The organism is Rheinheimera texasensis DSM 17496 (genome assembly GCF_000711985.1).
In the GTDB taxonomy this organism is placed as follows: domain Bacteria; phylum Pseudomonadota; class Gammaproteobacteria; order Enterobacterales; family Alteromonadaceae; genus Pararheinheimera; species Pararheinheimera texasensis.
The window spans coordinates 920,048-977,718 of record NZ_JONU01000007.1 but is presented as its reverse complement, the minus strand read 5'-3'; the positions used below and the strand labels follow the sequence as shown (position 1 = coordinate 977,718).

Here is a 57,671-nt window from a genome sequence, read left to right as displayed (position 1 = left end):
GCCGACTCACTGACACTGAACCTGTTCCAGAAAGATATCAAAAACGGCACTGTCAGTGCGCTGGTTTGTCCGGACAGTTACAACGGCAAAACGCTGACCAGCAGTGGCGGCGATTGTGTAGATGGCAGTGGCAATATTTACGATATCACAGCGATTTACAACGACGCGTCGACGGTCAGAGTCAAAGGCTATGAGCTCGGCTGGACCCAGGGACTGGATGATTATCTGCCATGGGCTGGTTTTGGTGTGACTTCGAACTACACCCGCATCATGGTCGGCCAAAGTACCGGATTTAAACTGACTAACTCGTCGGAGCAAACCTGGAACATCACAGCTTACTGGGAAGACGACAGTTACAGCGCGCGCTTGTCGCTCAATCACCGCAGCCCTTATGTGCAGGATAGCAGTGACGCTTTTTTTGCCCGTGAAGGTCGTACCGTGGATGGCCGCAATCAGATTGACCTGCTGCTTGGCTGGAATATCGATGAGCAATGGTCAGTCCGGTTTGGTGCCCTGAATATCAATGGCAATGATGAAGAGGCCTATCGTGACGAAGTCACTCAGGCCTGGCAGACAACCAGCATCATCGGCCGCAGTTATTATCTGGGTGTGAATTTTAATCTATGAACCCTGAGGCTGGCGGTCTGACTGCCAGCCTCCCGTGTTAGAAGGAAAACAGCATGCATTTGAGCTTGTTTCGCCGGTCTCTGCTGGCCACTGTTACCGCTGCGGTTGTACTGACAGCCTGTCAGCCACATTCCGCCGCCGATCCGGCAGCCAAGGCACCGTCTGCAGCACAGAGCGTTACTATGACTGCGGCGTTTAACAGCGCCGAAGTGGCAGCAGCAGCGCCAGTGCAACAGGTCTTTGAGCGTGTTGCCGGGGTGAGCGACCAGGTCCGGTTTGCGTTGGTGCAAGACCAGCAAGCGGATTGGTATCAGCTGGAAGTGCGGGATGGCAAGCTCTATGTCAGCGGGAATGCACTGAGCGCTATCAGCTTTGGCGCTTATGAATATTTGCGCCAGATTGGCGCCATGTCGGTCAGCTGGGAAGGCAACCGTATCGCGTTGCCGGCCCGTTTTAATGATCAGCCGGCTGAACGGGTGGATGCTTTGTTTAAAAACCGGGCTTACCTGAATGTCTGTGCTTATGGTTACAGCACACCATGGTGGGGCTGGTCCCGCTGGCAGCAGGAACTGGACTGGATGGCGCTGCACGGCGTGAATAATCCGGTGGCGATGGAAGGTCAGGAATATGTCTGGCAGCAGTTGTGGCTTGAGTTTGGCGTGTCAGAAGCCGCATTAACTGAGTACTTTTCCGGACCTGCTTTTACGCCTTGGCAGCGCATGGGCAATATTGAGGGCCACGAAGGGCCATTGCCGGCTGGTTACATAGAGAAAAAGCGCCAGTTGCAAAAGCAAATTCTGCAACAAATGCAGCAGCTGGGCATGAAACCTGTGGTGCCGGCTTTCTCCGGGTACGTGCCAAAACAATTCAAGACCTTGTTCCCGCAGGCCAAAATTTCGGCGATGCCAAAATGGTCTGGTTTCAAGCACGAAACTTACTGGCTGGACCCGGCTGACCCGCTGTTCGCCAAAGTCGCGAAGCGTTTTATTGAGCTGTACAACGCCGAATATGGTCCGCAGCAATATTACCTGCTGGATGCCTTTAACGAGATGCTGCCGCCGGTATCAAAAGATTCCACGGCACAGCGGCTGGTTGATTTAGCCGGTTATGGCGCTGCGCTTTATCAGTCACTGGCCCAGGTGGTGCCGGATGCGACCTGGGTGATGCAGGGCTGGATGTTTGGTTCCGATGCACATTTTTGGGATTTAGCCTCGATTGAAGCATTCCTCAGCAAAGTGCCGTCGGACCGGCTGATGGTGCATGACATCGGTAATGACCGCTTTGATGTCTGGCAAAAAGCCGAAGGCTTTTATGGTAAAGAATGGGTGTTTGGTTTTATCCATAACTACGGTGCCAGCAACCCGGTTTATGGCGACTTTGATTTCTACCGCGACAAAGTGAATACCGCGCTTAATCATGCCGGCAAAGGCAATCTGACCGGTTACGGTGTATTTCCGGAGGGCATTCACTCCAATTCGTCCGCCTATGAATTTATGTTTGATCTGGCCTGGCGCGGTCAGGCGGCGGATACCCGGCAGTGGTTAAGTCAATACCTGCAAAGCCGCTATGGCGAGGTGAGTCCGGCGCTGTTCAGTAGCTGGTACAAGATTTACAAAGCGGTATTCAGTACCCGCTATTGGGAGCCACGCTGGTGGGAGGATTCAGCCGGCGCTTTCCTGCTGATGAAAAGACCTAATACCGAATATCTGCGCTATACCGGCGCGCCCGGCGATTTGATGCTGCTTGATCAGGCATTAAAAGAGCTGGTGGCGCTGCCGGCCGCTGAATTAAAGGCGTCGCTGTTGCAATACGACTTGATCGACTTTGTCCGTCACAGTGCCACGCAACATATCGACATGTTGTTACAGCACACCATGCTGGCGTATCAGCAAGGCAAAGTGGCGCAGGGCGATAAACTGCAGGCACAGGCACAAAGCCTGATCCTGGCAGTCGATGCACTGATGGCCTATGCACCCGCCGGCACTAATCGCGACACTTTGTACAGTTGGGTAGCTGAAGCCCGGGCTTATGCCGACACGCCGACAGAAGCGGAGTTGTACGAGCGCAATGCACGTCAGCAAGTGACGGTCTGGGGCGGTTTGAAACTAAAAGACTACGCCTCCAAAGCCTGGCATGGGCTTTATGCCGGTTATTACCTGCCACGCTGGCAGTTATTGTTCCAGGCCCAGCGTCACGCGGCCCAAAACGGCAAAGCATTGAATGCGCAGGCGGTCGAGCAGCAGCTGGTCGCGTTTGAGCAACAATGGTTGCAGCAACCGCTGCCACAGCCACAGCCTGCGCCGCAGGATCTGGTTGCTGCCATTGCGTCAATTCAGGCGCTGATCACGGCCAGCAAAGCGCCACCGTCAAATTTATAAGCAGCAACGGCCTGAAAAGGTTCAGGCCGTTCATCAACAGAACCTCAGCCTGTGACAGGCTGGCACAACTAGTTTGAGGATACAGATGCAACGACTTTTTGCTCTGGATGTGTTCCGCGGCCTGACGATCCTGCTGATGATCATGGTGAACAGCCCCGGCACTTACGGTACCTTTTCCCATGCTTATTGGGATGGCATCACTTTTGCCGATTATGTGTTCCCGTTTTTCGTCGTGATTGTCGGTGTTGCAATCGCGCTGGGTTTTAAAGCGGACCTCAGCGACGCCGCGAGGTGTCAGCTGGTACAAAAAATCGTGAAACGCAGTTGCATCATGTTTGCGCTGGGTCTCTTGGTGAATCTGCTTTACCTGAAGTTCAGCGATATCCGGGTGCTGGGTGTATTACAGCGGCTTGCCATCGTCTATCTGGTTTGTTCCTTACTCGTGCTTTATTGCCAAAGACGCACTTTGTGGTTGATGGCTGCAGCGCTGCTTGTGGGCTATTGGCTGTTGATTCTGTTGGTACCGGCACCCGGTCTGGTGGCTGGGCAACTGGAACGTGGTGCCAATCTGATCAACTGGTTCGACAGTGCGTTTTTACCGGGCATGTTGTGGCGCGGTAGCTGGGACCCTGAAGGGATCCTGAGCACAATACCGGCCATCGCCAGTGGTCTTGCCGGCGTATTGATTGGTCAGCTGATCCGCGCACATCAGGCCGGCGGACAGCAATCCCTCCCGTTATTAGTCAGTCAGCTGTTTGTCGGAGGTTTTGTCGCCTGTCTGCTCGGCTGGTTATGGAGCCTGCAGTTCCCGCTGATTAAGCAAATCTGGAGCAGTTCTTTTGTGCTGGTGACCTCCGGTATGGCCGCGATGTGCCTGGCGACACTGATTTATTACACCGATATCGCCGGTGGCCGCCGGTTTACGCGTTGGCCCGTGGTGTTTGGTTCCAACGCTATTGTTGCTTACGTGCTGCATGTGGCTATTGAGAAGCTGCTGGAAGTTCCGCTTGGCGACGCATCGGTGCTGGCCTGGTATCGCCAGCTGGCAGAAGCCGCCGGTTTTAATCAGTTCTGCACTGTCGGTCTCTGGACTTTAGTGTTCCTCGGTATTTGTTATTTACCGGTCTGGTGGCTGTATCGCCGGCAGATCTTTATCAAAATTTAACGCGGGTGAAGCAGATGCAGTTAAGCAATTCCGCCAGCAAGGTTCGCTATTACCTGGGTATTGATGGCGGCGGAACAAAATGTAAAGCACGGCTGACTGATTTACATGGCACTGTGTTGGCCGAAGCTGTGGCTGGTCCTGCCAATATCGCCACAGATTTGTCAGAGTCTGTCCGGTCGATCCTCGATGTCTGCCAACAACTGCTGCAACAGGCTGGTTTAACGCCGCTGGCGCTGGCGCAGTGCGGGGTAGTGGCTGGCCTTGCCGGCGCAAATTTACCGGCAGCAGCAGCTATGTTTGCGCAGTGGCAACATCCGTTTGCCTGGTTACATCTGACCACAGATCTGCATATTGCCTGCCTCGGTGCCCATGCCGGCGCCGATGGCGCCATGCTGATTTGTGGCACCGGTACCGCAGCCTTTTCGGTCGTCAATGGCCAGCAGTCGCTGTTCAGTGCACAGGGCTTTCCACTGGGCGACAAGGGCAGCGGCGCCTGGCTTGGCTGGCGTGCTGTCAGCCATACCCTCGATGTACTGGATGGCGTGGCACAAGAAAGTGCGCTCAGTGCTTTAGTGGTCAGTAAATTGCTGTCTAACACCCCCCAACAGGCCACAGCATTGATCAGCGTCTGCCGGGATTTTCGTGCGACGGAATTTGCCACCCTGGCCCCGGCGGTTTTCGCGGCTGCGCAGCGAAAAGACCAGGCTGCGCAGGATATTCTCAGGGATGGCGTGCAATACCTTGAAGCTTTGCTGCGTCGGCTGCAGCAAACCGGAGCCAGACAAATCGCCATGGCCGGCGGCGTAGCTGGCGCCATCAAAGAATTCCTTGCCGATGAGTGGCAGCAGCACTTATCTGCGGTAACGGCCCCACCCGAAGCCGGCGCTGTGCTGCTGGCACAGCAACTGGCCGCGCAGCCACCTGCAAAGCCTCAATTCTCAGAATCTGAATGTTCAGCAAATGCCAACGGCCCTGAGTGTCCGGCGGCAGCGACCCGGAGTATTGCGTGATGACCATGTCTTTAATGCAGCAGGAAGCCCGTGAAACCGCGGCGCGGATCCGCTGCCAACTGGAACAAAACCAGGCTTTATGTGCCAGCCTCGCGCAGCAGATCCGTGATTTTGCTCCTGCTTTTGTTTATATCGTCGGCCGCGGCACTTCTGACCATGCCGGTGTGTTTGCCCGCTATCTGATTGAAGTCGAACTGGGGTTAGTGGTGGCGGCTGCCGCACCTTCAGTCGCCAGCTTGTTTGGCCGCAAGCTGCAGCTCAACCGGGCCTTGGTGTTACTGATCTCCCAATCAGGCCGCAGTGAAGATTTGCTGGCGCAAGCCCGTGCCGCCCGTGACAGCGGAGCACTAGTGGTGGCGCTGGTTAATGATGCCAGCTCACCGCTGGCCCAGCTGGCCCATCATACGTTGCCGCTGCTTGCCGGGCCTGAGCGTGCGGTTGCCGCGACCAAGAGTTACCTGTGCACTTTGTCGGCATTACTGATGCTGGTCGCACAGTGGAAACAGGATGAAACTTTGCTGGCGGCGCTGAGTCAGCTACCGGATCAGCTGGACGAAGTTTGTCGCCAACCGGGCCGCCCACAATTTGGTGTACTACAACAAAGCCGGCATTGTGTGGTTCTCGGCCGGGCCTTTGGTTATGCCATTGCCCGGGAGATCGCGCTGAAAATCAAAGAAGTCTGCGGCATTCAGGCGGAGGCTTTCAGTAGCGCTGAGTTTTTGCACGGCCCGATTTCACTGTTAAATCAGCCGTTAGTCCTACTGAATGCTGCGATTGAGGACGAGTCGGCTGCAGCACATCAGCAACAAATCGATGAAGTGCGCCGCCGCGGCGGGGAAGTGCTGAATTTGGCCATAACGTTGCAGCATCAGGTGCATCCGAGGCTACAGCCTTTGTTGCTGATGCAACGTTTTTATCTGGATGTCGAGGCTCTGGCGCAGCTGCTGGGGCTCAATCCTGATGCGCCTAAGGGCCTCAATAAAGTGACCAGTACGGTATGAAGGTGCAAGTTGGCGAAAGCGGCGGATCGGCCGCAAGACATGAGCCGGCAGCACCAGCGCTGACGCAGTTATTTGCCCGGCGCTGCTTTGACGGCTCCGATTGGCTGGGGCCGGTGCTCCTGACTGTCACAGGCGCTCAGATCAGCGCTGTTGAGCCTTGTGAAGAAAGACAAGTACCGCCGGGCGTGCCAAAACTGCATTGTCTGGTGCCCGGCTTTATTGATGTACAGGTCAATGGTGGCGGCGGTGTGCTGCTGAATCAGCAGCCAGATGTGGCGGCGCTTAAACAGATGAGCCGGGCACATCTGGCTTATGGCACCACAAAAATGCTGCCAACACTCATCACCGACGATCTCCGGGTGATGCAACAAGCCGCCGATGCGGTTGCCGCTTTGCTGCAAGCGGACCCTGCCGGCTTGACTCATACTGTTGCCGGGATCCATTTTGAAGGCCCGCATTTATCCGGGAGCAAACCCGGGATCCATCCGACTGCGCAGATCCGGCCTTTGTCAGCAGCTGAGTTGGCATTGTTTAGCCGCAAAGATATTGGCATCGTCATGCTGACACTGGCGCCGGAAACAGTCAGCCCTGAGCAAATCAGTGCACTGTGTGCGCAAGGTGTCATTGTTTGTCTGGGCCATTCCAATGCCAGTTATCCGCAGGCCATGGCCGCAGTCGCCGCCGGTGCCCGCGGTTTTACTCACCTGATGAATGCAATGTCGCCATTAACCAGCCGTGAACCCGGTATGGTCGGCGCTGCGCTGACTGCGCAGGGCACTTTCAGTGGCTTAATTCTTGACCATCATCATTTGCATCCGGCCAGCGCCCGCCTGATGGCGCAATATCTGGGGCAGGAGCGGTTGGTGCTGGTGACGGATGCAATGGCGCATACCGGCAGCACTTTGCAGCAGCTGCAATACGGTGACAGCCGGATTGAACGGCGTCCGGCCAGCCCCGGCGGTGCCTTGGGTGGTCTGCGCGGCAGCGACAAACTCTGTCTGCCAGATGGCACCCTGGCAGGTTCTGCCCTGGATATGCAAAGTGCGTTACATCATCTGATTGCTGATTTACAACTGTCGCCAGAGCTTGGTCTTAGCGCCTGCAGCCGCAATCCGGCTTTGCTGATCCAACCGGCATTAACGCCTGCTGACCTGCCGTTTGGCGTGATAAGGCCTGGTGCGCGTGCCGATTTACTTGCACTGGACTCAGACTGGCAAATCAGCCAGATCTGGCTTGGCGGCGTCGCCGTGACTATGGCTGAACAAGGCACTGCCACTGCAGCCCACACTTTGACTGATAAGGAACTGTTATGACGAATGCCGCTTCAGTACGGCCCACCAACGCCTCAAGTTTGCAGCCTCTGCTGTTGATTGGCTTACTGTTTTTTGTCTTTGGTTTTATCACCTGGCTCAACGGCGCCTTGATCCCGTTTTTGCAATTAGTCTGTCAGCTCAGCGAGTTTGAGGCTCTGCTGGTCGCTTTCTCGTTTTATATCGCCTATGTCGTGATGGCGCTGCCGATGTCGGCGTTGTTGGCGCGGCTTGGCTACCAGCGGTCGATGGCGGCCGGGCTTGGCCTGATTGGTTTGGGCTGTGCTCTGTTTATCCCGGCAGCTTTATCGGCCAAATTTGGGTTGTTTTTGCTGGCACAATTTGTGGTCGGCGCTGGCCTGACGTTGTTACAGACGGCGTCCAATCCTTATCTGGTGCTATTAGGCCCGGCTGAATCTGCCGCCGCGCGGATCTCCCTGATGGGCATCCTGAACAAAAGCGCCGGTGTGCTGGCACCGCTGGTGTTTACCGCGTTGGTGCTGGCTGGTTTACCGCATATTGATCAACAAAGTCTGGCCGCGCTCGCGCCGGCTGAGCAAGAAGCGCAGCTTGCCATGCTGGCTGAGCAATTAGTATTACCTTACGCTGGCATCGCGGTTGCCATGGCGCTGTTGGCGTTGTTTTTACGTCAGGTGCATTTGCCGGCTTTAACCGACGCGGTGCCGGTGCGTACAGTCACTACTGCAGAAGTATTACAAGTTCGGCATTTGCGTTTAGGCGTGCTGACGCTGTTTTGTTATGTCGGCGTAGAGGTCATCGCCGGTGACACCATTGGGCTTTTTGGTCAGGCGCTTGGGTTGCCGAATGCGTTGTCACTGGCATCTTTTACCTTGTTTTTTATGGTAGTGGGTTATGTGCTGGGGCTGGTGCTGATCCCGCGCTGGCTGTCGCAGGCAAAAGCCCTGCAGGCTTCGGCTTTACTCGGTTTGGTGCTGACGTTGGCTATTGTGCTGCTGGACCGCAGCAGTCAAGTGATAGCGACTGTGCTGTGGGGCTGGACCGGGCTGCCGTTACTGCCGGATCCTGTCAGCTGCGTGGCGCTGTTGGGGCTTGCCAATGCAATGGTCTGGCCAACGGTGTGGCCACTGGCTTTGCAAGGGCTGGGTGATAAAACGCCGAAAGCGGCTGCCTTGCTGATCATGGGGATCGCCGGCGGCGCGGTATTGCCGCTGCTGTATGGTGCGCTGGCCGATGCGCAGGGACATCAACAGGCTTATCTGCTGCTATTGCCCTGTTATGCCTTTATTCTTTATTACGCGCTGGCTGGTCACAAACCGGTCGTGGCGAGAGCGCACTGATGATGAGTTCGGACGCGGTGAGATGAAACTGCTGCTTCAGCCAAAGCGTCTGATCAAGGCTAGCCTGAGGCTGGCTTTTGGTCTTTGTTGCTGCGTCGCTTCGCAGGCATCTGCAGTGCCTGAAGTTTTGCCGGATTGCCCGCTCAACCAGGCGCGCTGGCTCGGTTCCCATAACAGTTTTAAACCGGTGTTGCCGCCGGCTTATTATGAACGGGTGGCCACGCGCGTCGCGGCGTTGATCCCTGCGGAGCAACAAGCGGCCGCCCGGCAAAAACTGCGCAGCCTCGAATATGGCCACGCCAGTCTGACGGCGCAGCTCAATCAGGGGCTGCGCTTATTGGAGCTGGACTTTCTTAAAGATGCGCAGGGGGGGCGTTACGCCGCTCCGTTGTTTGCCACGGAAATGCAGCAGGCGATGGCTGCAATCGGCCATTTGGTCGCTCAGTATCTTCCGCCGTCACTGGCAAAGCCCGGTTTTAAAGTGCTGCATTTGCCGGACATAGATTTCGCCAGCCACTGCGCCGATGCGCGTCATTGTGTAGGGGCACTCAGGCAATGGTCAGAGGCCAACCCCGGACACTGGCCGGTACTGATTGTGATCAATATCCGCGAGCAGGGCGCCGGCGCTTATTTGCCGGCGACTCTGGCGGCAAAAGCAAGTCAGGCTGAGGCATGGCTTGCGGCTGATTATCAGGCGTTGGAACAGCTGTGGTTGCAAGGCCTCGGTCGAAACCGGTTGTTGATACCGGATGATGTGCGTCAGGCGCCATTAAGCCTTGCGGCCAGTCTGCGACAGCATGGCTGGCCGACGTTAAAACAGGCCGCGGGGCGTTTTGTGCTGTTATTTGACGGCTCGCCGGCGCAACTCGCTTTGTATCGCGCTGGTTACCCATCGCTGCAAGGCCGGCTGATGTTTGGCAATTATCCTGCTGATACTGACGAAGCGGCAATATTAGTGCTGAATGACCCGGCAAGCCAGCAAGCTGACATCACCAGCGCGCTGGCACAAGGCTTGTTAGTCCGTACCCGCAGTGATGACGGCAACGTGCTCCATCCAGCCCGTTTTACCCATGCGCTTAAAAGTGGCGCTCAGTTTATTTCATCGGATTTTTATTCAGGCGCGCCTCAAGGCGAGCCCGCGCAGCAATTTCGCCTGCCGGACCGGCCTTTTACCGAAGCGTTTTGCCATAACAGAGGAACTCCCTGATGCTGACCCGTCGTATTTTTCTGCAATCGGCGCTGGCCGCTGCTGCCGCTGCGCCGCTCCTGGCAAAAGCAGGGGCCGAGCCACAAAGCCGGTTGGCGCAATTTGAACAGTTGTATCTGCAGTTGGCTAAACACAATAACAGACCAGCATTGCCTGCCGGCAAAAGGGTGCTGGTCAAAAGCTTAGGTGTGGCTACCGATGGCAGCAGCAAAATCACTGCCACGCTACAGCAAGCGATTGATGCCTTAGCGGCCGCCGGAGGTGGTACTTTGCAGTTTGGTGAAGGCCAGTATCTGAGCGGCGCTTTGCAGCTTAAAAGCGGCGTGCAACTTGAGTTTGATGAAGGTGCAGTGCTTTTGGGCAGCGTCGATATCGTCGATTATTATGATGCACAAGGCCAGCTGCATGCGCTGCTCTGGGCCGACCAGGCCAGCAACATCGCTTTGTGCGGCAAAGGCCGCGTAGATGGGCAAGGTCGCCAGCTTGCCAATAATATCAGCGATTTACATCATTCCGGGCGCCGCATCGAGCCGGATTTTAACCTGTGGCGTAACCGCTCCAATCACCGCCCCCAAGTCATCGCTTTTACCCACTGCGAGAACATCCGCATTTATGACCTGACCATCGCCAACAGCGCAGCCTGGGTGCAGCACTATGGCGCCTGTACCGATCTGGTCATAGACGGTATCCGCGTTGATAGTGATTGCTACTGGAATAACGACGGCATCGATATCAACGATTGTCGCAAAGTACGGGTCAGCAACTGTTTTATCAATGCCGCCGATGACGCGATTTGCCTGAAATCGACCAAGGGTTTGTACAACGAAGATATTGAGATCCGCGACTGCGTGGTGCGCTCCTCAGCCAATGGCGTCAAGTTTGGCACTGAATCACAAGGCGGTTTTCGCCGTGTCAGCATCCGCAACATCGTGGTGTTTGATACTTACCGCGCCGCGGTGGCTTTAGAGAGCGTTGATGGTGCATTTTTAGAAGATGTCGAAGTCGACGGTATCGATGCGCAGCACGTCGGCTGTGCACTGTTTATCCGCCTGGGCCAGCGTAATATGGGCGTGGCGCCTGACAAAGCGGTCGGCACTTTGCGCAATGTGCGGATCCGCAACCTCAAAGCCAGTATTGCCTTTGGCCCGGCCGATTTGGCCTATCAGGTGCGTGGGCCTTTGCTGAACGCGCTGCATAACCCCATTCCTGCTTCCATTACCGGCCTGCCGGATGCCAAGGTGCATGACGTAGCGATGGAAAATATCGACATCAGCTATCCGGGCCGCGCTAATAGCGGCATGGCCTACCGGCCCTGGCATCAGCTGCATCTGGTGCCGCAGGAACGCGCGGCTTATCCGGAGTACAGCATGTTTGGTGAGCTGCCGGCTTATGGCTTGTTTGTCCGCCACGTCGATGGGCTGCAGCTGAAAAACATCCAAATCCGCTGTCGCGACGCCGATTTTCGCCCGGCGCTGGTGCTGGATGATGTGCGCCGGCTGAGCCTGCAGCAAGCCCATTTCGCCGGCACACAACGACCGCAGCTGGTACTGCAAAATGTGCCGCAGCCGTTGTTATTGGCGCTTAGCAGCGACAATCAAAGTGGCGTCGCTGAACTGCTGAGTGCAGACAATGGCGGTATCGCTTTGGTCAAACCGCTGGCGCCTTATTTTGAAACGGCGGCAGGGCCTGATAAAAATGCCACGCTGCAGTTTGTGCCTGCAGCGAAAGAGAAAAAATCATGAAGAATGTATTGTTTTTTACGCCGCTAAGCCTTGCTGTCGCTTTATCGCTGACGGGCTGTGCGCAGCAGAGTCAGCAATCAGAAGGCCAGCAATCACAGAGCCAGCCACAGGCAGCAAAGCCGGCAAAACACTGGCTGGCCGGCGACCACCATATCCACACCCATTACAGTGTGAAATGGGACAACAGCGTGTTTCCGCCCAAACCTATTATTGGCGGCGATGCCAAATATTCGATCCCGCTCAATGCCCAGATGGCAAGCCATTATGGCCTCGACTGGATAGTGCTGACCGACCATGGCGGGCCTAACCGTGCTGAGCTGGCGTTAAAACAAGCATATCCGGAACTGCTGGCATCACGGCGCGCGCTGCCGCAGATTTTGCAGTTTCATGGCATGGAATTCGACGTGCCGGGTAACGCGCCGGGCGGCCGTCACGCCAGTTTGATTATGCCGTACCGGCCTGATGCGGTCGTTAAAGACAGCAGACCGAATGAAGCCGAGCAACTGTTTAGCATTGAGCGGATTTACAACGGCCGTCAGGGCGTACCGCCGGCGCCGGAAAAAGCCGAAGATGCTTATATGCTAAAAGCGCTTGCGGCGATGGCGCAGCTGCCAGATCCACCGTTGCTGCTCGCCAATCACCCGGCGCGCCTCGCCAGGGGTTTTCGGCAATATTTTAAAATCACGCCGCAGCAATTACGCGACTGGCAGGACACAGCGCCCGGCGTGATGATTGGCATGACGGCCGCTGAGGGCCATCAGGCCGCCACCTTAAACGCGGACGGCAGCCCAAAACCAGACGGCATCCGCGGCGAATACCCGGACCATCCAACCTACGGCGGTTATGATCAGATGACCGCGCGCTTGGGCGGGGTCTGGGACAGTTTATTAAGCGAAGGTCGCCGGTTTTGGGTGACTGGTGTCTCCGACAGTCACGGCCATTACACCGACGGCTGGGCCGATTTCTGGCCCGGCCAATATGCCAAAACTTATGTGTTGGCCGACAAAAACTACGACGCCATTTTTGCAGCGCTGAAAAACGGCACCATCTTTGTCACCACCGGCGATTTAATCGACGAGCTGGATCTCAGTGTGCAAGAGCAGGGCATGCAGGAGCAGGGCGCCCAAGGGCTGGGCGCTGACAGCACAAAAGTAGCAAAAGCCGGTGAGAGCCTGCAGATCAAAGCCGGCAGCGACGTTTTAGTGCAAATCCGCTTTCGCGTACCGGCCGCTTTAAACGGCGGGCTCGAACGACCACAAGTGGCCCGACTGGATGTCATAGGCGGCCAAGTCACAGGCCCTGCAGCTGACCGTAACGCTGACGAAGCACCACAAACCCGTGTGCTGCAGCGCTTTGACCAGACTGAGTTTAAAAAAGTATCCGACGACAGTAACGGCGTGGTCTATCAGCTCAGTTACTCGCTGAAAAACCTGCAACAAAGCCAGTACATCCGCCTGCGCGGCACCAACCTGCGCGACGAGCTGGAACCCAAAGCCGACACCAAAGGCGAAAACCCTTGGAGCGATTTGTGGTTTTACAGCAATCCGGTGTTTATTGAGGTGCAAAAATAACGCGTAACTTACGGTCGTTTATAACAGGCAGCAACAGCTATTGGTATGGGGGGATTGGCGTCCACAGGATAAAAGGCCGCTAGGCGCTGGCTTTTTTATCCTGTGGCTTGAGTTGCAGATTAACGTTGCTGGCGTTGCCGTGAACGAATACCACCGGCGAGCAGTAAAGTTGCGATGCCAAACAAAGACATGCTACCAGGAGTTGACACAGCTGCAGCCTGGTCAGAGAACGATGCTTCAAACGCTGCATCGCCATAATTACCTAAAAAGTTATCCCAGGTGGTGGTGGTCAGTTGCGAGAAGTCGCTGTTATTGAAGAACACAAAAGCACCACCCGTGTAAGCCGCCGGATTTGATAAGAAACCCATAGTCGTCGTGGTATTGCCATTGGCACCCAAGCCCGAAGCGCTCAGAAAAGCGACATATTGTTGTCCCGCAGTCAGGCTGACGCCACCGGTATTAAAACTAAACTTAGTAAAACCGGCTTGACCTGTTGGTATCCAGTTAGAGGCACTGCTGTACAAAATCGGGCCAGTAGCTTTCAGGCCGTCCCAACGTGCGATATAGGCAGCAAAAGCTGTGTTACTTGAAGCGACATTGCTGAGATAAAAAGAAAAACTATCGATTTTGCTACCAAGTGCCGCCGTTGCTGTAAACGTTTGACCATAGGTGGCTGTTTCCGGTTGACCGAACGGACTGATATTTGGTTGTCCGGCACTGTTCCAGGCTGCTGTGGTGTCAATAACACCGGCGTTAGCAACACTGGCGAGCAACATACTGAGAGAGAGAAGAATAGTCTTTTTCATTTTTAAACTCCTAAGCTGAATCTATGGTTACATAGCATAATAGATGCCATGAAATTAACTTACTGATTAATATAAATATTATTAAGATCTAATAAATTAAGTGCTTTTATGTGTAAAGTGTTCTGACAACCATTGTAAATATTTGAACCCCGCCAGCACGGTTAGCGCCCATTCACGCGTCCCGCGATCACTCCTGAACGCAGGCTCCACGGCTGGCTTGGTTGGAATATGGGGACTGCAGTATTGATTGAATTGCTGACATTTGGCGCTGTCTGAACCTCTGGTTGTCACGGAATGAGGGGGCCAACAAAGGAAACCTGGACAGGTTAGTTGTACCCGCAGCTCTACAAAACTCGTGATGACCTCAGATCTTTTTGCCCAATCATAAGCGGTCCGGTATGTCGTTTCAGCCAATTGTTGTTGGCGAAAAAATGTAATACAGTCAAGGCTGTAACCAGAGCACAATATAGGTTAAGCAGTGAGCCGCTGAGCCACCTGATATTGCCTCAGGCAAGGCGAAAAACCGAAGGAATACTGGTGCTCCTTCGAGCTGTGGCAACGCAGCTGTTCAGCCGTTCTCTGTTACCGCTTTTTAGAACTGAATGGTGCTCTGAGCATGGAGGCGAAATGTTGATTAACTGGCTATCACACAAAGACCTGAAGGATTCGGATACTGTGCTCATCAGAGGCACAGCGGTTGTTTTATTCGCCGGCTCAGTCTTTGTGTTCAACGAGCTGTTTTTCTGGCAGCCAAACTTGTTATTGCTGGTCGCTATCTCGATAGTTGCCGGTGCCATTGGCTTTTTAGTCGCAAAATTTACACCTGTTATCATCAAAGTGATCCCGATTGTGATAGTCATGGGCTTGGCCGCGTCAGGTGCGAAGAGCTTGTACGATTTCTTCTATTTTAAGAACGTATATATCGAACCGTTTTTAGCAAAAACAGACAACTGTAAGGCCTTGGGCCTGGAGCTTGTTAATAAACATAACTTAGCCGCATGTGTCGCCAAAGACTCGAAAACTATCAGGCAAAGCTGCCAACACGTTGTAGGCAACGAATGGAGTTGTAGTGTTGTGTCCTGGTCGGATGTCATCGCTGAGCCGAAAGGGCTTGCAAACACTACCGCTGATCCAGATATGCCATAACTGTTGATAATCAGCTAACTGGATAAAAAACGTCAGTTGATGTGCGGTTGCTATGCGGATTGATTGCAAAATAGAAAGCTTGAATAGTAGTGGTAGCCTGGATACCAGCCTCTCTTTACCGCCTTATTGAAAACAGAATGATTGTTGTTAAACTGCATCAAATTTTAATGGGATGTAATTTGATGACTGCTGTCCCCGCCTTAGAAATTCTGCCCGCCGGGCTTGAAGATAAAACCACCATCTGGAACCTGTTCCAGTTTTATTGTTACGACACTTCCAATTACGACGGCTATGACGTCGAAGCTGACGGCAAATATAAGATGTGTGCCGACTATTTTGGCCAATATTGGACCTTGCCACGCTGGAGTGCTTATCTGCTGAAAATAGACGACGCCCCTGCAGGCTTTGCGCTGATAGAACCGTCGGATGCGGTTGCCGAAGCGCAGGAGCTGGCCGACTTGTTTATCATGAGCCGGTTTCGCCGCCGCGGCATCGCCCGCCAGGTGGTGCAGCATTTTATGGCGCAGCGCTGTATCCCCTGGACCATTACGACCTTCAATGACGGCGCCGATGCCATTGCATTCTGGCAACAGCTGTTTAGCATGCCGCAATTTCAGGTCAGCCATACTCTGCCAGATCCGGATGGCCGCGACGCCACTGTGCATGTGCTGCTGCCGAACGTTGTAAACCAAGCTTAGTTAATGATAGTCAAGGCACTTTCTGAGCATGCCTGTGTTTACACTATAAAGTTTTCAGCGACGATGCTGATTATGCAAAAGCCCGGCAACGTCGCCGGTTGAAGTGTTGTATGGGCTTTATTTACTTTTATAAACAAGCGCTTGAAGCGGGTAAGGACGCGTATCGTGGCAAAGCCAACACCGCCACCACTGCGTTCGCCCGTTCGCGCCTCCCGCGCTCACTCTTGATCGCTCACTCCGCGGATGCCGATGCTGGCTTTGTTGGGGTTTGCTGATAGCAGCTTATAGAGAGTAAACAGTGCGTTTTGGGGTCAGAGTGACATCGAGTGCAACGAGTTGTTCGGCGTCACTGAACCAACGCATGATGTAAGCACGATCATGGCTGTTTGAACTCGTCGGACGTTGGGCACGCCGATGGCAGATCTGCGGTACGGTCCGTTTTCATTGCTCTATAGCTTTGTATGAGCTCTTCCGCTGAATAGGCAGAAATTCCATAGTCCGAAACGTGGTACTCATGAGTTGCAGTACCGAAGCCAGTACATATCTCAGAAACGACGTTATATACGCCGTTACCGTCTGGCTCACGAAAAAGAACATACACGAAGCGCCTTCCGGCATGATCAATGAACGAGCCAGTCTGTACGGTATCCCTAGCTGGGGTTTTCAATGGCGGGGTTTGGACCTTTATGAAGTCGGCAATCACTAAGCTAGAGAGGTTCACGGCTACAGTTGCGTCGTACGAAAAGTCCTCAAGGTTGGATGCGGCGTAGCAGGTTGAGCTAAACCAGGCCGCTATGCCAAGTAAGCGCCTCAAATAACGAGTCTTCCAATAGTTTCTCATGTAAAGCGGCTCCGGATGCGACTGTGACGCCGAACTACCAAATTTAGCGCGGGAAAACACGCATGCGTTTTGCCGTCGCAGCCCATGAGCAGCGTGGGCGATTAACATTTGCTTGTTAGGGCCGACAACCGCCTCAGTTATACGACCGATTATAAATATCTAAACTTAAACCAATTCTACGTTGGCCAAGTGCCAACATGATTTCAGGTGACAAGCTCAAACCATCATTCGAGTTGCCCATAAACAAGCCGCAGAACATATCAACTTTGTAACTTTCGCGGAGTTTTTCCCATGTATCAAAGTCACTTGTTAGCTGGGATAAAATTTCCTCAATCTGGGCGTTTAGATCTTCAGGCTCTCTCTTTTGAGCATGTAAATGCCAACTACCTGTTTTGGCAATCCGAACCTTTCCACTAGTTTTACCGACCTCTTCATCACCTTTCTTTTTACTTTTAGTGGGTTTGGCGCCAAGTAAATCTGAAATGTCGTCAGGTATTAAATCATCCCCGAAGATCCGGAGTGTTGCTTGTGAATATTCAAGTGCACCCATTAAAGGCCCCAACATATTAATCAAATGCAAAATACATGCTTTTAAGCCTGCGCTGTGCCTTTGATTTTTTTAACATTAGTTCACACTACCGAAAAAGGATACAGACCTCAAGCCTTTGCGTCTGGTGCATTCTTTGTAGAAAGCGAACGCGTGCAGGGGGTCTTTGATTTGTGATTGCACATCAAATTTTCATTTGCCGGATGGTGTCTTCAGGGGCTTGAGACGCCAGTCTTGTGGCGATCATCTTGATATCGTCCGCCGTGATGTTCGCGAGGAAATTCAAAGATGTACGGCGGCGCTTCGCTAGCCGATACCTACAGATCCAATTCTTGTAAGTAGATACGTACAAGTGAAGCCCGCCGCTGTTCCAAAAGAACTGTCAAAGCGGCCGGAGGATTACTAAAGCAGACCCTCTGCGGCAGGGATGCCGCAGAGGAGCCTACATGGATGTATTCACGGCGTGCGTGTGACGCCCAGTCTTGTGTAATCGTCCGTGCCGTTTGCTGCGGATTCGCAGCGAATTCATTCTTTCCAAAATTATAAAACTTGCTCATCACAGTGACTGAGGGCTATCGCAATCATCGAAGCCGACAAACAAAAAGCCCGGCAGCAAGGCCGGACTTTGGTTTTCTAAAACAACACCAACACCTTACTTCATTGTCGGCATTGAGAACTGGTTGCCGGTGACCGGGCCTGTTGGCCAGCGGGCTGTGATGGTTTTCATCCGGGTGTAGAAACGGACGCCGTCTGGGCCGTGCATGTTGAGCGGGCCGAATACGCTGCGTTTCCAGCCGCCGAAGCTGTGGAAGGCCATTGGCACTGGGATAGGCACGTTGATGCCGACCATGCCGGCTTGCACCTGGGCGGCGAACTCGCGGGCGGCTTCGCCGCTGGCGGTGAAAATGGCGGTGCCGTTGCCGTATTCGTGTTGGTTAATCAGCTGCAAACCTTCGGCAAAAGACGGGACCCGCACTACAGACAGCACTGGGCCGAAAATCTCTTCGCGGTAAATCCGCATGTCTGGCGTCACGTGATCAAACAGGGTGGGGCCAACAAAATAACCCTGTGGCTGGCCTTCAACTTTAACCTCACGCCCATCACAGAGCAAAGTCGCGCCTTGCTCGACACCGCTGTCGATATAACCGCGCACACGGGCTGCATGTTCTTTACTGACTAACGGGCCTAAATGCGGCTCCGGTTGCTCTTTGCTAAAGGGGCCGGTGCCTGGGCCAGTTTTGGTCTGGGCAATTTCCGCTGCCAGTTTTGCTGTCAGCGCATCGGCAACTTCGTCGCCGACACAAAGCGCGACGGAAATTGCCATACAGCGCTCACCAGCTGAGCCGTAGGCCGCGCCCATCAGGGCGTTCACCACCTGGTCTAAATCGGCATCCGGCAGTACCAGCATATGGTTTTTTGCACCGCCTAAAGCCTGCACGCGTTTGCCGTGGGCAGAACCTGTGGCGTACACATATTCGGCGATAGGGGTAGAGCCAACAAAACTCACTGCCTGCACCCGTGGGTCGGTCAGCAGCACGTCGACGGCGGTTTTGTCGCCGTTGACGACGTTAAACACACCGGCCGGCAGACCGGCTTCAACCAGCAGTTCAGCCAGACGCAGCGGCAGCGACGGGTCGCGCTCTGATGGCTTTAACACAAAGGTATTGCCGCAGGCGATGGCGATTGGGAACATCCACAGCGGCACCATCGCCGGGAAGTTAAACGGCGTGATGCCGGCGCAGACGCCGAGCGGCTGCATCAGGCTGAAACTGTCGACGCCACGGCCGACGTTCATCGAATGCTCGCCTTTTAAAAGGTGCGGAATACCACAAGCGAATTCAACGACTTCGAGGCCACGGGTCAGCTCGCCTAGTGCGTCAGAATAGACTTTGCCGTGCTCCTGGCTAATCAGTTTGGCCAGCTCGTCGCGGTGTTGTTCCAGCAGCGCTTTAAAGTTAAACATCACGCGGGCACGGTTCAGGGGCGTCACCTGGCTCCAGCTGGCAAAAGCCTGCTGCGCACTGGCGATGGCGGCTTCGGTGTCGGCGACAGTGGCCAGTTTGACCTGACGGATCACTTCGCCGCTGGCTGGGTTATACACCGGCGCCACGCGCTCACTGTGACCGGCCTCTGGTTTACCGTTGATAAAATGCAGAAGAGTTTGCATAAAAACGCCTTAATAAGGTTGCTGTTGTTGTTGGCTCTGATAACGGGCGAAGGCTTGTTGCACTTCGTCGCGGCTGGACACGGCCGGAATGGCAACGTCCCACCAGCTGCCGTTGTCGGTACTGACGGCCGGATCGGTTTTGATTTCAATCAGATAGCTGCGGTCGGCGGCGCGGGCGCGGCTGATGGCCTGCTCCAGCTCGGCCACATTGCCGACCTTTTCACTGAGCGCGCCCAAAGCGCGGGCATGCAGCGCAAAGTCGATATCCGGTGCGCTGCCTTCGCAGTCGCGCCATAAGTTGTTAAAGGGCGCGCCGCCACAGCCTTGCTGCAGCCGGTTGATGCAGCCAAAGCCGCGGTTATCCAGCAGCACCACAATAATTTTTTGCCCCAACATCACGCTGCTGGCCAATTCGGAGTTCAGCATCAGATAAGAGCCGTCACCGACCACAACAAAGACTTCGCGCGCAGGTGCCGCCAGTTTGACGCCAAGGCCACCGGCAATTTCATAACCCATACAGGAGAAGCCGTATTCGAGGTGATAACTGCCCGGGCCTTCGGCGCGCCAGAGTTTGTGCAGCTCGCCCGGCAAACCACCGGCAGCACAGACCACCACATCACTTGGCTGCGACTGGCGTTTAATCGCGCCCAGCACCTGAGCGTCTGACGGCAAGCCGCTTACTGGCGCTTGGGTCAGTGCTTCGTACTGTTGCTGCCACTGCTGATTCAGCGTTTGGGCGTGAGCAAGCCATTGGCTATCAACCGGCGACGACTCCGGCCAGTTACCGGCCTGCAGCGCGTCGTCCAGTTGTTTCAGCACAGTGCGGGCGTCGCCCACCAAAGGCTGCGCCTGATGTTTGTGCGCATCAAATGCCGCCACATTAATTTGCAGCAGTGGCTTGCCGGCAAAACCGGTGCGGGACTGGGTGGTGAAGTCCTGTAGCCGGCTACCGACGGCGATAATCAAATCCGCTTCTTGCGCCAGTTGATTGGCAGCCGCCGAGCCGGTGACGCCAATGCCGCCGACCGCGCACGGATGTTGCCAGTGCAGGCTGCCTTTACCGGCCTGAGTTTCCGCCACCGGTATGCCATAACGGGCGGCAAAATCGGCCAGCTGCGTAGCGCATTGGCTGTACAGCACGCCGCCACCGGCAATTAACAGCGGCTTTTTCGCCTGACTGAGCAGCTTCAGCGCATCAAAAATCTCAGCCGCATCGGCCGGCTGGCGACGTGGCCGGTGTGTGGTGGCTGCAAAGAAACTTTGAGGATAACCATAAGCTTCTGCCTGTACGTCTTGCGGCAAAGCCAGCGTGACCGGGCCGCAGTTGATGGGGTCGAGCAGCGTTTGCAGCGCAACCGGCAATGAATGAATGAGCTGCTCAGGCCTGTTAATGCGGTCGAAATAGCGGCTCACCGGGATAAAACAGTCGCTGGCGGCGGTATTCGGATTGCCAAAATCTTCGATTTGCTGCAGCACCGGGTCAGGTTTACGGTTGGCAAAATGATCGCCCGGCAACAGCAACACCGGCAAGCGGTTGGCATGCGCCAGTGCGGCGGCGGTGACCATATTGGTGGCGCCGGGGCCAACAGATGTGGTGCAGGCCATCAGCCGGCGGCGGTCGTTGGCTTTGGCAAAAGCAATGGCCGCATGCGCCATGCCCTGTTCGTTGTGCGCGCGTAGTGTCGGCAGTGTGTCGCGCACCTGATACAGCGCTTCGCCCAGACCTGCGACATTACCGTGACCAAAAATGGCAAACACGCCGGCGAATAGCGGTTCCACCCGACCGTCGTCCTGCTGGATAAACTGGTTGCTTAAGAACTTCACCAACGCCTGCGCCATGGTCAGTCGGATGGTGCTGTTAGGGTTTTTCATAAAGATGCTCCTGCTTCATGAGGACCTGTGGCGCTGTGATCTGCCGCTTGCTTGCGTGCGAGCCAGGCTTCAGTCAGTTGGCGATAATTGGCGCGGATCTGCGTCTGCAACTGTCCATCATCAATCTCGCCGCTTAACCAGGCTTTAGCTGGCGCGCCAAAAATAGTGCGGCCGATGGCAAAACCACGGCACACCGGGAAGGCTGCAGTAGCAGCAAAGGCCGCACAAAGGTCGACGAGAGGGGCATCCAGACCGAGTAAAATCACGCCACGGCAATGCGGCGCCTCGCGCTGAATAAGGTCGCTGACGGCTTGCCAGCCGGCAGCTGTTTGTGGTGGTAATTTCCACCAGTCCGGCCGTACGCCCAGCTGATAAATCTGCGCCATGGCGTTGCACACGGTTAAATCGTCAACCGGCAAATCTTTTGGCGGGATCACTTCCAGTAATAACTCATGGCCGGACAGGGCACAGGCCTGATACAGCTCCTGAATTTGCCGCGCCTGTTGCTGCCATAATGCTTGCGCATCGTCCGGGTGCATAAACACCAAGCATTTCACCGTGTGGCTGCGCGGCCAGCTGACCAGGCGTGAACCGATAGAGCGGCCGCCTTCCAGCTCCAGCGGGCGTGAACCCGGCACTTCCACCGGCCGGCCAATCCACCAGCGGCCAGCTTGCTGTTCTGTAAAAAGCCCGGTTACATCATTGAGCGCGTCCTGACCAAAAGTATCGTCAATCAGCACACCCGGCGCATATCCCTTAGCGGTCAGCTGCAGCACTGTGACTTCAGCCTGTGCGGCCTGCAAAATCAGCTGTTTCAGTTTCGGTAGCCGCGCAGTGCTGGCGCCTGTCGCTTCACACATCTCAACAAATTGCTTGCGATGGTCAAACGCTAAAATACACAGCTCCGGCCACTGCGCCGGTTGGCGTGTGGTGACGCGGTGCAGGTAATTCAGTTCGCTGTCGATGTCCGGTCTTTTTATGGCGTGCTGGCGGGCGATGTAATAATCCAGCTCTTCCGGCGTTGGAATGGCCGGGGCACAGCCGTGGCGCGACACCACTAAAGCGCCGCAGGCATTGGCGTAGGTACAGGCCATTTCAAAAGATTCGCCGCGCAGCCAGCCGCGCAGGAAACCGGCCATAAAGGCGTCGCCGGCGCCTAATACATTCAGCACTTCGACCCGCACACCAGCAGCAAAAAAGGCGTCGTCGAGGCTATCCGGTATAGCGCCGTCAAAAATGCTGCAGCCGTCGGCGCCACGTTTGAGCACAATCACCGCGTCAGTCAGGCGGCGCAAAGTTTTCAGACAAGCGATAGTGTCGGTGCTGCCACCGGCGATATGCACTTCTTCTTCGGTGCCGACAATTAAGTCACACAAAGGCACAATCGACTGTAAATGCGCGCTGACGCTGTCATTGCTGACAAAACGGTTGTCGCCTTCGCCGGGCCGGGTCAAACCCCACAGCACCGGGCGGTAGTCGATATCCAGAATTACTTTGGTATTGTTGGCGCGGGCATAACCAATAGCAGTGCGGGCGACATGGTCCACATGAGCGGTGGAAAAGTGCGTGCCGGTGATAAGCAGCGCTTTGCTTGATGCGATATAGGCTTCGTCAAAATCGCTGACATCGACCGCCATATCGGCGCAATCAGCGCGGTAAAACAACAGCGGAAATTGTTGTTTGCTTTTAATCGATAAAATTGCCAGCGCCGTCAGCCGGTTCGGATCTGTCACCACATGGCTGACGTCACAACCGGCGCTTTTAAGCTCCTCACGGATAAACTGGCCAAATTGTTCGTCGCCAACCCGCGTCAGCATTGAGGCTTTCAGGCCAAGCCGCGCTGCGCCAAAGGCAATATTGCAGGACGAACCGCCGAGTGATTTGGCGAAAGAGCTGATGTCCTGTAGCCGGTCACCAATCTGCTGGCCGTACAAATCGACCGAGGCACGGCCTAAGCAAATCACGTCGAGCTTTTTGTCTGAAACTAGTGCTGTCACCCGCTGACTCCTGCTGTAAAAAGCTGTTTTAATCGCATTTGCTACCGGTGGCCAATTAAAAAAGCACGCTGGCAGCGTTGCTAAAATCTTCGTCAGATTAGAATGAAAATTCTATTAGATCAACTATTGGAATAAATATTTTATTGGGTTAGACTCCAGAGCATCACAGTCCGCCGATTGGTTTTTTTTCGCAATATGGCCACAGCCCCAAGCACGACGAACACTCAGCCAGCTGCTACTCAGGTTGAGCTGGAACAACAGATCAGCAGCCGTTTCAGCAGCCTGAGCGACCGGCTGCAGGTGATTGGCCGCTATTTACTCGACCAGCCACAAGCTGTGGCACTTGGCACTGCAGCATCTATTGCGCAGGCCGCCGGTGTGCACGCCTCTGCACTGGTGCGTTTTGCCAACGCCTTTGCTTTTACCGGTTTTTCTGAGCTGCAACAGCTGTACAAAACCCAGCTGCTGCAAAACCAGCCGGATTATCAGCAGCGTATTGCCGCAGTGCAGCAAGACCATTCAGTGCCCGCCGACAGCGCGGGCCTTAACTACCTGCAGCAAATCAGCAGCGCCAATCAACAGGCGCTGAATCAGCTGTGCCAAAGCATTGATGCCACAGCCTTATCTGCTGCTACCAGCTTACTGGCGAAAGCCAGGCTGATTCATTTACAAGGTGCGCGCCGGGCATTTCCGGTGGTCAGTTACGCCAGTTATCTGCTTGGTAACACCGGCCTTGCCGTGCATTTATTTGATGGCACCGGTTATATGCAGCAGTCGGCGCTGAATCTGCTCGATGCCGACGATGTGTTGCTCGCGGTCAGCTTTGCGCCTTATGCCGCCGAGACCCAAACCGTGGTGCAGCGCGCCAAAGCGGTTGGCTGCAAAGTGCTGCTGATCACCGACAGCCGCGTCAGCCCGCTGTATCAGCTGGCCGACCACACACTGTTGGTGCGCGAAGCCGAGTTACACGCCTTTCGTTCATTAAGCGCCAGTATGAGCCTGGTGCAGGCGCTGGTGCTGGGACTGATTCATGATCACTTAGCACCTGATCAAACCAACGCGCAAAACATCAAACCGGAGCAACCCAATGTCTGATGCAACGACTTCATTACACTGCAAACCGACAGCACCAGACGCTGCAGGTTTTATCCAGCGCGTCACGCCGCAAAGTGCCGGCTGGCAATATGTTGGTTTTGAAGCTGCACAGCTCAAAGCAGGTGCTAATTTGGCTGTCGACAGCGACGGCACCACCGAGCTTTGTGTCGTGATTTTAAGTGGCATTGTCAGTTTTGACTGTGGTGGCCAACAAAATGGTGGCCAACAGTTCCTGCAGGTCGGCAAACGCATGTCAGTATTTGACGGCACCGCGCCTTATGCCTTGTATGTGCCGCCCGGGTTCGCGCTGGAGGTTTTCGCCGACACTGACGCCGAAATCGCTTTTTGCCGCGCCCCTGCATCCGGCAACCAATATCCGCTGCGGCTGATAAAACCCGAAGATTGCACCCGTGAAACCCGTGGCCAGGGCACTAATACCCGGCTGGTGTGTAATATTTTGCTCGGCAACTTGCCGGCAGAGCGGCTGCTGATCACTGAAGTCATCACGCCGCCGGGCCACTGGTCGAGCTATCCACCGCACAAACATGACGCCGACATGCTGCCGGTCGAAAGCGCGCTGGAAGAAACCTATTACCACAAACTCAATCCACAGCAAGGCTTTGCTTTTCAGCGCGTTTATACCGATGACCGCAGTTTGGATGAAACCATTTGTGTTGAGCACAACAGCTTAGTGCTGGTGCCGCGTGGTTATCATCCGGTTGGCGCGCCACACGGTTACGAGCTGTATTACCTCAATGTGATGGCCGGCCCAACGCGGCAGTGGGTGTTTAAAAATGACCCGCAGCATGAATGGATCATCAAAAAATGATCGCCACAGCCGGTATGCGACATGCTGTTTTGTCAGTTGCGACCCGGTTCGCGCGCCGAATCGCGCACGATAAGTTCACAGGTCAGCAAATCAGCTTCGGGGTTTTTCGGGCCTTCATCCGGCAAACCCTGCAGTTTGCGGATCAGTTTATAAGCCGCGCGATACCCAATGGCGGTAATGGGCTGGCGCATCGTCGTCAGGTTCGGCCACACCTTGGTCGAGAGCGCAATATCGTCGATGCCAACCACCGAAATATCGTCCGGAACTTTCAGGCCCCGGCTGTGCGCGCTGTACAGCACACCGACCGCCATTTCGTCGTTCGATGCCAGAATAGCAGTGGGGCGCGGGGTTTTGTTCAACAGCACGGCGGCTGCATCAACACCCGACTGAAAAGTGTAATAACCCTGCACCAGCAGCTTTTCCGGAAACTCAATACCGGCTTCGGCATAGGCCTGGCGAAAGCCGGCTTCGCAGCGCTGACTGGAACCCTGATCCGGGTGACCCAGCACAAAACCAATATCTTTATGTTTAAGCCTGAGCAGGTAGCGCGTCAGTTCATAAGCCGCCTGCTGGTTATCAAAGCCTACGCTGTCACCAAGCGCCGCGTCCGGCGCGCCGATGCGCACATAAGCGACCTTGCGGCGATTGAGCATGTCGAGCAATTCTTTTTTATCACTGAGCGGCGGCACCAAAATCAGGCCGTCGGCGAGGGTGTTGTCGATAAAGCCTTCAATTTCAGCGACCAGGCCTGGCGAGCGGTAGCTGCAGTCGTACAAAAACAACCCCATATTCGATTCACTGCAATACTGCAGCACGCCTTTTTGCAGTTTTTGCAGATAACCGGGGCTTGGGTTGTCGGCCAGCAGCGCGATAAACAAGGAGCGGTTTTTTGCCAGCGCCATGCCAAGCGGGTTGCGTTTAAAACCGGTGGCCTGGATGACCGCCATCACTTTGTCGCGGGTTTCCACCGACACATTGGCTTCATTGTTAATGACGCGCGACACAGTTTTTTTCGATACACCGGCCTGACGGGCCACATCGTTAATGGTGACAGCAGACATAACAGCAACAACCTCCGTTTAGCTGCCGGATAGCAGCGAATACCCTGCGCGCCTGCTGCAACAACTGCAGAAAAAGAAGGGCAAAAATGCGCAGGAAAGAGTCAGGTATAAAGCATATTGACACCGGTGTCAATGTGTCGGCAAGCTATGATAATTGGCTGGCGGATCACGATTTTTAACGAGACATTTTGTAAAAGAATCAATGGTTGCCGCCAAAGCTGCAGCCAGAACGTGTTTAAACAGGAGTCTGAAGTGGAAACTGCACAACAATCGGCCGCTGCGCTGGTGTTGTCCTGCGCCGCCTTGTTAAGTGGCCAGCATCACAGCACAGCTTTACAATCTGCACTGGTTTATCCTGCGCTGGCAGATTTTGCCCGAGGGCTTTACCGGGAGCTTGCGTCGTCAGCTGCAGCGCCGGAGCAAGGCACTCAGCCACTTGGCGCTTTGTTAAGCCAGGGCTCGGCCCGGTTGCAACCTTTGCTGATTACTACAGTGGCACGGTTGGAGCAGCAGCAGTCGGTTGAGTATCTCTGTTTTGCCAGTGCCTGCTGGCTGCGTTACAGCATGGGCTTTGATGGCAAAGGCGACACGCTGGTTGTCGAAGACGCTTTAGCCGACCAGCTGATGCAAAACCGTTTAGAACGCTGGGATCATATTGACGAGCTGACGGCCGGTTATCTGGCGATTGATGGCTTATTTCCTGCGCCGCTCGCGGCACAGCCGGCCTTTGCTGAGCGTCTTGCCTACTGGCTCTGTGTCATTCTGGCCAACGGCATGGGCACTGCGCTGCAAATTCTTTCCATTGAATGCCGCGATTACAGCGCGCGTGATTTCAGCACTTTCGCATCAGATAAGAGGACTCCGGCATGATTAAAGTGACCGTTTGGAACGAATGCCGCCACGAAAAAGAAGACGCCGATGTGCAGGAAGTTTATCCGGAAACTATCGGTGGCTGCATCGTCGATAACCTCCAACCTTATGGCTTTGATTTAACGCTGAGCACGCTGGACGACCCGGCGCAAGGCTGGCCGGATGAATTAATTGAAAGTACTGAAGTTGCCATTTGGTGGGGGCATCGCTATCACGACGAATTAAGCGACGCGCTCATCGACAAGCTGCAGGCGCGGGTGCTGGCCGGCATGGGCCTGATTGTGCTGCACAGCGGCCATCACGCCAAACTGTTTAAACGTCTGATGGGCACCAGCTGTAACCTGAGCTGGCGCGAAGCCGAAGGCGGCGAGCGCGAACGGGTCTGGTGTTTAAAACCGTCCCATCCAATTGCCTACAACATTCCGCCATATCTGGAACTGCCACAATCGGAAATGTACGGCGAGCCTTTTGATATCCCGGAGCCGGACGAACTGATTTTTAACTCCTGGTATCAGGGTGGGGAAGTGCTCAGGAGCGGTTGTACTTTCCAGCGTGGCCGCGGCCGGATTTTCTTTTTTGCGCCGGGTCACGAGACCTTCCCGATTTATCGCAACGAACACATTATCCAGATTTTGGCCAACGCCATCGCCTGGGCACATCAACCGCATCAAAGCGGCTGGAACCTTGGCAACTGGGGCCGGCCTATTCCGCTCGAAGCCGGCGCGCCGAAGCAAACCTACTACAAAAAACCACGCAAGCTGATGCTGGCGGAAAAGGCCGAAAAGGCGAAGAAATAACCCCTACCTGATAAAAGTTGCCAGAACAGCAAACCATTCGCTGGTTTGCTGTTTATACTGCAAAAGGAACAGGAGGTGTGCCAATGACAGGGAAATATGCCGCGAGGCTGTTATTGTGGTTGTCGGCGTTGCTGCCAGCAGCGCTCCAAGCCTGTGGCCTGCGGGTCGTCACCGAAGATTTACCGCCTTATCAGGTGGTGTATGAGCAGAGGGTGGTGGCAGGTTCAGCTTATCTGCAGGTTCAGGCCATTCTGCAGGCTGCCGGTTTACCTTGCCGTACTGAAGTTTTGCCCTGGGCCCGTGCTTTTGACCTGGCCCGCACCCAACCCAATACCTTGATCTATTCATTGGCGCGGCTGCCCGCCCGCGAGAACTTGTTTATCTGGCTGGCACCGCTGATTAACGCCGATTATCGTTATTATTCAGCCAGTAGCGCCGTGATTGAACAAATTCAGCAAGGTAAATTACCGACTGAATTCACTGCTGTGGCCGTCGCTGGCAGCATGATGGACAGCACGCTGCAGCAGATTGGTTTTGTGCCAGACCAAAACCTGATTTTGGTCAAAGATGTGAATGCCCAATGGAAAATCCTGCAGTTAAACCGCGCTCAGCTGACGCTGGCATTTGAACCGGATTTTCAGGCGCTGAGTGATGCCAAAGTGCGGCAAACCCAGTTTTATGCCTCGCGTCAGATAGTCCGGCAAATTCAGCTGTATCTGGCAGCGCATCCGCAGACTGACCCAATATTGTTGCAACAACTTAAAGCCGCGGTCGCGCAGCAGGCGCAACAAAGCCTGACAGTGAATGCACCAACCCAGTAAAAGGCTGGCTATAATCGGCGATGGTCAGTGAAAATCGCAGTGTCCTTCACATCGGGCATCGGCGACCGGCAGTCTGGAAAGGTGTACCAATGATGACAAAACTAGCGCTCTTGGGTTGGCTGTTGCTGCTGGCCTGGCCCTTGGCGGCACAACAACCAGAGCGCCCGGCCAGAATGACTTTTTCCTACGTCGACCATCCGGCCATGGTCAATTTTATTATCCCGGTTATTCGCGACGCTTATCAAACATTAGGTATAGAAACTGATTTTATTGCACAGCCATCGAACCGCAATTTGCTACTGGTCGACAAAAATGTGGTGGATGGAGACGTTGGTTATATGCGGATTGTGCTCGATGGCTACGCCAACATCATCAGCATAGAACCGCCTTTGGTATCAGGTGTTTACACCTTGTTGTGCCAGCCAAAGCTGCCATGTGATCCGTCGCTGTTGTCCGACCCGGAGCAGACTATTGTCACCACTTCAGTCTCCAAACATGGTCTGGAAAAGGGCTATCGCGTTGCCATCCGCAGCCAGTTTTATGTAGTCAATGATCTTGCCAACATCCCCAAATTTGTCAGCAGCGGGCGTTTTAGCTACGCCATTTATCCCTCAACGGCCAGTGAACTTAAACGGTTGGATCCGGCGGAACTGCGTTACGTGACGCTGTTTGATGCCAATCTGTACCATGTGCTGCACAAAAAATATGCCTTTATGGCCAAGGATATCACTGCGGCGTTAGAGCAAAGTCTGGCGAAGCGGAAGATGCGCTGAGGCGAATCATCACGTCAGACATTTTGTATACGCAAAAGTATCTTTTCGGGATAAAAAAACTGCTATCTTGGGTACGGCGTGCTTAGAGCCAACGTTTGCTCTTAACAACAGGGATGAGGATGAAAGCGATATATCTGGTGCTGACCATACTGGTCTGCCTGCTGCAAGAAGCGCTGATTGTGCAGTTGTATTGCCTGGTGACCGGGCAAAATCTGCCGCCTTATTTACTTAGCCCATTAGATAAAACGGATCTTCAGCCACTGTTGTCGCATCTGCTATCCGGTGTTTTGCCCCTGCTCGGGGTTTTTGTTGTGCTGCTGATAGTTCGGCGCCAATCTGCGCAAATTCGCCAATCGGCCGGCTGGGGCAGTCTTATCGCAGCTGCAGTCAGTTTTAGCTTTTTGGTATTAAATCAGTGGGTTCCGCTGATTGAAGGTGCCAAAATGTCATCCACTTTTGCCATCGGCAGCGTTTTCACTTTGATTTACACTTGCTTGTTCGCTCTGCTGGGAGGTTTTCTCGGCGCACGGTTTGGGCGGATGAAAGCTGCTAGTTGAATCCTAAGTGACTCAGCTAATGCCCTTTGTGCTAGTCCGGTTTTAAATCTTGTAATTTGTTCATGGTAGTTAAATATGTCCAATCCCGACTGATTGGTGCTCAGCTACTTGATGGATCGTGCCCGATTTAAATGGAAAGGAAACCGCTGTGTTTGTTTTTTTACTTATTCTCACGTTTTCGCCCACGATAATGATGATTTGGGGCATCACAGCCCGGTTGGATGATATTTGGCGGACACTAATTCTCATCTTTCTGGTGCCATTGATTTACCAGAGTTTTTTTAAAATCCTAAACAGAATTTTCATGGCCCGGCCCGTACTGGCCTCAGGGTTGCCTTTCATCGTGTTATTGGTACTGACATTTTTAACCCAGGTGCTGCTTTACGTCATTGTTTTAAAATGTTTTTATATTTTGTCACAGTGATGCGTTCATGAGAAACAAGGATACTTGAATGCACGAGATACCAAAGCAACCGGCGTTAAGCAAAGCGATGATTAGATTGTGTCATGTTCCCATCGTTTTCAGACTTCTGTTAATACTGTGTGCGCTCGCACTGGCGTGGCGCTTTCCCACTCTGAAAGAGGGATTTGCGCCGGAACAGTTAGAGCAAATCAGCGGTACACTGCATTCTGTATGGTGCTTGGAACAAAAACGGGGTGGTGATCATGTTTATCTTCAGACTTCCTTATCGCCAGACCCGATCTTGATGTCTGACTGGCAACGTTGTGAAAACTTGCCGCATATCATGCATAACCCGCCACAAAATATACCTGTGATGTTTTATGTTCAGCGCTCCGAAAAATGGTTAGACACATTGGCGGGGAAAGTCGTGTTTCAGGTCGTTGCCGTAGATCAACTGGTTCCAGATCGCCGACCTCTGGTGTATCCGGCCGCAGGGCTTGGTACTTTTATTCATAGCGTCAGCATCATATGACTTAGCGACGTTAAACCAGTTGTGTTTTATAGCCGTCTGTGGCGTCTTTGTATCGCTGATGTTATTGCCGCTTTGGTTGAGCTTACGACTTAAATGCCATTTACTGCAGACTTTTACTATGTTGTTGGTATTTAACGTGTTGGACAGCATGCTGCTGTATCGTTGGTCCCGAAACTGGTTAAACAGCTCGGAGTGAACCGAATGGCGGTGCCACTTTTCACTCCAAGCTATGCTCCAATCTTAAATTAAAGCGTCACCGGCACGCCATGCTGGCTGGCAGATAACTTAATGGCATCCCACAGCTGCGCCATGCGCAGGCCTTGTAATACGTCGGATGGATTGGCAATTTCGCCGGTGCGGGTTTGCATAAAGACGTTCATCAGATTGTTGGCGGCTTCCTGTTCTTTGCGCACCACATTGCCCTGGGTATCTTCAATTTCCATCCAGCGGCCCCAGGCGCAAATGCGCACTATGGCGGTTGGGAAATAACATTCAATGCGCGACACGCAGCGGATTGCGCGGCCGCTGGCGTGCAGGTTAAACAGCGTGCCGTCACTGAGTTCGCCGGAAACAGAAGTCACCACGTCAACCGGGAAACCGAGGTTTTGCATCATTGCGCTGATGCGGGCGAACGGTTTGCTGGTGATGCGCGATACGGTGTTCATCATGTGGGCGCCGGTATCAAACATAAAACCACCGCCGGAAATCGCCGGAATTTGTTTCCAGTGGCCCTGATATTTGTCGGCCCAGTCTTCCCAGATGGCGGCGTTGATACTGACCAGCGGGCCGTATTTTTCTGTCGCGATAGCGTCGCGCAGCTCGGCAACTAACGGCGATAAGCCGCCCTGATAAGCCACCACCAGTGTTTTGCCGCTGCGCTGCTGGGCAGCAACTAAGGCTTCAGCTTCTGCCACTGTCGTCACCATCGGCTTTTCCAGCAGCACGTCAAGGCCCAGGTTCAGCGCCAGCAGCGCTTGCTCAGCGTGGGCGGCGTGTGGCGTACAGATATAGACCGCATCCAATGATTTGGCTTCAGTATTAAGCAGTTGTTGCCAGTCGCTATAGCTTTGCGGTGCGGCTTTTTCTGCGGCGGCAGCGATAGTGGCGACATTCGCCATCGCGGCTGGATTTGGGTCCATCACGGCGCGGATTTGCAGGTCGTCCCGGCTGATCCAGGTCTGAATATACTGAGTGGCTTTGGTACCACAGCCGATGATCGCTAATTGTAAGGCCACAGCAAAACTCCTGAAGGTTAAAAACCTATAAAAAACATAAAGATATACTAATTAAAGCTCAGGTTTGCCGGCCTGTGCATAGTGTTGCTACCGCTGGCATTGACACCATTAAATTGTATATTGACACCGGTGTCAATAAGCGTATTATCAAAGTCGACAGGGTTTTCTGCTTAAAAAAACGACGTCTGGCGCTGGCGCTTTGCCGGCAGACCGGAACGAAAAAACCAGGAACGAAAAATGTGCTGTGCAGCTGTGCAAACAACCGCACGCAAAGCTGCATGCTGACGCTAAAACTACCGACACCCGCATTGTCGGTGGTGGAGCGGCGCCAGCATACAGCCAGTGACGCAGGGGCTGCTGCCCGCAGCGACAATGGCTGAACAGACCAACATTTTTCTGACCGATAACAGAGCAATATAGATGAGACAGACGATAAAATTACTACTGCTACCGGTAGCAGCAGTGGTCGCGATCGGTTGGTGCCATAGCACCAGCCAGGGGCGGGGGGAGCCGCCTGTCGCCGATAGCACTCAGCCTGTGCTGGTGATCGCCGAACACAGAGCCGCCCGGCTCGACGCGTTACGTGAATTACAGCCGATGTTGCAGCAACGTCTGGGTGTGCAGCTGCGCATTGTCGAATATCCGGCACCGCCGCAGGATTATTTCACCAAGCTGGTGACAGAATTACGCGCTGGCAATGCACCGGATGTGTTTAGTATTCCGCGGGATTTGCAGGTCGACGACCTGGCCGCCGCTGGTTATCTGGCTGATTTGACACAAGATTTACAAGCCTGGCCTGGTTATGCATCCATGCCTGAGTTAGTGCGCCAGTTAAGCCGTGCCAGTTTTAACGAAAAAAGTTATGTGGTGCCTTCCATCGTTGCCGTCGAGCAACTGTATTACCGCCATGATTTGTTAACCCAGGCCGGTATTTCTACCGAACAGCCAAAAGACTGGCAGGATTTGTTGGCACGCAGCCGCCAAATCAAACAAAAACTCGGACAGTTTCCGCTGTTAATCCCGGCCGGCCTGACATGGGGTATGGGCAGTTACACTGAAGGTTTCCGTTATTTACTCGCCAGTTTTTCCGGCTATCAGTTGCTGACCAGCGACAACCGCTACGCGCTGCGTGACCCGGCCGTCGCTAAAGCTTTTGATTTTTATCACACTTTAGTCAGCGAACAGCTGATGCCGGTGGCGCCGCTGTTAAACCCGGAGCCCTGGGTTATTCCGAAGTATGAAATGTTCCCGAAAGGCCAATTGCTGATCACCACTTGCGGTAGCTGGTGCAAAACTTTTGACTGGGGCCCGGGCAGCCGCAATCCGATTGCCAATGTTGACGACGCCGTACGCACCTGGCGTTTCCCTTCGGCCGATGGCGCTGAGCCTTTTGCCTTAGCTTCAGTGGTTTACGCCTGGGCGGTTAATGCCAATAGCCGCAAGCCTGAATTGGCGCGGGCGCTGGCTTTATTGATGGGCGACAACGATGTGGCGCTGGCTTATGCCAAACGCCTGGGTAACGTGCCGGCGCGGCTGGATGCGGCGCAGCATCCGAAGTTTGCTGAATTAGGCGCGATGACCGCCGACCATGCCTTGTTGCCGCAAGCGCGAGCGCTGCGCAGCACCGTCGGCGCCAATGCGATGATGGCCGGTGTGGCGCGGGCGACTGAAGCTGTGCTGATTGGCAAAGTCGATGGCGCTGGTGCACAGCAGCTGTTATTGCAATACGTCAGCCATGTGCTGGGCGAAGACACTGTCGGCAAAAACCGGGAAGTGGAAATCAATCACAGTGCCCTGGCACAGGCTGAAGGCAAAGCATTACAGCAGGAGGCGCAATGAAGCCAAAAACTTTTGAGGCGCGCCGCCAGTTTGGTTACCGCCTGATGATGACGCCGGCCCTGGTGTTGATGGCGGCTTTTATCGTGTTTCCGGCGCTCTATGCCTTTTCACTCAGTCTCACTGACGATGCGCTGCTGGGTTTTGCCGCGCAGGAATCGTCTTTTGTTGGCCTGCGTAACTTCGAGCGGCTCTTTACCGACCCGCTATTCTGGAACTCATTAAAAGTCACGCTGATTTTTGTTATTGGCTCTGCTGTCATCGGCCAGTTTGTACTGGGCTTTTTGTCGGCGCTGACGCTGCAACAGCCGGTGAAATACAAAGCGATTTTTAATGCCATCATCTGCCTGCCCAATGCAGTGCCGGAAATGGTCGTCGGCTTTCTATGGATCTCGATGTTCGCCAGCGGCGAATACGGCACCTTAAACCGGCTGGTGGCCTGGTTTGGCGTGGAGCCGCAGCAGTGGCTGTATACCTTTCCGCTGTTGTCGATCATCATCGTCAACACCTGGCGCGGTATTGCTTTTGCGATGATTTTACTGACCTCGGGCCTGTCGTCCATTCCAAAAGATTTGTATGAAGCGGCGCGGGTTGACGGCGCGACCGACCGGCAAATCTTCTGGCGCATCACGCTGCCAATGATGATGCCGACCATTTTCCTCTACATGTTTATCTCGACGGTGACCACTTTTGCCATCTTTGGCCTGGTCTACACCTTAAGCCGTGGCGGGCCGGCCAACAGCACCGAGATTTTGGGGATTTATATTTACAATCAGTCGTTTACTGCCTTCCAGCTCGGTTATGGTGCCGCGGTCGCAGTGGTCAGTCTGGTGGTCTCGATGTTGCTCGGCATCTTGTATGTGCGCGCGCTGAAAGTGGAGGTCTGACGTGGTGAGTCTGGTTCGGGAAGCCCCGATGGATACTTGTGTCAGCGGGCAACAGGCGCAGCGTCGCGCTTATGTCACGCTGGTGTTGATTTCGTTATTTTGCCTCGCGCCGTTTTTCTGGGTGCTGTTGGCGGCCTTCGACCCTAAAGCCTCGCAGTTCTTAAGACTGCCGGACAGCCTGACGCTGGCGCATTTTCATAATCTGCTGACTAACGAAAGCGGCGTGCGCTGGATCATGAACTCGGTGGTGATCATCGGTAGTGCCACAGTGCTGACGCTGATTTTTGCCGGGCTTGGCGGTTATGCCTTGTCGCGCACTCAGGCCTGGTGGAAGCGGCCTTTGCTGTACGCCATTATTCTGGTGCGCATTGTGCCGCCGCCGGCGCTGATTGTGCCGGTGTATAAAGTGATGCTGACGCTAAACGGCTGGATGCACGGTTTTATCACTGGTCTGACTGACGATGCAGCTTTGCAAACCACTCTGCTGCGGATGTTTTCCTTTGTTGACGGTTATTTGGGCCTGATTCTGATTTACACCGCGCTGCAGCTGCCGCTCGCCATTTGGATCATGAAAACCTTTTTTGATGCCATTCCAAAAGACTATGAAGAAGCAGCGGCGCTGGATGGTGCCAGTCAGTGGCAAACGCTGCGTTATGTGCTGATCCCGCTCGCTTTACCAGGTTTTGCGGCTGCCGGTTTATTTGCTTTTATCAATGCCTGGGGCGATTTCCTGATGCCGCTGATGTTTACCTCATCGCCGGAATTACAAACCCTGCCGCTTGGCATGTTCCGCGCCTTTTTGCGCGTCGACGCCATCGACTATGGCTTTTTAACAGCGCTGGCGGTGATTTACACCTTGCCGGCTGTCATCGCATTTGCATTCGCCCGACGTTTCCTGACCCAGACATTCTCTGGCGGCGTCAAAGGCTAACGAAGGGATAAGGACCTGTTATGTCAAAAATTGAATTACGTGGCATCAAAAAAGATTATCAGGGCACTGAAATCGTCAAAGGCATTGATATCACGATAGAAGAGGGCGAATTTGCCGTGATTGTCGGCCCGTCCGGTTGTGGCAAATCAACTTTATTGCGGATGATCGCCGGCCTGGAAGATATCAGCAGCGGTGAGCTGGTGATGGGTGGCAAAGTGATGAATATGGTGCCGCCGGACCAGCGTGAAATCGCCATGGTGTTTCAGTCTTATGCGCTTTATCCGCATATGACGGTGGCTGACAATATAGGTTTTGCGCTGTCGCTGAAAAAAGTGCCAAAAGAAGAAATCGCCAAACGCGTCAAAGACGTTGCCAAAATGCTCGAACTGGAGCATTTGCTGGAGCGCAAACCGGCAGCGTTATCCGGTGGCCAGCGCCAGCGCGTCGCCATCGGCCGCGCAATAGTCAAAAGGCCCAAAGTGATTTTGTTTGACGAGCCTTTATCGAATTTGGACGCCAAACTGCGCGTGCAGATGCGCGCTGAGCTCACCAAATTACACCGCGAATTTGGCTCGACCATTGTGTACGTCACGCACGACCAAGTCGAAGCCATGACCATGGCGCAAAAAATTGTCGTGCTGCATAACGGCCACGTCGCGCAAATGGGTGCGCCGCTGGATTTATATCATCAGCCGGACAACACCTTTGTCGCGCAGTTTATCGGTGTGCCGAAGATGAATCTGGTCAAAGGCCGCCTGCAAAACGGCCTGTTTACGCTGCCCTGTGGCGAACAGGTGCAGCTGGACTCTGGCTACGGCAGCGCGGCTGAACTGCAGCTCGGCGTGCGGCCAGAGCATTTACAAATTGTGCGCGGCGGCGCTGGCTGGGAAGTGGATTTGGTCGAGCGTTTAGGCGTTGAGACCTTTATTCACCTGCATTGCCAGACGCAAGAACAGCTGGTAGTGCGCCAGGAAGGTGATTGCCAATACGAAGTTGGTGAAAAAGTCGCACTGACTTTTGCCCAGGACCGCTGTTTCCTGTTTGAAACCGACGGCAAACGCCGTTTACCGGCTGTTGCAGTCGCAGCAGCCTGTTAGGCCGGTGATTGAGCTCAGCGCGGCTTAAAACGCCGCGCCGATACTGATTTTTTGTTTCGAATCAAATAAATCCAATGATGTGCGCGGCAGTTTGGGGAGCAGTAACGTCAATTCTGAGCGTTCATATTGCCAGGACCAGCTGATGCGGATCTGGTCAGTCAGCGCGTAGCGCAGGCCGGTTTCCATCGTCAGTTCACGGGCAAAATCAAAGATGCTAAGCGGCTGGCTGAGCAGTTCAAGCCAGTTGCCTTCGCTATACACTTCCAGCAAAGTGCCCGGCCATTTGTGGCTGAAATCCCAGGCCAATGATGCCGTGTTGTAACCGAGCGGCGATTCAAATTCTGTTAGCAGCCGAAACGCCTCGTCTTCACGAAAATAGGCCTGTTTATGACCGAGCAGCAAGACTAAATCCAGCCGCGTCGGCCCCTGTTGCCACACCGCATAACCGGGGCCTGTGCTTAAGTCGACATTTTTATAATCACTGGCAAGGTAGTTGTAGCTGTAGTCGGCGTCGACGCGCCAAAACAGCTGGTTGCTATAGAAATAATCCAGCCCTGGATTCAGCGCATATTTGTGCGTCTTACGCGCCGCTTCTTTGGTTTCGTAGTCGTAATGCGCATCAAACTTGCCGCGCCAGTCCCCGCGGCGATACTCAAAACGCTCGGTCAGGCTGTAGTTTTTCGCCTGCTCTTTGCCATTACGGGTAGCCGCACTTAAATCGAGCTGCAAAGACCAGAGTTTTATCGGGGGGGCGGCTGACGTTTTAGCTTTGGTGGCTTTAGATGTTGCGGCTATTGGAGGCGCTGTTTCAGTGGTTATTGCCGTAGGGGATTCGGCAGGTAGTCCGGATGTCTCTGCGGCAATTGACTTGGCTGCAGGGCTAGCGGCAGCAAGCAGCGGGTTTAACGCCTGCACTTCTTTGCGATTGATGGTGATAGTCCCGGCATAAGCGGTGTGCAGCACAAGCGCAGTCGCCGAACTACTTTTCAGTTCACCACTAAGTAAATCACCATTTTTCAGCCGCACCTGATAAAGGTTACTGCTGGCAGCAAATGCCAGAGCTGGCAGTACACTCAGTACCGTTAGCGTGGTTTTTAGTCCGATAAACCTCATCAGTCGCGTCACCAAATCCATTGCGAAATACTGCATCATGGCTTGAAGTGACATTGAAACTCAATGAGTTTTACTGTTGATGACCTTTTCTCCTGCGCTGCCCGTTAACAACAGGTGCTTTAACGTTTTTTTGCGGTCGACTGGCCTGTCGCCGCGCTTTGCGCGTATACCTGCAGCATGGCATTACAATAAACCGCTGAATATGACTACCGCCAAAAGCAGTAAAGTTCCCACCAGCCGGCTGGCCCGATTTGGCAGCCTGGCCAGTTTAGCCGGCAAAGTAGCCGGCGGCATGTTAGCCGAAGGTGCCCGGCAGTTGGCGCAAGGCCAAAAACCGGCGCTACAGCAAGTCTTGCTGACACCAGCCAATGCAAAACGCGTCACACAGCAGCTGGCGCATATGCGTGGCGCTGCGATGAAACTGGGCCAATTATTGTCGATGGATGCCGGCGACCTGCTGCCACCGGCGCTCAGTGGCATATTGTCGCAGCTTAGAGCGCATGGCAGCCCGATGCTGCCGGCCCAACTCGCTGCTGTGCTGAAGCAAGAATGGGGCGCGGACTGGCAACGTCAATTCAGTCACTTTAATTTTGCACCGCTGGCGGCAGCTTCGATTGGTCAGGTGCATGCTGCAAATCATGACAATGGCCGGCCGCTGGCAGTGAAAATCCAGTATCCGGGCATCAACACCAGTATCGACAGCGATGTGGATAATGTGGCGACCTTGTTGCGCATCAGCGGGTTGTTGCCGCAAGGGCTGGCTATCGAGCCGTTGCTGGCCGAAGCGAAACAACAGTTGCATCAGGAAGCGGATTACCTGCAGGAGGCCCGTTATCTGCAGCGCTATCAACAGCTGCTCGCTGCTGATCAACGCTTTTTACTGCCGGCGTTATACCCCGAGCTGTCCAACCGCCATATTCTAACCATGGGCTTTGTCGACGGCGTCGCGCTGGATGAGCTACGCCAGCAGCCGCAGGCGCTGCGCGATGCCGTGATGAGTAGTTTGTTTGAGCTGTTATTTCTGGAGATCTTTCGTTTCCGGCTGGTCCAAACCGACCCGAACTTTGCCAACTACCGCTACAATCTGACCACCAATCAGCTGGTTCTGCTGGATTTTGGTGCCTGCCGCGATTACAGCCAGACGGTCAGTGACGGCTATCGGCAGCTGTTCCGTGGCTTACTGCAACAAGACCAAAGCATCCAATTACAGGCTCTGCAGCAAATTGGTTATTTCAGTACCGACATAGTGCCAGCCCAGCAACAAGCCGTGCTGGATTTGGTCAGCCTGGCGGCGGAGCCACTGCAACAAGCTGTATATGATTTTGCCGCTTCTGATTTAGCGCCGCGCATGCGCGATGCCGGATTGCAGCTATCGACCCGTTTACGCTACTGGCATACACCACCGGTCGATGCGTTGTTTTTACACCGTAAAATGGCAGGTTTATTTTTGCTGGCAAAACAGCTGCAGGCCAAAGTCGCGGTACGGGCCTTGCTGGAGCCATTTTTATAAGTTTGGAGGCCTATGCGCTATCTGATTGCTCTGATTTTTATGACTGTTGTCGCTATGGTTCAGGCTGAGACAGCTGCGCCTTTACAACCAACACAACTGCTCGGAACCTGGCAAGTCGACCTTCGGCCCACGCCCGATGCCAAACCCTACTTGCAGCAATTTGTGGTGACAAAGGTGAATCCTGATAACAGCTTCGAAGGCACTTTTTACGGCGCGCCGATTGCACAGGCACGGATCAATAAAGACTGGGGGGCGATCCGAATCGCTTTTGTTACGGCAGATCAGTCTGGTCCCTATAACCACTCGGCCGTGTTACAGGGGGCAAAGCTGGAAGGGCTGACTAACTCGACAGGACGTAACTTTTTATCCTACTGGAGCGCTGTAAAGCAGTAGCCGTCGCCGCTCTTTAATCAATAGATGTGCCCTGCACAAAGTCTGAGAGTTGCTTCAGATCCTGGCACTATTGCCGTTCCAGCAATGATCCCGCTAAGACCAAACCTCACACCCAACAAAAAAGCGCCTTTCGGCGCTTTTTTTAATCTCAAATCCCAAACCACAATCACTTCACAGTGTTGTAGTCTTTGCCAAAAATCTTGCCGAAGAACGATTCTTTGTTCCAGGTTGGGCGCGCTGGAGCGTTGGCGATTTCGGTGCCGATGGCGTAGTTGATGTCAGCAAACAGGGCGCCGTAGTCGTAGCGGATGGCGCCAAAGTCTTTGGTGAGGCCGGCGACGTCATCTGTTGGTTTGTGGTAGTGCTTGGCGAAGAATTTGCCCCACACTTCACCGCCTTTTTGTTTCGGGTCGCGTGAGGTGAAACCTGTCATCAGGAATACCGACGGCACGCCTTGTTTCACCAGCGTGTAGTGGTCTGAGCGGGTGAAAATTGCCTGGTCTGGCATTGGGTCTGCCGCCAGTTTCACGTCATAAAGACCTGCAGCTTTTTCTACTACCGGGCCCAGGCTTGAGTGGTTGGCACCAAAGGCGACGATGTCGGCAAATGGGTATAACAGCACTGGCATGTCGAGGTTGACGTTAGCCACCAGCTTGTCGGCAGGGCGGGTTGGGTTGTGGGCGAAGTAGTCGGCGCCCAGCAGGCCTTTTTCTTCACCTGTAACCGCAACAAATAAAATTGAGCGTTTTGGTTTCACTGGCGCGTTCACGAATAACCGTGCAGTTTCGAGCATGATAGCGACGCCAGCGGCGTTATCCATCAGGCCGTTGTTGATGCGGTCTTTGCTACGCATATCGACGCCGACACCGATGTGGTCTGAGTGTGCAGTCACGACTACGTATTCGTTTTTCAGTACCGGATCAGAGCCTTCCAGCACTGCGGCCACGTTCGGGCTGCTGATTTGCTGATGTTCAGACTGGCGGCTGAAATTCACTTCACCTGGCAGGGCAAAGCCTTTTGGCGTTTGTTTTTTCTCCAGCTGAGCGTAGATATCTTTTAATGACACTGGCGCTTTGGCAAACAGTGCTTCGGCCGGTTTCATATCCAGCGAGGCGGAGATTTTCAGCTGCGGATAATCGCCTTCAGCCACGCCGTCGGCATGCAACCAGCGGATACGCGGCATATGCAGGTACATGGCGCCTTGCGCGAATGGGCGCAGTTTTTCATCTTTTGGCGTGTTGATAGTGATCATACCCACGGCGCCTTTTTCCGCGGCGGTGCGGGCTTTTAACGAGGCGATATGGGCGGCTTCTTCACTTGGCAGTGACTCGGGGCGACCCGGCAGAATAACCACAACTTTGCCTTTGACGTCTAAACCAGCGTAGTCGTCGATACCAAATTCTTTCGACACCAGACCATAACCGACAAACACCAGGCCGGCGCTGAGATCCACTTTGCCTTCATGGCTGCTTGGGCCTGTCATAAATTGTTTTGGGAAAGCGAAATCAGTTGCTTTGCCGTCTACGGTCAGGCTCAGTTTCGGGCTTGATTGTACCAGCTTGCTTTGTTTCATCGGCACCGGCTGTAAATAGCCTTCGGTACCGGCAGGTTTTAAGCCTAACTGGTGGAAATTGCTGGCGATATACTGGCTGGCGATCAAGTGGCCATTACTGCCGGTATCACGGCCGGCGAGGGCGTCGTCGGCTAAAAACAACATGTGTGCTTCGACGCGTTCGGCCACAGCGCGTTGGCTGTTTTCCTGATTGGCGGCTGGAGTTGCGACCGCAGCGGCGGTTTGCGGCTGGCTGGTTTGCTGGCATGCGCCAAGCGCCAGTGCTGACCCGAGAGTCAGCCAGTGAATTGTTTTCATTTGTGTTCCTGTGAAATGATGACTGACGATTCACGTTGCCATCTTGTTATTGAATCAGCTGTTTTTAACAGATCTTGCCGAGGCTAGCATAAAAGCAAACAACCGCCCAAGCGGGCGGTTGTTGCTAAATGTTGCTGCTGCGACGAACAGCGCGGAATCGAAGCCAGTCGGCGGCGAGTCATGTCGGCTTAGTCGGCCAGAGCGCCCGGCATTTCTTCTTCGGCGACCGGCTCTATGCGTTTAGCCAGCACTTTGTCGATGCGTTTGCCGTCCATATCAACGATTTCCAGCAACCAGTCGTCCAGTTCTACTTTGTCGGCGGTTTGCGGAATTTTACCCAGCAGCATCATGATAAGACCATTTAAGGTCTGATAGCGTTTGCTGTCTTCTTCCGGCAACTTGCTGATGCCTAAGCAATCTTTGAGGTCGATGACCGGTAATAAGCCGTCCAGCAAATAAGAGCCGTCGTCACGCTGCACTATCATCAAATCCTGTTCAGCAGAATCGGCCTGATTAAATTCACCGGTCAGCGCGTCCATCAAGTCTTGCAAGGTCACGAGGCCTTTGAGGTCGCCGTATTCGTCGACGACAAACACCATCTGGCTGCCAGAGCTGCGGAAGTGCTCCAGTAATTCCATACCGGTTAAGCTGTCCGGCACAAAATTACAAGGCTGCGCCAGCTGTTGCAGGTCATTTAAAGTACCGGCGACTGACTGTGCCAGCAGCTGTTTGGCGGAAATAATGCCAATTAATTCATCGGCGTGACCTTTGCAAATCGGGAACCGCGAGTGCGGCGACTGCATCACGCGCTGCATGTTTTCAGCAAGTGGTAATTCGATATCAAGAAACACGATGTCTGAGCGCGGTACCATTAATGACGAAATGCTGCGCTCGTCCAGGCGAAACACGTTTTTCACCATGGTATGTTCGGTGTGTTCAATGACACCACTGCTGGAGCCTTCCTGTAGCAGCGCCTGAATGTCTTCGTGCGTGACGTTTGATTCCTGGCTGTGGGCAAAACCAAAAACCCGCATCATGGCGTGGGTAGAGCCTGATAATAACCAGACAAATGGCTTAGTCAGCATGGCAAGCAGCAGCATTGGTTTTGCCATAATGCAGGCGATGGTCTCAGCGCTGATTTGGCCAATGCGTTTTGGCACCAGTTCACCGACGACGATGGAGACATAAGTCACGACTACAACCACTAATACAGTGGCGAAAATCGAGCTGAAGGCTTCCGACAGGCCATAACTTTGCAGCCACATCGAAAACGGACCGGCCAGCACGGCTTCACCGAAGATACCGTTTAAGATACCAATAGAGGTGATACCAATTTGTACTGTCGATAAAAATTGCGTTGGGTCTTCCGCCAGTTTCAGTGCGATGGCGGCAGAGGAGCGGCCGTTGTGGGCCAGGGCTGTCAGACGTGATTTGCGTGCTGTGACTATGGCTATTTCCGACATGGCAAATAAGCCGTTTAACAAAATCAGACTAACAAGTATGAGGATTTCCATATAAACCATAAGGTGACTGAGGAAAGCCGAGTATATCAAAAACTTTTGTCAGGTATAGGGTGCTATTCAGCCGGATGTCAGTTTCGGGCGCTGAGAACAGGTTCTTCTGCGGCAAAAACCAATAGATATCAGCTCAAGAGCAGCGAAAATCCCAGAGTTGCTGTGGCGTTAACACTAACGGCAGCGGTACATCCCAGGGTTCGGTGGGTATAGCGGCCACTTGCTGACATTGATGCGCGAGGCCTACTAATAACGGTTTCTGGCTGGTTTTTGGCAGCGCTGCCAGCGTACGGTCATAAAAACCACCACCCATACCAAGGCGCTGACCTTGCGCATCAAAAGCCACCAGCGGCATAAAAATCACATCAAGCTGCGCCGGCAACGCGATGGCAGTGACGTCTGGTTTGGGTTCGCGGATACCGAATTTATTCAGCTGCATCACGGTTAACGCGTCATAACGCTGAAACAATAAATAACCGGCAGTAAAAGGATGCAGCACCGGCAGATACAGGGTTTTGCCTTGCTGCTGCAAATAAGCAAGCAGCGCTGATGTGTCGAGTTCGCCGTCGTTACTCAGATACAGCGCAATATGCTGGGCGTGCTGCAACTCGAGGAATTGTTGCGCTTGTTGCACCAAAGCTGCGGCGCATTCTGCCTGAAATTCTGTGCTGAGTTGTTGTCGGGCTTTACGCACTTGTTGGCGAATTTGCTTACGCTGCGCCTGTTTGGCCGCGTCGGGCTGAAAGTCGGATGATATAGCAGGGGATAACGCGGGGTTTGGTAGCAGCAACTTAAGCATACTCCGAAAGTGTTCTCCGAATTGCCGTGACCGGCGTAAGCCCTTGAACCAGAGGTTCAAGGCGGGAATCCAATCAGCACCGCAGGCTTCCCGGTACGGGCCGGGCTTGCACAATAGCGCTGGAGAAGAAACCCTGATGTAAAGAATTATCGGCTCAGGGACATCAGCCAGTCACAAACAACTCAGAGAACGTTGCCAGTATATCACCGGAATCCGGCGAAATAAGTGTTATTCGTCGCTCTTTTTCGCTTCCAGCAACTCATTGCACAAATTTAGCGCAATCATCAGTAACACATCTTCAGCACCGTGGACGCCCGGCTGGTAACGGGTGTTGCTGACGCGGCTTTCCAGTTCAGTCAGCGCCGCCTGCAGTTTTTCTTCCTGACCGGCCGGGCAGGAAATTTTCATATGGCGGCCTAACACCGCAATCGTCAGCTGTTTTGGTTTATTTGGATTTGCGGCTGGTTTTTGTGCTTTTGGATACATGTTGTCTGCTTTTCTGATGACTACAGCGGCCTTGGCCACTGTTTGGTTAATCGGTTCGGGGCGGTGCGCGCTTGGCGCTCAGAAAGCCCGGTGTTAGCATAGTGGCATTCACACTGCCTGATGATGCTGTTATGCCTAAACATCCTTTAATGAATTTCGACCTCTGGACCAGCGCTTTAGACCAAAATGCGCTGATGGCGTCGGCAGCTGAGCTGCACGGCCTGATCGCCGGCATGTTAAGTGCCGGTGTCCCGGCGGATGCGAATCAGATTCTACCAGTTTTACACGACTTCTTAAACGACGGGCAAGCGGTCAATGCTGCTTTAAAAAGCCAAATCAGTGGACTCATCGCCGAAACGGCACGTCAGCTGGCCGACGAAGAGCTGGGCTTTAGTCCGCTGCTGCCAAGCGACGACGATGCGCTTCCAGAGCGGCTGGAGGCTTTAGTTGAATGGGCGCAGGCATTTTTAGTCGGTTTTGCCATCCAGCAAACTGATTTGTCGATTGTCGCCGAAGAAGTGCGCGACGCGGTTGAACAGTTAACCGAAGTCACCCGTATTGATATCTACACGCCGGATGACAGCAGCGAAGCGGAAAACGAAGAGTCGTATTTCCTGGTGCTGGAACATGTGCGGGTGATGGTGCTGACCTGCTTCTGTGAAGTGGGCCAGAAGTTTGCGGCGGCGGAAGTTGCCAGCCAGACGCTGCACTAAATCACTGACAACACCGAAGCAAAACTCCTGATAAGAGGCCCTGATGACGCCGCAACCACAAATTCCGCTGGTGCCTGTTGCTGTGTATGCCAAACGCCGCGCCGCGCTGCTGGCCAGTTTAACCCCCGGCTCTGTGCTGGTGCACTGTGCGGCACCGGAAGTTGTCCGTAGCCGCGACACTGATTATCCCTACCGTCAGGACAGTGACCTGCTGTATCTGACCGGTTTTCCGGAGCCGGAAGCCTGGCTGATTCTAAGCAAAGCTGCCGATGGCAGCTGCCGTGAACTGCTGCTGTGCCGGCCGAAAGACGAGCTGGCCGAAGTCTGGCAAGGCCGGCGTTTTGGTCCGGCAGTGGCCGCGCAGCACTTTGGTCTACCCGCTTTATGCAACGACGTACTAGAGCAGGAACTGCTGCAGGCGCTAAACGGCAAACAAACGCTGGTATTTGCCCAGGGTGCTTATGCGCAGCTGGACGAGAAGATTTTCCAGACGCTGCAAACGCTACGCACTTATCCCAAACGCGGTTACAGCGCACCGGTGCATATCACTGATTTGCGCCCGCTGACTGCTGAACTGCGCTTATTTAAAGACGAACACGAAATCGCGCTGATGCGTGAGGCCGGCCGTATCAGTGCCGGTGCGCATAAACGCGCCATGCAAATCGCCGCACCAGGTGTATTTGAATATCAGCTTGACGCCGAAATCCGTCATTTTTGTGCCATGCACGGCGCGCGGCAGCAGGCGTATAACACTATTGTCGGCGGTGGCGAAAACGGCTGTATTTTGCATTACACCGACAACAATGATGCGCTCAAAGACGGTGATTTAGTGCTGATTGACGCTGGCGGCGAGTTGGCAGGTTATGCCGCTGACATCACCCGAACTTTTCCGGTCAATGGCAAATTCACGCCTGATCAGGCTGCTTTGTATCAGGTGGTGTTAGACGCACAATATGCCGCCTGCGCTGCCGTCAAACCCGGCAACAGCACGCGTGATACTGTCGCCGCCGCTATTGCTGAACTGACCCGCGGTTTACGTGATTTAGGTATCTTAAACGGCGATCTGCCGACCTTAATCGCCGAACAAGCCTGTAAAAAGTATTTTATTCATGGCCTTGGCCACTGGCTTGGCCTCGACGTGCATGATGTCGGCGCTTATAAAGTTGCCGACATAGAGCGGCCGTTTGAGCCCGGCATGGTGCTGACGATTGAGCCTGGCCTGTACATTCCGACGGGCTCTGATTGTGACCCGCGCTGGTGGGGTATGGCGGTACGAATTGAAGATGATTTGTTGGTGATCAAAGACGGCCATCTGAATCTGACCGACACTGCGCCTAAAACCATCGCTGAAATTGAAGCATTAATGGCCGACCGGTCGTTTTAACCGCAGCAGCTAAAGCGCAGCCACCAAAGTACAGGAGCAGGTGTGAGTTCAGCCCAAAGCACGGCACCCCATAACAATCACGACCACAACTTTGATCTGGTGATCGCCGGTGGCGGCATGACCGGCGCTATGCTGGCGCTGCAAATCAGCCGGCAGTTGCCGGCGTTGCGGATTGCGATTATTGAGCAACAGCCTGAACAACAGAACGCCGGTCAACTAAGCGCAGATACCACAGCCCAACATACCAGCAGCTTTGACAGCCGCAGTATTGCGCTTTCCGCCGGCAGCGTGGGTTTGCTGGCTACTTGGGGGATTTGGCCGGAACTCAAATCCCACGCCTGTGCCATTGAGCATATTCAGGTGTCGGATCGTGGCCATTTTGGCAAAAGTCGGTTGACGGCAGCTGAGTTTGGCCGCAGCGCTTTAGGTTATGTCATTGAAATTGAATGGATTGGCCGACTGCTGTATCAGCAGTTGCAACAAGTGCCAGCTTCACAGCTCACCTGGTTTAGACCAGACCAAATCAGCGCTATTCGCACAGAACGTGACTGCCAACATCTGCAATTACAAAGCGGCGCTGCGCTTCGCTGCCGTTTGTTAGTGCTGTGCGAAGGCGGCGACTCGCCCAGTCGCGCACTGGCTGGCGTCGACAGCGTGCAGCACGATTATCAGCAAAGTGCCTTGATTGCCAATATCGCAGTAGCTTCGCCGCATCAGGGCAAAGCTTTTGAGCGTTTCACTGCCGATGGCCCGTTGGCACTGTTGCCACTGACACAGCAGCGTTATTCGCTGGTCTGGACTTGTCAGCCGGAACAGGCGTTAGCGCTCAAAGCCTTGCCGGACAATGAATTTGTCGCCGCGCTGCAGCACGCTTTTGGTTATAGCGCCGGGGTTTTTAATGGCGTTGGCAACCGCGTGGTGTATCCGCTGAAATTAAAAACTGCTGCTAAAGCCGCTGACCACCGCCTGGTGCTGTGCGGTAACAGCCTGCATAACTTACATCCTATTGCTGGGCAGGGTTTTAATCTGGCGCTACGCGATTTAGACGCACTGCTGCAGCTGCTGGCTCTGCACTGCGCCGATGCCGGCGCTTATGGCTTAACCCGGCAATATCAGCAATTGCGCAGCGCCGATATGGCGCAGGTGGTCGGTTTTACCGACAGTCTGGTGCGGTTATTTTCCAACGACAGTAAGTTGCTGGCATTAGGCCGCAGTATTGGCCTCAGCGTGTTAAATCAGTGCGACATGTTAAAGCAGCCTTTTGCCGCACTGACGATGGGGCTGTCGCCGCTCGCCAGCCAAAAACAACTAATCACACAGCAACAAATCGCGCATCAGCAAGCTGCGAACCAAGCGGCTGTTACAGCGGCCTCTCATGCGGCAAAAGCAGCCGCCACCGGACATTCATCATGTTAGATACCGATATTCTGATCACCGGTGCAGGCAGTGCCGGCCTGACGTTGGCGTTATTGCTTGCCAAAAACTGCCCGGATTTACCAATCACAGTGCTGGAACAAGGTCCGGCGCCTGTTGCAGGACCGGCACAGCTCAACCGCGTCAGTGCGCTGAATCTGGCGTCGCAGCGGGTGCTTGATAGTCTTGGCGTCTGGCAGCTGTTAACTGCCAAACCGGCCTATCAGCAGATGCAAGTATGGGAAGCGGACAGCTTTGCCCGCATTGAATTTGCCACCACTGATTTAGGCGCGCTCGCCCAGACCCCGGCACTTGGCTGGATAGTCGATAACGAAGAGCTGCGGGCTTGCTTGTATCAGCGTGCGCTGCAATATCCGAACATCCAGTGGAAGTTTGACGCGCGCATCCAGCAAATCAGTGCCAGTGAGCGGCAGAATCTGCTGACGCTGGCCGACGGCAGCGCTTATATCAGCAAGTTGCTGGTCGGTGCTGACGGCGCCAATTCGATGGTGCGTGAGCAGTTAAAAATGCCATTGGCGTTTTGGGATTATGACCATCATGGTCTAGTCGCTGTGGTACGCACCAGTGAGCCGCATCAGGCCACTGCGCGCCAGGTGTTTTTACCAACCGGGCCTTTGGCTTTGTTGCCTTTGGTCGACCCGCATTTAGTGTCTATCGTCTGGAGCGTGGCGCCGGAACGTGCAGCTGAGCTGATTGCTATGCCTGCAGATCAATTTAATCAGGCGCTGACGGCGGCCAGTCAGTCGGTGCTCGGTGTGCTTAACGTGCAAACTGAACGACGTAGTTATCCACTCAAAATGCGTTATGCCAGTCAATGGCAGAAGCACAATGCCGTGTTAGTGGCCGACGCGGCGCATACTATTCATCCGCTCGCCGGGCAGGGCATGAACCTTGGTCTGATGGATGCTTGTGCATTAGCAGAACTAATAGTACAAAATATCAGCACTGGTCGAACCTGTAATGAGCAGCGCATGCTGCGGCAATACGAACGCTGGCGAAAAGCTGAGGCGCAACAGATGATTGCGTTGATGGAAGCCTTTAAACGCGGCTTTATGTTGCAGCATCCATTGGCCAAGCTGGTACGAGCTGTTGGTATGGCGGCCACTAATCAATTGGCACCGGTGAAGCGGCAGCTGCTGGCAGCAGCGTTGGGTAATCAGGGCGATTTACCAGCTGTGGCGCGGCCTGGCGTCATCTCGCTGTAATGTTGAACGGTGAGGGCGGTCATAGCGCCTGTTTTCGGATTATTAAATCTAATCGAAAAGGGGCTATTTGAGGCGAAACCCATCGGTTATAATCCGGGCCATCTTTTGGTGGCCAGTCGGTTATAACGGCATCCGCCCGACGGACTGTGTCACTTTCTGCCCTTACAGGTTTATACCCAGCATGCCGGCTATGTACCGGCTCCAGAGGAAAGTACTGATGGCTCAACAAACTGTGTTATACGCAAAACATCTTGAAGCTGGCGCGAAAGTCGTCGATTTCCACGGCTGGGACATGCCGCTGCACTACGGTTCACAGATTGAAGAGCACCACGCCGTGCGCCAGGACGCCGGTATGTTTGATGTGTCACACATGACCATCGTTGACCTCAAAGGCAGCCGCACCCGCGAATTTCTGCGTTTCTTATTGGCCAATGACGTGGCCAAACTGACAGTCCCTGGCAAAGCCTTATACAGCGGCATGCTGAATGAAGCTGGCGGCGTTATCGACGACCTCATTGTTTATTTCCTGACTGAAGATTTCTTCCGCTTGGTGGTGAACTCTGCTACCCGCGAAAAAGACTTAGCCTGGATCAACGCACAAGCTAAAGCCTTTGACGTCAGCGTCACTGAGCGCCCTGAGTTTGCGATGATCGCCGTACAAGGCCCGAACGCCAAAGCCAAAGTCGCCACTATCCTTTCCGCTGAACAACAAGCTGCTGTCGCTGGCATGAAACCATTTTTTGGTGTGCAGGCCGGTGATTTATTTATCGCCACCACGGGTTACACCGGTGAAGACGGTTACGAGATTTCTGTACCAGAAGCCCAGGCTGCTGATTTCTGGCAACAACTGTTAGATGCAGGGGTAAAACCAGCCGGTTTAGGCGCACGTGATACCTTACGTTTAGAAGCAGGCATGAACCTGTATGGCCAGGATATGGATGAAACCGTATCGCCATTAGCCGCCAACATGGGCTGGACTATCGCCTGGGAACCAAGCGACCGTAACTTCATCGGCCGCGCAGCGCTTGAGCAACAAAAAGCGGCTGGTACTGCCAAACTGGTCGGCCTGGTGATGGAACAAAAAGGTGTGTTACGTCATGGTCAGCGCGTGGTTGTCGAAGGTGGCGAAGGTGAAATCACTTCTGGTACTTTCTCACCAACCTTAGGGTATTCTATTGCGATGGCGCGGGTCCCGGCTTCGACCGGCGACACGGCTGAAGTGGATATCCGTGGTAAATTAGTCCCGGTTAAAGTGGTGAAGCCGTCTTTTGTCCGCATGGGCAAAAAAGTCGTCTAAACTGGCTTTTGCAGAATTTTTACACAAATACTCAATAAAAAACGTCGAGTTAGGTCCGAGGAATAAATAAATGAGCAATATCCCTACCGAATTAAAGTATGCATCTTCTCACGAGTGGCTGCGCAGTGAAGGCAACGGTGTGTACACCGTAGGTATTACTGAGCACGCTCAGGACCTGCTGGGTGACATGGTGTTTGTTGAGCTGCCAGAAGTTGGCGACTCTGTAGCCCAGGGCGACGACGTTGCAGTTGCTGAATCAGTGAAAGCTGCTTCTGACATCTACGCACCAATCGCCGGTGAAATCGTTGAAGTGAACGAAGCACTGACCGATTCTCCAGAGCTGGTTAACAGCGCACCATACACCGACGGCTGGATGTTCAAAATCAAAGCGTCTGACGAGAGCGAAGTTGCCGGCCTGTTAGACGCCGCTGGTTACAAAAACGCCATCGACGAAGAATAAGCAAGGCGAAGAGCCAGCGCCGCAAAGCCCCGTTTTACGGGGCTTTGATTTAGCGGCCGGCATAGCCTTGTGGCCAGCGACAGCCAACGCTGGCCACTACTGAATTTCGGCAACCGGTGGCCCAATCGCGGCCGGTTGCGTACAACAGCTTTTAAGTTCACAACCAGGAATCTCAGGCATGACCACTTCAGTCAAAACCCTGTCGCAACTTGCGAATCATCAAGAATTTATCGCCCGCCACATTGGTCCGGACGCTGAACAGACCCAGGCCATGCTGGCCGAATTAGGTGTCAGCAGCGTCGAAGAGCTGATCGCGCAGACAGTGCCGGCCGGCATCCGTCTGACCACGCCTTTAGCGACAGGCGAAGCTGTTAACGAAGTGGAAGCCCTGGCTTACTTAAAAGCGGTTGCCAGCAAAAACAAAATCTTCAAATCATACATTGGTATGGGCTACCACCCAACGCACACGCCAAACGTGATCCTGCGTAACGTGCTGGAAAACCCGGGCTGGTACACTGCGTACACGCCATACCAGCCGGAAATTGCCCAGGGCCGTTTAGAAGCGCTGCTGAATTTCCAACAAGTGTCATTAGATTTAACCGGCATGGACCTGGCGTCTGCCTCTCTGCTGGATGAAGCAACCGCTGCTGCCGAAGCAATGGCACTGGCCAAACGCGTCACTAAAAACAAATCCAACACTTATTTCATCGCTGACGACGTGCACCCGCAAACCATCGACGTGGTGCGCACCCGTGCCGAGATGTTTGGTTTTGACACCATCGTCGGTAAAGCGGCAGATGCCGTGAACCATGACGTATTCGGTGCGTTAATCCAATACCCGTCAACCACAGGTGAAGTACGTAACGATGCGCAGTTAATTGCTGATTTAAAAGCGAAAAAAGCTGTAGTTGCGGTCGCGACTGACCCAATGGCACTGCTGTTGTTAAAATCTCCGGGCGAATTAGGCGCAGACGTGGTGTTAGGTTCTGCCCAGCGTTTTGGTGTGCCAATGGCTTTCGGTGGCCCACACTCAGCATTCTTCGCCACGCGCGACGATTACAAACGTTCAATGCCAGGCCGTATCATCGGTGTGTCTAAAGACCGCCGTGGCAATCAGGCATTGCGTATGGCGATGCAAACCCGTGAACAGCATATCCGCCGTGAAAAAGCCAACTCGAACATCTGTACTGCACAAGTGTTACTGGCCAACATGGCTTCGTTCTACTGCGTGTACCACGGCCCGGTTGGCCTGAAAAATATCGCTGAGCGTATTCACCGCTCTGCTGACGTATTCGCCGCTGGCTTAACCGCCAAAGGCGTTGCGCTGAAGCACAACAGCTGGTTCGACACTGTGACTTTCAACGTGGCTAACCGTGCTGAAGTGGTTGCACGTGCTGAAGCCGCTGGTGTGAACTTCCGTACTGATTTAGCCGACACTTTAGGCGTCAGCTTCAGCGAAGCCACTACAGCTGCCGATATCGCTGAGCTGTTTGATATCGTCTTCGGCCAAGGCCATGGTTTAGACGTAGCAGCGCTGGACGCCGCTATCGTCGCCAATGGCTCCAACTCAATTCCGGCTGATTTAGTGCGGACTTCCAAGTACTTAACGCACCCGGTCTTTAACCAGTATCACAGCGAAACTGAGATGCTGCGTTATATCAAAAAGCTGGAGAACAAAGACTTAGCACTGAACCACTCCATGATTTCATTAGGTTCGTGCACGATGAAGTTAAACGCCACTGCTGAGATGATCCCGGTGACCTGGCCAGAATTTGGCGCACTGCACCCGTTCGTGCCAAAAAATCAGGCGGAAGGTTATTACCAGATGATTGGCGAACTGGCCGACTGGCTGGTGAACATCACTGGCTACGACCAAATGTCGATGCAGCCAAACTCCGGTGCACAAGGCGAATACGCCGGTATGATTGCGATCCGCAAATACCACGAAAGCCGTGGCGAAGGTCACCGCAACATCTGTTTAATCCCGGTATCTGCGCACGGGACTAACCCGGCAACAGCGGCGATGGCAAGTTTCGAAGTGGTGCTGGTCGACTGTGACAAGTCAGGCAACATCGACATGGCGGATTTAAAAGCTAAAGCCGAAGCTGTGTCAGACCGCTTAGCAGCCATCATGGTGACTTACCCGTCCACACACGGTGTATTTGAAGAATCCATTCGTGAGCTGTGTGACATCATCCACGCGCATGGCGGCCAGGTCTATATGGACGGCGCCAACATGAACGCGCAAGTGGGCGTGACAGCACCAGGCTTTATCGGTGCGGACGTATCGCACTTAAACCTGCACAAAACCTTCTGTATTCCACACGGCGGTGGCGGCCCGGGCATGGGTCCAATCGGCGTGAAAAAACAGCTGGCCCCGTTCCTGCCTAACCACGCAGTAGTGAAAATCGAAGACACCGGCGCGAACAACGGCGCAGTATCGGCCGCGCCATTTGGCAGTGCCGGCATTCTGCCAATCAGCTGGATGTACATCAAAATGATGGGCGGCGATGGCTTACGTCAGGCGACAGAAATGGCCATTCTGAACGCCAACTACATGGCTGCCAAACTGGACCCGATGTTCCCGGTGCTGTACAAAGGCACCAACGGCCGTGTGGCGCACGAATGTATTATCGACATGCGTCCACTGAAAGAAGCGACTGGTGTCACCGAAATGGACATCGCCAAACGCCTGATGGACTACGGCTTCCACGCCCCGACTATGTCATTCCCGGTAGCTGGTACGCTGATGATTGAACCAACTGAATCAGAATCCAAAGTGGAACTGGACAAGTTCATCGAAGCCATGACTTCTATCCGCGCAGAAATTGCCAAAGTAGAAGCCGGCGAATGGACCGCGGACAACAGCCCGCTGCACTTCGCGCCGCACACTATGGCCGACATTTTCGACGCCAACTGGGACCGCGCCTACGACCGTCAATACGCTGCGTTCCCAACGCAGTACGTTGCCGACAACAAGTTCTGGCCAACAGTAACACGTATCGACGACGTTTACGGCGACCGCAACCTGATGTGTGCATGTCCTAGCCCGGAAGATTACCGGTAATAGAAATTTTTGAGGTAAAACTCTGAAATTGATAGGAAAACCCGCCATTTGGCGGGTTTTTTATTATGGGGTGATGTTTAACGGTAGGGGCGGGTCTTGTAGCCGCCCATATTTGTTGACTCAGCCGTTGACTAGGGCGGAGTGACAGGTGACCTTTCCCCGGAATTAATACCAATCCCGTGATGAGATTTAACCTTTCTTGACAGGCCCCCATTTCTCTCTGTTGCTGTGATACAACGAAGCTATTTCCTCACCGAGCCAGCAGAACCCTGCATCCGAACTTGCGCGTAATGCTTTGATTTTTCGAATAACTCCAGCAGTTGTTCTTCGTCGATATCGAGCACTGTGTCCATGCTGTTGAGTGCTTCGGTGATGTCTGCCGGTGCGACTTGTACCAATGGGATTGCCGGAGTTGTGACGGGGTGCACGCCGGCGGGGACCCAGCGCGTGCGTCGCAGCAGATAGGCTGCAATGGCCATAATGCTCAGATTCAGCAGGACAGGGCAGAGCAAAAATGTCAGCTCCGGCACCTGGCCTGTTTGCGCGGCAATCACCGGCACCAGTGCGGTCGCGCCGCCGGGCGGATGCATGCATTCAAAAACGTACATCGAAAACAGCACCAGTGCTATTGTCGTCGCCGCCATCAGAGCAATGTCGGTAAAGAGATGGGCACAAGCCAAACCTATGCAGGCCGGAATTAGATGACCGGCGATAAAATTCCACGGCTTTGCCAGCGGGCTGGCCGGTAGCGCAAATAAAATCACTGCCGATGCGCCCATAGACGCCAATAAAAACACCGCGCCGGTTTGCGCTGCAACTTGCAGGCTGACCCAGGCAATCAGGAACAAGGCAATAAAGGCCGCCAGTGCGACGCGGATTTTGGCGGTGAAATGAATAACCGAAGTATTGTGGCCATTGCTGGTGATGAGACCCAGGCGCTGCAGCATTTGTTGTAAGCGGGAAAGGGGTTGCATATCAGGCTTCTGTGGGAAAAACACCATCATATCCAAGAACCATGATGCCGCCCAGTAAAGACAGCATCCACAGGCGAATGGCATCTTGGGCACAGAATACTGATTGATGCTGTAGCGTTGCCCTGCCAATGGGTGAGTTCATCGTTTTGATTTTGTAGTTAAATCATTTTGATGTATTGGCTATTTTGCGGTATGGTGAAACCAGCGTTCAAGGAGGTGAGTCATGACAACTTCTATCCATAAAGCCGCCAACCCCACGCTGTATAAGCAGTCAGTCTCTGACGCCTGTGCAGTCTCTGCCACAATCTTTGCAAATAAACGCAGTTATCTGCAGCTGGTGCGCGACGGCGTGTCCGGCGACAAAGTAAAAACTTTGCTGCAGTGGCTCCCCGAATTAAAACCGGTATTAGTGGTGGCCTTGTCCATCAGTGCCGCCAATATCAGCCGGCTGTATAAAGGCACTTTACCCAGCCACCAGGCCGAGCCGGTGCTGGATATGCTGCAACTGATTTGTCGCGCTGAAAATCTGTTTGGTCCCGACATGGCGCGCCAATGGCTGAACAGCCCGATGCCGGCCTTGTCCGGCGACAAACCCATCGCATTATTTGACAGTTTTGTCGGCCGCAAAATGGTGGCTGACGTGCTGCAAGCCATTGAATTTGGTGAATTCAGCTGATGCAGCTGTATCGTATCTGCCCGGAAGCTTTCCTGCAGAACTTCAGCGGCGAAGGCGCTAGTTTTAAAAGCGGCGGCCGCTGGAATCAACCGGGCCAACGCGTGTTGTATTTTGCCAGTTCTGCCGCTGTCGCCATGCTGGAAGTCGCCAACTATCTGCCATCGCCACGTTTTATCCCAAAAAGCTACCGGCTCGGCCAATATCAGTTACCGGATGCCCTGATTGAACCATTCAGCGGTATTTTGCCCGCCGACTGGGACATTTTCCCTTATCCGCTTTCTACTCAACAAATCGGCAGCGACTGGCTGCACAGCCAAACAAAAGTTGCGCTGGAACTGCCCAGCGTCACAGTGCCGCCCGGCCTTGGCAGCATCCTGCTGTTTAACGCCAGCCACCCAGACGCCAGCCAGCTACACCTCGAACAAGTGTTTCACGATATCTACAACCCAAGGTTATTTGCCGGCATGGGGATGTGATTCTGCTGAAATTGCTGCGACAAAAAATAGAGCCTGAGTAATTTCCCAGTACAAGCCCACTGGCGGAAAAATGTAAATAAAAGGTGATGCATCCGAAAGGCGGCACCATGCACGCTTTCAGATTTTACAAAGCGTGGCCTCGCGGCAAAGAGATTGAGATCTGTAGCTTTTTTCGGTAGTGTTAACTGATGTTAAAAAACATCAAAGGCATAGCGCAGGGTTTAAAGCGTGCGTTTTGCCGTTGATTAATATGTTATGCATCAAAATAGGAGCAAAGATGAACAAAGGAACATTGACCTTCTTCTGTGGAAAAATGGGGGCAGGAAAATCTACCAAAGCTAGCGAAATCGCACAGAAAGACAATGCAGTATTGCTTTCAGAAGATGAATGGCTAGCGTCACTTTATCCAAATAAGATTTCATCACTAAATGACTATATCGAATATTCAAATCTACTTAAGCCGCAGATTAAAAAGCTTGTTCAATCCATATTGTCTGCGGGGTCTAATGTGGTAATGGACTTCCCGGCAAATACTCTGTCACAAAGAGATTGGTTTCGGAGCATTTTCTCCGAGGTTGAAGCTCCACATAATTTGGTATACATCGACTTGTCAAATGAGGCCTGTTTAAAACAGATTGAAAAACGGCGCGAAGAACAGCCTGAAAGAGCGGCAACTGATACGCCAGATATGTTTGAGCAGGTTACAAAGTATTTTATGGCTCCCACCCCCGAGGAAGGCTTCAATACAACCAAAGTGGCGCAAAGTGCATAACAAGGCGCTGCTACGGAAAATTTACTCGCTAGCGCTCCTAAATTTCCGCAGAGCGCGGCGTTATGTGAAAAGGGGATAGCACGTGCCGACACCATACAACATGGCATTTGCATGTTTAAGTTGTAGAAAGTCATTCAAACGAGAGTTCAATCTTGCGGAAGAAAATCCGAAAGAACTTAAATGTCCGGAGTGTGGTGGAATCGCCCATAATTTTGGACGGCACTTTAAAGCCCCTAAAAAAAATGATTTAAAGCTGTGGCAAAAAATAACGTATCTATTCGAGCATGGGTTTCGGTTTCAGAAAATTTGTATTAAAGAAAACTCAATTGAAACAGTGCCATACCCGGAAACATTGGAAGCTGCAAAAGAATTTGTTGTTAAGTATAAAAACTATGCAATC

50 protein-coding genes and 1 other RNA gene (2 of these 51 running past the window's edge) are annotated in these 57,671 nt (G+C 53.8%); 37 read left to right on the top strand and 14 right to left on the bottom strand.

What is annotated here, in order from left to right:
- The 10 genes from Q399_RS0104535 to Q399_RS0104490 all read left to right on the top strand — a co-directional run.
- On the top strand, positions 1–627 hold the end of the coding sequence (locus Q399_RS0104535; RefSeq protein ID WP_031566059.1) for a TonB-dependent receptor. 2,049 nt of this gene lie to the left of the window's left edge; only the last 627 of its 2,676 coding nucleotides appear in the window; the start codon falls outside the window, past its left edge; it ends in the stop codon at positions 625–627.
- A gap of 53 nt (positions 628–680) precedes the next feature.
- Complete coding sequence (locus tag Q399_RS0104530; RefSeq protein WP_084164084.1) at positions 681–3,005, top strand: alpha-N-acetylglucosaminidase; 2,325 nt, start codon at positions 681–683, stop codon at positions 3,003–3,005.
- A gap of 85 nt (positions 3,006–3,090) precedes the next feature.
- On the top strand, positions 3,091–4,170 hold the full coding sequence (locus Q399_RS0104525; protein ID WP_031566054.1) for an acyltransferase family protein: 1,080 nt from the start codon (positions 3,091–3,093) through the stop codon (positions 4,168–4,170).
- Positions 4,171–4,184: 14 nt separating this feature from the next.
- Positions 4,185–5,180 carry a glucosamine kinase nucleotide-binding domain-containing protein gene (locus tag Q399_RS0104520; RefSeq protein ID WP_051685736.1) on the top strand — a complete coding sequence of 332 codons (996 nt, stop codon included), beginning with the start codon at positions 4,185–4,187 and terminating at the stop codon, positions 5,178–5,180.
- Positions 5,180–6,181: a glucosamine-6-phosphate deaminase NagB-II gene (nagB-II, locus tag Q399_RS0104515; protein WP_031566050.1), complete on the top strand. Its 1,002-nt coding sequence runs from the start codon at positions 5,180–5,182 to the stop codon at positions 6,179–6,181. The genes Q399_RS0104520 and nagB-II overlap by 1 nt, the downstream gene beginning before the upstream one ends.
- Complete coding sequence (locus Q399_RS0104510) at positions 6,178–7,494, top strand: N-acetylglucosamine-6-phosphate deacetylase (protein WP_051685735.1); 1,317 nt, start codon at positions 6,178–6,180, stop codon at positions 7,492–7,494. The genes nagB-II and Q399_RS0104510 overlap by 4 nt, the downstream gene beginning before the upstream one ends.
- Positions 7,491–8,810, top strand: coding sequence for a sugar MFS transporter (locus tag Q399_RS0104505; protein WP_031566045.1), 1,320 nt, complete (start codon positions 7,491–7,493; stop codon positions 8,808–8,810). Before Q399_RS0104510 ends, Q399_RS0104505 begins: the two co-directional genes overlap by 4 nt.
- Positions 8,811–8,832: 22 nt before the next feature.
- The gene (locus tag Q399_RS0104500) at positions 8,833–10,017 is read left to right on the top strand and encodes a Ca2+-dependent phosphoinositide-specific phospholipase C (protein ID WP_051685734.1); all 1,185 of its coding nucleotides are present in this window, start codon (positions 8,833–8,835) and stop codon (positions 10,015–10,017) included.
- The gene (locus Q399_RS0104495) at positions 10,017–11,759 is read left to right on the top strand and encodes a glycoside hydrolase family 28 protein (protein WP_051685733.1); all 1,743 of its coding nucleotides are present in this window, start codon (positions 10,017–10,019) and stop codon (positions 11,757–11,759) included. Before Q399_RS0104500 ends, Q399_RS0104495 begins: the two co-directional genes overlap by 1 nt.
- Complete coding sequence (locus Q399_RS0104490; protein ID WP_031566040.1) at positions 11,756–13,330, top strand: phosphoesterase; 1,575 nt, start codon at positions 11,756–11,758, stop codon at positions 13,328–13,330. Before Q399_RS0104495 ends, Q399_RS0104490 begins: the two co-directional genes overlap by 4 nt.
- 119 nt (positions 13,331–13,449) lie before the next feature.
- On the opposite strand, the gene Q399_RS0104485 is transcribed toward Q399_RS0104490, so the two are convergent.
- Positions 13,450–14,136 (bottom strand): PEP-CTERM sorting domain-containing protein, encoded by a 687-nt coding sequence (locus Q399_RS0104485; protein WP_157836221.1) that lies wholly within the window; start codon positions 14,134–14,136, stop codon positions 13,450–13,452.
- Positions 14,137–14,763: 627 nt separating this feature from the next.
- Here Q399_RS0104485 and Q399_RS0104480 point away from each other — a divergent pair.
- Positions 14,764–15,282 (top strand): hypothetical protein, encoded by a 519-nt coding sequence (locus Q399_RS0104480; RefSeq protein ID WP_031566038.1) that lies wholly within the window; start codon positions 14,764–14,766, stop codon positions 15,280–15,282.
- A gap of 182 nt (positions 15,283–15,464) precedes the next feature.
- The gene (locus Q399_RS0104475) at positions 15,465–15,980 is read left to right on the top strand and encodes a GNAT family N-acetyltransferase (protein ID WP_031566036.1); all 516 of its coding nucleotides are present in this window, start codon (positions 15,465–15,467) and stop codon (positions 15,978–15,980) included.
- 974 nt (positions 15,981–16,954) lie between these two features.
- On the opposite strand, the gene Q399_RS0104460 is transcribed toward Q399_RS0104475, so the two are convergent.
- The 4 genes from Q399_RS0104460 to Q399_RS0104445 all read right to left on the bottom strand — a co-directional run bounded on the left by Q399_RS0104460 (position 16,955) and on the right by Q399_RS0104445 (position 23,404).
- Complete coding sequence (locus Q399_RS0104460; protein WP_031566032.1) at positions 16,955–17,371, bottom strand: DUF4279 domain-containing protein; 417 nt, start codon at positions 17,369–17,371, stop codon at positions 16,955–16,957.
- A 649-nt stretch (positions 17,372–18,020) separates the two neighbouring features.
- Positions 18,021–19,535: a CoA-acylating methylmalonate-semialdehyde dehydrogenase gene (locus tag Q399_RS0104455; RefSeq protein WP_031566030.1), complete on the bottom strand. Its 1,515-nt coding sequence runs from the start codon at positions 19,533–19,535 to the stop codon at positions 18,021–18,023.
- A 9-nt stretch (positions 19,536–19,544) separates the two neighbouring features.
- Entirely contained in the window at positions 19,545–21,407 is a 1,863-nt protein-coding gene (gene iolD / locus Q399_RS0104450) for a 3D-(3,5/4)-trihydroxycyclohexane-1,2-dione acylhydrolase (decyclizing) (RefSeq protein ID WP_031566028.1), read from the bottom strand.
- Positions 21,404–23,404, bottom strand: a complete 2,001-nt coding sequence (locus tag Q399_RS0104445; RefSeq protein ID WP_051685730.1) for a bifunctional 5-dehydro-2-deoxygluconokinase/5-dehydro-2-deoxyphosphogluconate aldolase — start codon at positions 23,402–23,404, stop codon at positions 21,404–21,406. The genes iolD and Q399_RS0104445 overlap by 4 nt, the downstream gene beginning before the upstream one ends.
- Positions 23,405–23,599: 195 nt before the next feature.
- On the opposite strand from Q399_RS0104445, the gene Q399_RS0104440 reads away from it, so the two are divergent.
- Both Q399_RS0104440 and iolB read left to right on the top strand, forming a co-directional pair.
- Complete coding sequence (locus tag Q399_RS0104440) at positions 23,600–24,499, top strand: MurR/RpiR family transcriptional regulator (RefSeq protein WP_051685729.1); 900 nt, start codon at positions 23,600–23,602, stop codon at positions 24,497–24,499.
- A complete protein-coding gene (iolB, locus tag Q399_RS0104435) occupies positions 24,492–25,328 on the top strand; it encodes a 5-deoxy-glucuronate isomerase (RefSeq protein ID WP_031566020.1) in 837 nt (278 codons plus the stop codon). Before Q399_RS0104440 ends, iolB begins: the two co-directional genes overlap by 8 nt.
- Positions 25,329–25,360: 32 nt before the next feature.
- Here the strand turns inward: iolB and Q399_RS0104430 are convergent, their stop codons facing one another.
- Complete coding sequence (locus tag Q399_RS0104430) at positions 25,361–26,389, bottom strand: LacI family DNA-binding transcriptional regulator (protein ID WP_031566018.1); 1,029 nt, start codon at positions 26,387–26,389, stop codon at positions 25,361–25,363.
- A 252-nt stretch (positions 26,390–26,641) separates the two neighbouring features.
- Between Q399_RS0104430 and Q399_RS0104425 the strand changes: the two genes are divergently transcribed.
- The 6 genes from Q399_RS0104425 (at position 26,642) to Q399_RS0104395 (ending at position 31,142) form a co-directional block, all read left to right on the top strand.
- Complete coding sequence (locus tag Q399_RS0104425) at positions 26,642–27,259, top strand: hypothetical protein (protein WP_157836220.1); 618 nt, start codon at positions 26,642–26,644, stop codon at positions 27,257–27,259.
- On the top strand, positions 27,256–28,056 hold the full coding sequence (locus tag Q399_RS0104420; protein ID WP_084164082.1) for a ThuA domain-containing protein: 801 nt from the start codon (positions 27,256–27,258) through the stop codon (positions 28,054–28,056). Before Q399_RS0104425 ends, Q399_RS0104420 begins: the two co-directional genes overlap by 4 nt.
- Before the next feature lie 83 nt (positions 28,057–28,139).
- A complete protein-coding gene (locus Q399_RS21390) occupies positions 28,140–28,877 on the top strand; it encodes a hypothetical protein (RefSeq protein WP_051685728.1) in 738 nt (245 codons plus the stop codon).
- Between the two features lie 89 nt (positions 28,878–28,966).
- On the top strand, positions 28,967–29,650 hold the full coding sequence (locus Q399_RS0104410; RefSeq protein WP_031566010.1) for a hypothetical protein: 684 nt from the start codon (positions 28,967–28,969) through the stop codon (positions 29,648–29,650).
- 119 nt (positions 29,651–29,769) lie between these two features.
- Complete coding sequence (locus tag Q399_RS0104405; RefSeq protein WP_031566007.1) at positions 29,770–30,207, top strand: hypothetical protein; 438 nt, start codon at positions 29,770–29,772, stop codon at positions 30,205–30,207.
- Positions 30,208–30,659: 452 nt separating this feature from the next.
- Positions 30,660–31,142 carry a hypothetical protein gene (locus tag Q399_RS0104395; protein WP_031566003.1) on the top strand — a complete coding sequence of 161 codons (483 nt, stop codon included), beginning with the start codon at positions 30,660–30,662 and terminating at the stop codon, positions 31,140–31,142.
- Between the two features lie 245 nt (positions 31,143–31,387).
- Here the strand turns inward: Q399_RS0104395 and Q399_RS0104390 are convergent, their stop codons facing one another.
- Positions 31,388–32,377, bottom strand: coding sequence for a Gfo/Idh/MocA family protein (locus tag Q399_RS0104390; RefSeq protein ID WP_031566001.1), 990 nt, complete (start codon positions 32,375–32,377; stop codon positions 31,388–31,390).
- A 420-nt stretch (positions 32,378–32,797) separates the two neighbouring features.
- Here Q399_RS0104390 and Q399_RS0104380 point away from each other — a divergent pair, with 420 nt between their 5' ends.
- The 4 genes from Q399_RS0104380 to Q399_RS0104365 are packed head-to-tail and all read left to right on the top strand — an operon-like array spanning position 32,798 to position 37,128.
- The gene (locus Q399_RS0104380) at positions 32,798–34,216 is read left to right on the top strand and encodes an ABC transporter substrate-binding protein (RefSeq protein ID WP_051685727.1); all 1,419 of its coding nucleotides are present in this window, start codon (positions 32,798–32,800) and stop codon (positions 34,214–34,216) included.
- Positions 34,213–35,100, top strand: a complete 888-nt coding sequence (locus tag Q399_RS0104375; RefSeq protein WP_037045538.1) for a carbohydrate ABC transporter permease — start codon at positions 34,213–34,215, stop codon at positions 35,098–35,100. The genes Q399_RS0104380 and Q399_RS0104375 overlap by 4 nt, the downstream gene beginning before the upstream one ends.
- A 28-nt stretch (positions 35,101–35,128) precedes the next feature.
- Positions 35,129–36,031: a carbohydrate ABC transporter permease gene (locus Q399_RS0104370; RefSeq protein ID WP_031565989.1), complete on the top strand. Its 903-nt coding sequence runs from the start codon at positions 35,129–35,131 to the stop codon at positions 36,029–36,031.
- Between the two features lie 20 nt (positions 36,032–36,051).
- The gene (locus tag Q399_RS0104365) at positions 36,052–37,128 is read left to right on the top strand and encodes an ABC transporter ATP-binding protein (RefSeq protein ID WP_031565987.1); all 1,077 of its coding nucleotides are present in this window, start codon (positions 36,052–36,054) and stop codon (positions 37,126–37,128) included.
- 24 nt (positions 37,129–37,152) lie between these two features.
- Here Q399_RS0104365 and Q399_RS0104360 read toward each other — a convergent pair whose 3' ends face one another.
- Complete coding sequence (locus Q399_RS0104360) at positions 37,153–38,295, bottom strand: DUF481 domain-containing protein (RefSeq protein ID WP_084164081.1); 1,143 nt, start codon at positions 38,293–38,295, stop codon at positions 37,153–37,155.
- A 148-nt stretch (positions 38,296–38,443) separates the two neighbouring features.
- On the opposite strand from Q399_RS0104360, the gene Q399_RS0104355 reads away from it, so the two are divergent.
- Entirely contained in the window at positions 38,444–39,751 is a 1,308-nt protein-coding gene (locus Q399_RS0104355; protein WP_031565983.1) for an ABC1 kinase family protein, read from the top strand.
- 12 nt (positions 39,752–39,763) lie between these two features.
- On the top strand, positions 39,764–40,144 hold the full coding sequence (locus tag Q399_RS0104350) for a hypothetical protein (protein WP_031565981.1): 381 nt from the start codon (positions 39,764–39,766) through the stop codon (positions 40,142–40,144).
- Between the two features lie 166 nt (positions 40,145–40,310).
- Here the strand turns inward: Q399_RS0104350 and Q399_RS0104345 are convergent, their stop codons facing one another.
- The 5 genes from Q399_RS0104345 to Q399_RS0104330 all read right to left on the bottom strand — a co-directional run bounded on the left by Q399_RS0104345 (position 40,311) and on the right by Q399_RS0104330 (position 44,813).
- Positions 40,311–42,014 (bottom strand): M28 family metallopeptidase, encoded by a 1,704-nt coding sequence (locus tag Q399_RS0104345; protein WP_031565978.1) that lies wholly within the window; start codon positions 42,012–42,014, stop codon positions 40,311–40,313.
- A 188-nt stretch (positions 42,015–42,202) separates the two neighbouring features.
- Positions 42,203–43,528 carry a hemolysin family protein gene (locus Q399_RS0104340; RefSeq protein ID WP_031565976.1) on the bottom strand — a complete coding sequence of 442 codons (1,326 nt, stop codon included), beginning with the start codon at positions 43,526–43,528 and terminating at the stop codon, positions 42,203–42,205.
- Positions 43,529–43,661: 133 nt separating this feature from the next.
- Positions 43,662–44,327, bottom strand: a complete 666-nt coding sequence (locus Q399_RS0104335; RefSeq protein ID WP_084164080.1) for a 5-formyltetrahydrofolate cyclo-ligase — start codon at positions 44,325–44,327, stop codon at positions 43,662–43,664.
- 9 nt (positions 44,328–44,336) lie between these two features.
- Positions 44,337–44,519, bottom strand: a non-coding RNA gene (gene ssrS / locus Q399_RS21845) — 6S RNA.
- Between the two features lie 36 nt (positions 44,520–44,555).
- Positions 44,556–44,813 (bottom strand): cell division protein ZapA, encoded by a 258-nt coding sequence (locus Q399_RS0104330; RefSeq protein WP_051685726.1) that lies wholly within the window; start codon positions 44,811–44,813, stop codon positions 44,556–44,558.
- 131 nt (positions 44,814–44,944) lie between these two features.
- Here Q399_RS0104330 and Q399_RS0104325 point away from each other — a divergent pair, with 131 nt between their 5' ends.
- The 7 genes from Q399_RS0104325 (at position 44,945) to gcvP (ending at position 54,373) form a co-directional block, all read left to right on the top strand.
- Positions 44,945–45,526, top strand: a complete 582-nt coding sequence (locus Q399_RS0104325; protein ID WP_031565970.1) for a UPF0149 family protein — start codon at positions 44,945–44,947, stop codon at positions 45,524–45,526.
- Between the two features lie 43 nt (positions 45,527–45,569).
- Complete coding sequence (gene pepP / locus Q399_RS0104320; RefSeq protein WP_245612825.1) at positions 45,570–46,910, top strand: Xaa-Pro aminopeptidase; 1,341 nt, start codon at positions 45,570–45,572, stop codon at positions 46,908–46,910.
- Positions 46,911–46,952: 42 nt separating this feature from the next.
- Entirely contained in the window at positions 46,953–48,326 is a 1,374-nt protein-coding gene (ubiH, locus tag Q399_RS0104315; RefSeq protein ID WP_245612824.1) for a 2-octaprenyl-6-methoxyphenyl hydroxylase, read from the top strand.
- Complete coding sequence (locus Q399_RS0104310; RefSeq protein ID WP_031565964.1) at positions 48,320–49,549, top strand: FAD-dependent monooxygenase; 1,230 nt, start codon at positions 48,320–48,322, stop codon at positions 49,547–49,549. The genes ubiH and Q399_RS0104310 overlap by 7 nt, the downstream gene beginning before the upstream one ends.
- Before the next feature lie 217 nt (positions 49,550–49,766).
- Positions 49,767–50,846: a glycine cleavage system aminomethyltransferase GcvT gene (gcvT, locus tag Q399_RS0104305; protein WP_031565963.1), complete on the top strand. Its 1,080-nt coding sequence runs from the start codon at positions 49,767–49,769 to the stop codon at positions 50,844–50,846.
- 70 nt (positions 50,847–50,916) lie between these two features.
- A complete protein-coding gene (gene gcvH / locus Q399_RS0104300; protein WP_031565961.1) occupies positions 50,917–51,306 on the top strand; it encodes a glycine cleavage system protein GcvH in 390 nt (129 codons plus the stop codon).
- Positions 51,307–51,484: 178 nt separating this feature from the next.
- Positions 51,485–54,373: an aminomethyl-transferring glycine dehydrogenase gene (gene gcvP / locus Q399_RS0104295; protein WP_031565958.1), complete on the top strand. Its 2,889-nt coding sequence runs from the start codon at positions 51,485–51,487 to the stop codon at positions 54,371–54,373.
- 242 nt (positions 54,374–54,615) lie between these two features.
- On the opposite strand, the gene Q399_RS0104290 is transcribed toward gcvP, so the two are convergent.
- Positions 54,616–55,347 (bottom strand): HPP family protein, encoded by a 732-nt coding sequence (locus tag Q399_RS0104290; RefSeq protein WP_051685725.1) that lies wholly within the window; start codon positions 55,345–55,347, stop codon positions 54,616–54,618.
- Between the two features lie 223 nt (positions 55,348–55,570).
- Here Q399_RS0104290 and Q399_RS0104285 point away from each other — a divergent pair, with 223 nt between their 5' ends.
- The 4 genes from Q399_RS0104285 to Q399_RS0104270 all read left to right on the top strand — a co-directional run.
- Positions 55,571–56,023, top strand: coding sequence for an antitoxin Xre/MbcA/ParS toxin-binding domain-containing protein (locus Q399_RS0104285; protein WP_051685724.1), 453 nt, complete (start codon positions 55,571–55,573; stop codon positions 56,021–56,023).
- Positions 56,023–56,499 (top strand): RES family NAD+ phosphorylase, encoded by a 477-nt coding sequence (locus Q399_RS0104280; RefSeq protein ID WP_031565943.1) that lies wholly within the window; start codon positions 56,023–56,025, stop codon positions 56,497–56,499. The genes Q399_RS0104285 and Q399_RS0104280 overlap by 1 nt, the downstream gene beginning before the upstream one ends.
- A 277-nt stretch (positions 56,500–56,776) precedes the next feature.
- Positions 56,777–57,271 carry a P-loop nucleotide/nucleoside kinase family protein gene (locus Q399_RS0104275; protein ID WP_031565941.1) on the top strand — a complete coding sequence of 165 codons (495 nt, stop codon included), beginning with the start codon at positions 56,777–56,779 and terminating at the stop codon, positions 57,269–57,271.
- Between the two features lie 82 nt (positions 57,272–57,353).
- Positions 57,354–57,671, top strand: the 5' portion of a protein-coding gene (locus tag Q399_RS0104270) for a hypothetical protein (protein ID WP_031565940.1). The gene runs 6 nt beyond the window's last position; only the first 318 of its 324 coding nucleotides appear in the window; it begins with the start codon at positions 57,354–57,356; its stop codon lies off the right edge, out of view.

Coding starts and splice junctions, on each gene's coding strand:
- Q399_RS0104275 (WP_031565941.1), top strand. CDS start 56,777: ATGAACAAAGGAACATTGACCTTCTTCTGTGGAAAAATGGGGGCAGGA.
- gcvH (WP_031565961.1), top strand. CDS start 50,917: ATGAGCAATATCCCTACCGAATTAAAGTATGCATCTTCTCACGAGTGG.
- Q399_RS0104335 (WP_084164080.1), bottom strand. CDS start 44,327: ATGCTTAAGTTGCTGCTACCAAACCCCGCGTTATCCCCTGCTATATCA.
- Q399_RS0104485 (WP_157836221.1), bottom strand. CDS start 14,136: ATGAAAAAGACTATTCTTCTCTCTCTCAGTATGTTGCTCGCCAGTGTT.
- Q399_RS0104365 (WP_031565987.1), top strand. CDS start 36,052: ATGTCAAAAATTGAATTACGTGGCATCAAAAAAGATTATCAGGGCACT.
- Q399_RS0104500 (WP_051685734.1), top strand. CDS start 8,833: ATGAAACTGCTGCTTCAGCCAAAGCGTCTGATCAAGGCTAGCCTGAGG.
- Q399_RS0104510 (WP_051685735.1), top strand. CDS start 6,178: ATGAAGGTGCAAGTTGGCGAAAGCGGCGGATCGGCCGCAAGACATGAG.
- Q399_RS0104405 (WP_031566007.1), top strand. CDS start 29,770: ATGAAAGCGATATATCTGGTGCTGACCATACTGGTCTGCCTGCTGCAA.
- Q399_RS0104340 (WP_031565976.1), bottom strand. CDS start 43,528: ATGGAAATCCTCATACTTGTTAGTCTGATTTTGTTAAACGGCTTATTT.
- Q399_RS0104525 (WP_031566054.1), top strand. CDS start 3,091: ATGCAACGACTTTTTGCTCTGGATGTGTTCCGCGGCCTGACGATCCTG.
- Q399_RS0104480 (WP_031566038.1), top strand. CDS start 14,764: ATGTTGATTAACTGGCTATCACACAAAGACCTGAAGGATTCGGATACT.
- Q399_RS21390 (WP_051685728.1), top strand. CDS start 28,140: ATGACAGGGAAATATGCCGCGAGGCTGTTATTGTGGTTGTCGGCGTTG.
- Q399_RS0104350 (WP_031565981.1), top strand. CDS start 39,764: ATGCGCTATCTGATTGCTCTGATTTTTATGACTGTTGTCGCTATGGTT.
- gcvT (WP_031565963.1), top strand. CDS start 49,767: ATGGCTCAACAAACTGTGTTATACGCAAAACATCTTGAAGCTGGCGCG.
- Q399_RS0104460 (WP_031566032.1), bottom strand. CDS start 17,371: ATGGGTGCACTTGAATATTCACAAGCAACACTCCGGATCTTCGGGGAT.
- Q399_RS0104530 (WP_084164084.1), top strand. CDS start 681: ATGCATTTGAGCTTGTTTCGCCGGTCTCTGCTGGCCACTGTTACCGCT.
- iolB (WP_031566020.1), top strand. CDS start 24,492: ATGTCTGATGCAACGACTTCATTACACTGCAAACCGACAGCACCAGAC.
- Q399_RS0104290 (WP_051685725.1), bottom strand. CDS start 55,347: ATGCAACCCCTTTCCCGCTTACAACAAATGCTGCAGCGCCTGGGTCTC.
- Q399_RS0104495 (WP_051685733.1), top strand. CDS start 10,017: ATGCTGACCCGTCGTATTTTTCTGCAATCGGCGCTGGCCGCTGCTGCC.
- Q399_RS0104430 (WP_031566018.1), bottom strand. CDS start 26,389: ATGTCTGCTGTCACCATTAACGATGTGGCCCGTCAGGCCGGTGTATCG.
- iolD (WP_031566028.1), bottom strand. CDS start 21,407: ATGAAAAACCCTAACAGCACCATCCGACTGACCATGGCGCAGGCGTTG.
- Q399_RS0104490 (WP_031566040.1), top strand. CDS start 11,756: ATGAAGAATGTATTGTTTTTTACGCCGCTAAGCCTTGCTGTCGCTTTA.
- Q399_RS0104310 (WP_031565964.1), top strand. CDS start 48,320: ATGTTAGATACCGATATTCTGATCACCGGTGCAGGCAGTGCCGGCCTG.
- Q399_RS0104360 (WP_084164081.1), bottom strand. CDS start 38,295: ATGTCACTTCAAGCCATGATGCAGTATTTCGCAATGGATTTGGTGACG.
- Q399_RS0104345 (WP_031565978.1), bottom strand. CDS start 42,014: ATGAAAACAATTCACTGGCTGACTCTCGGGTCAGCACTGGCGCTTGGC.
- Q399_RS0104280 (WP_031565943.1), top strand. CDS start 56,023: ATGCAGCTGTATCGTATCTGCCCGGAAGCTTTCCTGCAGAACTTCAGC.
- nagB-II (WP_031566050.1), top strand. CDS start 5,180: ATGACCATGTCTTTAATGCAGCAGGAAGCCCGTGAAACCGCGGCGCGG.
- Q399_RS0104520 (WP_051685736.1), top strand. CDS start 4,185: ATGCAGTTAAGCAATTCCGCCAGCAAGGTTCGCTATTACCTGGGTATT.
- Q399_RS0104420 (WP_084164082.1), top strand. CDS start 27,256: ATGATTAAAGTGACCGTTTGGAACGAATGCCGCCACGAAAAAGAAGAC.
- Q399_RS0104505 (WP_031566045.1), top strand. CDS start 7,491: ATGACGAATGCCGCTTCAGTACGGCCCACCAACGCCTCAAGTTTGCAG.
- Q399_RS0104325 (WP_031565970.1), top strand. CDS start 44,945: ATGCCTAAACATCCTTTAATGAATTTCGACCTCTGGACCAGCGCTTTA.
- Q399_RS0104375 (WP_037045538.1), top strand. CDS start 34,213: ATGAAGCCAAAAACTTTTGAGGCGCGCCGCCAGTTTGGTTACCGCCTG.
- Q399_RS0104475 (WP_031566036.1), top strand. CDS start 15,465: ATGACTGCTGTCCCCGCCTTAGAAATTCTGCCCGCCGGGCTTGAAGAT.
- Q399_RS0104355 (WP_031565983.1), top strand. CDS start 38,444: ATGACTACCGCCAAAAGCAGTAAAGTTCCCACCAGCCGGCTGGCCCGA.
- Q399_RS0104380 (WP_051685727.1), top strand. CDS start 32,798: ATGAGACAGACGATAAAATTACTACTGCTACCGGTAGCAGCAGTGGTC.
- Q399_RS0104455 (WP_031566030.1), bottom strand. CDS start 19,535: ATGCAAACTCTTCTGCATTTTATCAACGGTAAACCAGAGGCCGGTCAC.
- Q399_RS0104370 (WP_031565989.1), top strand. CDS start 35,129: ATGGATACTTGTGTCAGCGGGCAACAGGCGCAGCGTCGCGCTTATGTC.
- Q399_RS0104330 (WP_051685726.1), bottom strand. CDS start 44,813: ATGTATCCAAAAGCACAAAAACCAGCCGCAAATCCAAATAAACCAAAA.
- gcvP (WP_031565958.1), top strand. CDS start 51,485: ATGACCACTTCAGTCAAAACCCTGTCGCAACTTGCGAATCATCAAGAA.
- Q399_RS0104440 (WP_051685729.1), top strand. CDS start 23,600: ATGGCCACAGCCCCAAGCACGACGAACACTCAGCCAGCTGCTACTCAG.
- Q399_RS0104285 (WP_051685724.1), top strand. CDS start 55,571: ATGACAACTTCTATCCATAAAGCCGCCAACCCCACGCTGTATAAGCAG.
- pepP (WP_245612825.1), top strand. CDS start 45,570: ATGACGCCGCAACCACAAATTCCGCTGGTGCCTGTTGCTGTGTATGCC.
- Q399_RS0104410 (WP_031566010.1), top strand. CDS start 28,967: ATGATGACAAAACTAGCGCTCTTGGGTTGGCTGTTGCTGCTGGCCTGG.
- Q399_RS0104395 (WP_031566003.1), top strand. CDS start 30,660: ATGCACGAGATACCAAAGCAACCGGCGTTAAGCAAAGCGATGATTAGA.